The organism is Blastococcus sp. SYSU DS0617, from assembly GCF_054051075.1.
In genome coordinates, this window is record NZ_JBJHAO010000021.1 from 1 (window position 1) to 57671 (window position 57671).

The following is a 57671-nucleotide window of genomic DNA, read 5'->3' on the forward strand; positions in this document are numbered from 1 at the left end:
TTTTTTTTTTTTTTTTTTTTTTTTTTTTTTTTTTTTTTTTTTTTTTTTTTTTTTTTTTTTTTTTTTTTTTTTTTTTTTTTTTTTTTTTTGCGGGAGCAGGTGCGGCTCCCGGCGCGCCGAGCGCATGAAATCCAGCGGGCCACGGACGGCGTTGTGCCGTCCGTGGCCCGTTCCGTCCTCCGCCTCCTCGTCCTCGGCGACTCGATCGCCTTCGGCACCGGCGCGCTCCGCGCCGAGCACGCCCTCGGGCCGCGGCTGGCCGCCGCACTGACCGGGGACGGGCACGACGTCGACCTGCACGTGCTCGCGGTGCCGGGCGCGGTCTCGGCGGACCTCCCGCGGCAGGTCCGCGCGGCCGCGCCGCTGGCAGCCGATCTCGCGCTGGTGGTGGTCGGGGCGAACGACCTCGTCCGCCTCGTCCCACCCGAGCAGGCAGCGGCCTCCCTGGACGCGGCGCTCCGTACGCTGCGGGCCGGCGGTACCGACGTCGTCCTGGTGCCGGCACCGGACATGTCCAGCGTGCCGTTCGTGCCGCCGGCGTTCCGCCCGCTCGTCCAGGGGGCGTGCGCCCAGCTGCAGCAGCGGCAGACCGCCGTGGCACGGGGGAACGGCGCGACCGTCGCGGCCGTCGCCGACGTCAACCGGGCGTTCGGTGCCGATCCGGCGCTGTTCGCCGCCGACCGCTTCCACCCGTCGTCCGCGGGATACGCCCGCATCGCCGCCGCGCTGACCCCCGCCGTCCTCGCCGCAGCCCGCACGCGCCGGGAGACCGCGGCCTGAGCTCAGGCGGGGAGCGGCTCCGGACGGCGCAGCGCCGCCGGCTCGGCGAAGCGGGTGAGGACCGGACCGGCCACGGCGAGGATCAGCACGTAGGCCGTGGCGATCGGGCCGACCTCGGCCAGCCCGGCGGTGACCGCGAGCCCGGCGATCACGATGGAGAACTCGCCGCGCGCGACCAGGGCCGTGCCCGCACGCAGCCGCCCGGGCGCCGCGATCCCGTCCCGCTTCGCCGCGAACCAGCCGGTGCCGATCTTGGTCGCCGTCGAGACGGCCGCCAGCGCCAGGGCCGCGGGCAGGAGGGGCAGGATCGCGCCCGGGTCGGTGGCGAACCCGAACGCGACGAAGAACAGCGCGGCGAACAGGTCCCGCAGCGGGCCGAGGATGGCCCGGGCTCGCTCGGCGAAGGACGCCGGGAGCGCCAGCCCGACCAGGAACGCGCCGACCGCCGCCGAGGCCCCCATCGCCTGCGCCGCACCGGCGACCAGCAGGGTCAGCCCGACCAGGCGCAGCATCACCTGCTCGTCGTCGTCGTGGCTGAGCAACCGGCCTAGCCGGTGCCCGTGCCGCTGCGCCGCCAGCAGGACGACCGCCACCGCGCCGACCGCCAGCGCGATGCCGGCGACGGCCGCCGTCGGCCCCTCCCCGGCGAGGGCCACCACGAGCAGCGGCAGGAAAAGGGCCATCGCCAGGTCCTCCAGCACGAGGACGGCGAGCACGGCGGGGGTCTCGCGGTTGGCCAGCCGGCCCAGGTCACCGAGCAGCCGGGCGATGATGCCCGACGACGAGATGTAGGTGACGCCGGCCAGCGCCAGCGCGCCCTGCCACGGCAGCCCGAGCAGCAGCCCGGCGACGAAGCCCGGTGGCGCGTTCAGCAGCAGGTCGACCAGGCCGGAGGGTGCGTGCCGCCGGAAGGAGCTGAACAGCTCGGTGGCGGAGAACTCCAGACCCAGGGTGAGCAGCAGGAGCACCACCCCGATCTCCGCGGCGGCGGTCAGGAAGGGCTCGGCGGTGTCCAGCGGGACCAGGCCGCCGTTGCCCACGGCCAGCGCCGCGATGAGGATGAACGGGATGGGGGAGAGCCCCAGCCGGCGGGCCAGGATCCCCAGCAGGGACAGCCCGAGGAAGAGCAGGCCGAGCTCGACCAGCAGCGTGGCGACGTGGTCCACCCCGGGATCAGCCCTCGCCGGCGAGGCGGCGCTCGAGCTGCATCAGCCCGGCGTCCGAGCCGATCGCCACCAGCACGTCACCTCCGGCGAGCACGTGCTCGGGGCCGGGGGAGGGGATCACGTCGGCGCCGCGGACGACGGCCACGATCGAGCAGCCGGTGAGGGTCCGCGCGCGGGTGTCGCCCAGCGGCCGGCCGTCGTACGGCGAGCCGGGTGCGACGGTGAGCCGCCCGGACTCCAGCCCTGGCACCTCCTTGGAGAGATCCGCGAAGCGCTGGGTCAGCCGCGGCGCGCCGAGCACCTCGGCGACCGCGTCGGCCTCGTCGGGGCTGAGCCGGAACATGCCCTGGGCGCGGTCGGGGTCACGCCGGTCGTAGACGGCGATCTCGGCCCCGCCCTCCCGCTGGACGACGATGCCCAGCAGCTGTCCCGAGCTGCACTGCAGCTCGTAGCGCACGCCGACACCGGGCAGCAGGGTCTCCTCGAGGTCCACGCCGCGATCGTCGCAGACGCCGCGCCGGCCGGTCGCCCGGCCGGGCCGGTCAGCCCGGGCGCCCCGCGAGCAACTGCGCCAGGTGCAGGCCGCGGCGCCCGGCCAGCTGGTCCAGCTGGGTGCGGCAGGAGAACCCGTCGGCGAGCACGACGGCGTCCTCGGGGAGGTCCTCGACCGCGGGCAGGAGCTGCTGCCCGGCGATCGCCACCGACACGTCGTGGTGTCCCTTCTCGACGCCCCAGTTGCCCGCCAGCCCGCAGCAGCCGCCGAGCCGGGTCACCTCCGCGCCCGCCCGCCGCAGCAGCTCGGCGTCGGCCGACCAGCCGAGCACCGAGGCGTGGTGGCAGTGCGGCTGCGCGACCACCTGCCGGCCCGCCAGGGACGGCGGCTCCCAGCCGGGCGTGGCCGCGAGCTGCTCGGCCAGGGTGCGCGTGCCGGCGGCGACGGCCTCGGCGTCCGGACCGCCCACCACCTCCAGCGCCTCGCCGCGCAGCACCGCGGTGCACGAGGGCTCGACGCCGACGACCGGGATGCCGGCGGCCACGACCGGCGCCAGCTCGGCGACGGTGTGCCCGAGGATCCGGCGGGCCGCGTCCAGCTGCCCGGTGGTGATCCAGGTCAGCCCGCAGCAGGTGTCGGAACCGGGCACCTGCACCCGGTAGCCGGCCGCCTCCAGGACCTCCGCGGCGGCCAGGGCGGCGTCGGGGTCGAAGTGGTCGGTGAAGGAGTCGACCCAGAGGGCCACCGGCGGGCCGTCCCCAGCGGCCGCCGGCCGGTCCTGCCACTGCTGCCGGAAGGTCCGGACGGCGAAGGCGGGGACGTCGCGGCGCTGGTCCATGCCGGCACTCCACTTGGCCAGCCGGCCACCCAGCCGCGAGCCCAGGAACCCGTTGACCAGCCGCGGGGCCCGGGCCGCGAGGTCGGCCCACCGCGGCAGCCGGCCCAGCGTGTAGTGCGGGAGAGGACGCAGCCGGCGCCGGTAGGACTGGTGCAGCACCTCTGACTTGTAGGCGGCCATGTCGACCCCGGTCGGGCAGTCCGAGGAGCAGCCCTTGCAGGACAGGCACAGGTCCAGCGCGTCGTGCACCTCCGGCGAGCGCCAGCCGGTCACCGGCCCGCCGGGGGCGAGCATCTCCTGCAGCACGCGCGCCCGCCCGCGGGTGGTGTCCTTCTCGTTGCGCGTGGCCGGCCACGAGGGGCACATGACCCCGCCGCTGGACTGCAGGTCCGCGCGGCACTTCCCGACGCCCGTGCAGCGGTGCACGGCGGCGGAGAAGTCGCCGCCGTCGTGCCGGTAGGCCAGGGCGAGGCCGTCGGTCCGGCGCGGGGCGGCCGCGATCCGCACGTCGTCCTCGACCGGCACCGGGCGCACCAGCACCCCGGGGTTGAGCAGGTCGTCGGGGTCGAAGACGCCCTTGACCCGCTCGAACAGGGAGAGGGCAGCGGAGGAGTACATGAGCGGCAGCAGCGCGCTGCGCGCCCGGCCGTCGCCGTGCTCGCCGGAGAGCGATCCGCCGTAGCCGGCGACCAGCCGGGCGGCGTCCTCCACGAACGCCCGGTACCGCGCCCGCCCCCGGTCCGGCCCGCCGTCGGCACCGAACGGGAAGTCGATGCGCACGTGCAGGCAGCCGTCGCCGAAGTGCCCGTAGGGGACGCCCTGCAGCCCGTGGCCGTCCAGCAACGCCTCGAATCCGCGCAGGTAGTCGCCGAGCTGCTCCACCGGAACGGCGGCGTCCTCCCACCCGGCGTGCGCCGGCCGTCCGTCCGACGTGCGGTTGGCCAGGCCGGCGCCGTCCTCGCGGATGCGCCAGATCGCCGCCGCGTGCGCGAGGTCGGTGACCACCAGCGAGTCGACCGCGCCCGCGTCGGCGAGCACGCCGCGCGCCTTGTCCTCGACCTCGGCGACGCTGTCGCCGGTCAGCTCGACGATCAGCCAGCCGGCGCCGCGGGGCAGGTCGGGGACCACGGCGGCCGGCACGTCACGCAGCCGCTGCACGATCCGCTCGTCGAGGCCCTCGACCGCCGTGGGCTCGTGGGGGAGCAGGCCGGGGGTGGCGTCGGCGGCGTCGGCCATCGAGGGGTAGCCGAGCACGACCAGCCCGCGGACCGGGGCATCGGTGACCAGCCGCACCGTCGCGCCCAGGACCACGGCGAGGGTCCCCTCGCTGCCCACGAGCGCACGGGCGACGTCGAAGCCGCGCTCGGGCAGCAGGTGTTCCAGCGAGTAGCCCGACACCTGGCGGCCGAAGCGGCCGAACTCGGTGCGGATCGTCGCCAGCTCGCCGGCGACCAGGCCGTGCAGGTCGGCGAGGACGCCGGTGCGCGGCGTGGTGCCGGGGCCGACCGTCAGGCGCTCACCGGTGCCGGTGACCACGTCGAGGGCCACGACGTTGTCCGAGGTGCGGCCGTAGCCCAGCGCCCGGGACCCGCAGGCGTTGTTGCCGATCATGCCGCCGACCGTGCAGCGGTTGTGGGTGCTCGGATCGGGGCCGAAACGCAGGCCGTGCGGGCGGGCCGCCGTCTGCAGGGCGGCCTGGACGACGCCCGGCTGCACCGTCGCGGTCCGCGCCCCGGGGTCGAGCGAGAGCACGCGGTTCATGTGCCGGCTGGTGTCGAGCACGACGCCCGTCCCGACGGCGTTGCCGGCGATCGAGGTGCCCGCCCCGCGGGCGGTCAGGGGCACGCCCAGCTCGCGGCAGACGGCGAGCGTGGCGAGGACCTCGTCGGTGTCGCGGGGGCGGACGACGGCGCGCGGGAGCACCCGGTAGATCGAGGCGTCGGAGGAGTACAGCGCTCGGGCCAGCCCGGAGTCGTCGACGTCGGTCAGTCCGGCCGCCCGCAGTGCTGCGGCGAGGTCGACCGCGGTGGTACGGCTCATGGCCGTCATGCAACCAGGGGGCGACGTGCCTCGCGCACCCGGCCACCGACTGGTTAGCGTCCCGGAGGTGGCGATCTCCACGCACCCGACGTCCGATGCCGTCCCCGCCCCCGGCCCGCTGGGCCCCGACGAGCTCGCCGCCCTCGACGCGTGGTGGCGGGCCGCCAACTACCTCTCGGTGGGCCAGATCTACCTGATGGGGAACCCGCTGCTGCGCGAGCCGCTGCGACCGGAGCACGTGAAGCCGCGGCTGCTGGGCCACTGGGGGACCACCCCCGGCCTGAACTTCGTCTACGCGCACCTGAACCGGGCGATCCGGGACCGGGACCAGTCGATGATGTACGTCATCGGCCCCGGGCACGGCGGCCCCGGCCTGGTCGCCTCCGCCTGGCTGGAGGGCACCTACAGCGAGGTCTACCCCGACGTCTCGCAGGACGAGGCCGGGATGGGGCGGCTGTTCACCCAGTTCTCCTTCCCGGGCGGCATCCCCAGCCACGTGGCGCCCGAGACCCCGGGGTCCATCCACGAGGGCGGCGAGCTGGGATACGCGCTGTCGCACGCCTACGGGGCGGCCTTCGACAACCCCGACCTGGTGGTGGCCGCCGTCGTCGGCGACGGCGAGGCCGAGACCGGGCCCCTGGCCACGAGCTGGCACTCCACCAAGTTCCTCGACCCCGCCCGGGACGGCGCCGTCCTGCCGATCCTGCACCTCAACGGCTACAAGATCGCCAACCCGACCGTGCTGGCGCGGATCGGCGACGACGAGCTCGCGGAACTGCTGCGCGGGTACGGCCACGAGCCCCACCTGGTGAGCGGCAGCGACCCGGCCGACATGCACCAGCGGTTCGCCGCCGCGCTGGACACCTGCCTGGACGCCATCCGGGAGATCCAGCGGCGGGCCCGCGAGGACGGCGTCCGGGACCGCCCCCGCTGGCCGATGATCGTGCTGCGCTCGCCCAAAGGCTGGACCGGGCCGGCGGAGGTCGACGGCGTGCCCGTCGAGGGCTCCTGGCGCTCCCACCAGGTGCCGTTCGCCGACGCGCGCGGGGACGAGGGGCACCGCCGCGTGCTCGAGGAGTGGCTGCGCAGCTACCGGCCCGAGGAGCTGTTCGACGCCGACGGTGCGCCGGTGCCCGCGGTCCGCGACCTGCACCCGGCCGGGGACCGGCGGATGAGCGCCACCCCGCACGCCAACGGCGGGCTGCTGATGCAGCCGCTGCGGCTGCCCGACTTCCGCGACTCCGGCGTCCCGGTGACCGAGCCGGGCACGGGGGCGGTGGAGGCCACCCGGGTGCTGGGCACGTTCCTGCGCGAGGTCATGCGGCAGAACATGGCGACCTTCCGGGTCTTCTCACCCGACGAGAACAACTCCAACCGGCTCGGGGCGGTGCTCGAGGTCACCGAGCGGGCCTGGATGGCGCAGCGGTACCCCGAGGACGACTCGCTGGCCCCGGACGGCCGCGTCATGGAGATGCTGTCCGAGCACACCTGCCAGGGCTGGCTGGAGGGCTACCTGCTCACCGGCCGGCACGGCTTCTTCTCCTGCTACGAGGCGTTCGTCCACATCGTCGACTCGATGGTCAACCAGCACGCCAAGTGGCTCAAGACGACCAACGGCATCCCGTGGCGGCGGCCGATCGCCTCGCTGAACTACCTGCTGACCTCGCACGTGTGGCGCCAGGACCACAACGGCTTCTCCCACCAGGACCCCGGCTTCATCGACCACGTGGTGAACAAGCGCGCCGAGGTCGTGCGGGTGTACCTCCCGCCGGACGCCAACACGCTCCTGTCCGTGGCCGACCACTGCCTGCGCAGCCGCCAGTACGTCAACGTGATCGTGGCCGGGAAGCAGCCGGCGCTGCAGTACCTGGACATGGACGCCGCCGTCGAGCACTGCACCAAGGGGCTCGGCATCTGGGAGTGGGCCAGCAGCGACGCCGGCGCCGAGCCCGACGTGGTCATGGCCTGCGCCGGCGACGTCCCGACCATGGAGACCCTGGCGGCCGTCGAGATCCTCCGCGGGTTCTTCCCGGACCTGCGGATCCGCGTGGTCAACGTGGTGGACCTGATGCGCCTGCAGGACGACCGGGAGCACCCGCACGGGCTCTCCGACCGGGAGTTCGACTCCTACTTCACGACGGACAAGCCGGTGATCTTCGCCTACCACGGCTATCCGTGGCTGATCCACCGGCTGACCTACCGGCGCACCAACCACGCGAACCTGCACGTGCGCGGATACGTGGAGGAGGGGACGACGACGACCCCGTTCGACATGTGCGTGCTCAACCGGCTGGACCGCTTCGACCTGGCGATCGACGTGATCGACCGGGTGCCGCGGCTGCGCACGGTCGGTGCGCACGCCCGCGACCGGCTCCGCGACGCCCTCATCGCGCACCGGCGGTACGTCCGCACCCACGGCGAGGACCTCCCCGAGGTGCGCGACTGGCAGTGGGGCGCCGGCGGCGGCCCGGTCACCACGGCCGGGCACCCGCTGCGGGAGCCGGAGGGATGAGGCTCCTGGTCGTCAACGCCGGCTCCAGCAGCCTGAAGCTCTCGGTCCTGGACCCGGACGGGTCCGTCGGCGCGGCCACCACGGTGCAGGCGTGGGAGGGCGAGGGGCACCTGGGCCCGCTCGCGGAGTTCCTCGACGGCTGCGGGCCGGTCGACGCCGTCGGGCATCGGGTCGTGCACGGGGGGCCGCGGCACACCGGGCCGGTGCTGGTCGACGAGCTGGTGGTGGCCTACCTGTGGTCGGTCAGCCACCTGGCGCCGTTGCACAACCCGCGTGCGCTGGCCGGCATCGCCGCCGCCGGCGGGCTGCTGCCCGCGGTACCGGCGGTCGCCTGCTTCGACACCACGTTCCACGCCACGCTGCCGCCCGAGGCCTCGACCTACGCCGTCCCCCGGGAGTGGAACGCCCGATGGGGGCTGCGCCGGTACGGGTTCCACGGGCTCTCGCACGCCTGGGCGGCACGGCGGGGCGCGGAGCTGGTGGGCCGGTCGCCGGCTGAGCTCCGGATCGTCACGTGCCACCTGGGGGCCGGCGCCTCGCTGGCCGCCGTCCGGAACGGCCGCTCGGTCGACACCACGATGGGCTTCACCCCGCTGGCCGGCCTGGTCATGAACACCCGACCGGGCACGCTCGACCCCGGCCTGCTGCTCTGGCTGCTGGAGCACGGGCACATCCCGGTCGCCGAGCTGGGCGACGTGCTCGAGCACTCCGCCGGCCTGAAGGGGCTGTCGGGGACCTCGGGCGACCTCCGTGAGGTGCTGGCCGGGCGGGACGACGGCGACGCGGACTGCGGTCTGGCCGCCGCCGTGTACCTGCACCGGCTCACGCGGGAGATCGCGGCCATGACCGCGGCCACCGGGGGACTGGACCTGCTCGTGATGACGGGGGGCGTGGGGGAGCACTCGCCGTGGCTGCGCGAGGAGGCGGGGCGCGCCCTGGGCTTCCTCGGCGTGGCGGTGGACGCCGACCGCAACGCGTCGGTCACCGGCGACGTCGACATCAGCGCCGACGGCGCCGCGGCCCGCACGGTGGTCGTCACCTCGCGCGAGGACCTGGAGATCCGGCGGCAGGTCCGCGAGCTGCTGACCGCCTGACCGGCCCTTGTGCGACGGGGGCGTACCGGGGGAGCCTCGGGCATCCCATCGACGAGCGGCAGGAGTGGTCGTGGCGGACAGCGGACAGGGCAGGGCGGAGCGGACCGTCGTCGGGGTGGACGGCTCACCCGGGGCGCGCGAGGCGCTGGCGTGGGCGCTGGGGGACGCCGCCCGGCGGAGGGCGTCGCTCGAGGTCGTCAGCAGCTTCCCCACCCAGCTGAGCCTGTCCGACCCCTTCATGCTCGACGAGGAGTTCCTGGAGTCGGTCCGGGACGACACGCTGGAGCGGGCGCGCGCCCAGGTGCAGGAGGTGCGCGCCGAGACCGGGCGGACGGGTGTCCCGGTCGACGTCCTCGCCGTGGCCGGCCCGCCGGCGCCGATGCTGCTCGCCGCCTCGGAGGACGCCGGCCGCCTGGTCGTGGGCAGCCGGGGGCGCGGCGCCGTGCGCAGCCTCGTGCTCGGCTCGGTCGCGCTCAGCTGCGTCACCCACGCCCGCGTGCCGGTCGTCGTCGTCCACACGGGCGCCGAGGAGGGGCCCGACGACGGCCCGCCGCGCGTCGTCGTCGGCCTGGACGGCTCCGAGGCATCGGGGATCGCCCTGGAGCGGGCGGGCCGCGAGGCGGAGCTGCTCGGCGCCGAGCTGGTGGCCGTGGCGGCCTACTCGGCGACGGGGTACTGGAGCGACGCCTACGCCGTCGCCCTCCCGCCGCCGGAGCAGCTGGCCCGCGAGGTCCGGGCCGCGGCGGAGCGGCAGGTCGCCGACGCGCGGTTGCCGGAGGGGGTGCCCGTGCGCGTCGAGTGCCTGGAGGGGCCGGCCGGCGACGTGCTCGTCCAGGCCGCCCAGGGCGCCCGGCTGCTCGTCGTCGGCGGGCACGGGCAGGGCGCGGTGCGCGGACTGCTGATGGGGTCGGTGGCGCTGCACTGCGTGCTCGCCGGCCGGTGCCCGGTGATGGTCGTCCCCGAGGCGGGGGGAAGCGACCGGCACGCCGAGGCCGGCTGAGCCACCCGGACGCGCCGGAGGGCCGCCGTCACGGGGAACGGCGGCCCTCCGGGCGGGAGTGCTCAGTCCGACGTCGGCGGCTCGTCCTTGCCGGCCTCCTCGAGCTCGTCGGCCTCCTCCTTGGTCTTGTGCACCGCGCCGTCGGCGTGCTCCGGCGGGCCGTAGACGGTGTAGAGGATGAGGGGGTTCTCGCCGGTGTTGACGAAGTTGTGCTTCGTGCCGGCGGGGACGACGACGAGGTCGCCCTGGGCGACGTTCTTCTCCGAGCCGGAGATGATCGCCTTCCCGGTGCCGCTGACGAAGGTGAGGATCTGGTCGATGTCCTCGTGCGTCTCCTCGCCGATCTCGCCACCCTTGGGGATGGTCATGATCACGAGCTGGGTGTTCTTGCCGGTCCACAGGACCCGGCGGAAGTCGGGGCTCTTCTCGGCCTCGGTCGCGATCGTGTAGTGGATGACGGACGCCATGGAGGGCGCTCCTCTCGTCTCGGCTCGTCTGCTGGCGGCCCACCGGGAGCGACCCGACGGGCGACTGTGCAGGTCCTGCCCGCGGAGCCGGGGGAGTAGTCCTCCGTTCGCCCGGTTTGCTGATCTTGCCGAGAGGGCGGAACAGCCGGTGGCGTCGTCCCGGGCGGCGGACGTCGGCCGGCGGTGGACCCCTCAGCCGGCGGCGGACCGCGAGCGGCCGAAGAGGGGCAGGCCGTGGGAGTGCCACAGCCGGAGCAGCCCGGTGCCGACCAGCAGCACGCTGGCCGCGACGGCGATACCCACCACCGTCAGCACGGTCAGCCCGTCCCGGGCGGCCAGCACCTCGACGGCGACGGCCTCCAGGGCGACCGCGCACCAGACCGCGACCGCCGCGACGCGGTCGGCCGCGGCGATGCCGGAGTAGAGCAGGAGCTGGGCCAGCGCGAACAGCGTGCCGAGGATCGCGAAGACCCAGGTGGCGCCCCCGAGGGCATTCCCGTACTCCGCGCCGCCCACCAGCGGGAGGGCACGCGCGCCCAGGACCGCCGTGGCGGCGGTGACGGTGGCCCCCACCAGCGCGACGAGTGCAGCGGCGACCGGCAGCAGCCGCCGCCGGCCGCCCGCGTGGGCCAGCCGGGGGAGCAGGACGACGCTGATGCCCTGCGGGAGCCAGAAGGCGACCTTGGCGAAGATGGAGGCGACGGCGTACTCGCCGGCGAGCTCCGCCGGCAGGTGGTGGCGGGCCAGCAGCAGGTCCAGGTTCACCATGAGCACCAGGCCGAGCAGCGCTCCGGAGGCCTTCGTCGCCGACCGCACGTGGGGGCGCAGGCCGCGGGCGAAGCCCGGCCGGCCCGAGAAGGTCCAGCCGACGACGGCGGTACCCGCGCACCCCACCGCCATGCCGATGAGCGCGGCCTCGGGCGTGCCGCCGATGACCAGGCCCGTGATGCCGCCGCCGGACTTCAGCAGGCCGAACGTGGTGTTGACCAGGGCCAGCCGACGGTAGCGGCGGGTGCCCTGGAGCAGCCCGTCGTAGCCGCCCACGAGCGTGTGCGGGACGAGGACGGCGATCAGCCACAGCACCGTCGTGGGGCCGGACAGGTGCAGCAGCGACACCAGCGGGCCGACGGCGAGCAGTCCGAGCACGCCGACGGCCGCGGCGCCCACCCACGTGGCGGTGTGCAGCCGGGCGAGGACGGCGGGCCGGTCCGGGGGGTTCGCGCCCAGGGTGAGGGCGGCGGAGGTCTGCAGCCCGGTCGCCGGCACGACGCCGATGAACATGACGCCCAGGAGGGCGGCCAGCTCACCGAACGCCTCCGGAGCCAGCAGGCGGGCCGCCACCACGGTCATGACGTAGGCCAGCCCGTTGACGCCCAGCAGGGCGAGCGAGACCAGTGCTGCCGGCACGGCGGCCTCGCGCCGCCGGCGGGCGGCGCTGGGTACCGGCGGAACCTCGACGGCGGTCATCCCCGCACCCCGCACCGAGGGCCCGGGAGGACCGCTCGCCGCCGGGTGTCCGGGGAGCCGCCCAGGATCACGGCAGTCCTGAGGAGGCGGGTTCCCGGAACGGTGCGGTTCCGGGAACCGACGCCTCGAGGCGGGCGGCGCGCTCCCGGCTCGGGTCGCCGGTGCCGTGCTGGATGCCCTCCAGCCGGGCGACCAGCTCCGCGGCGCCCTCGCGGACGCCGGGACGGGCGGACTCGCGGACGGAGCGGGCCAGGACCCCGGCGAACTCGCGGACGCTGGCCGACCACTCGAAGGTGGCCGCGTGCCGCACCGCGGCCTCGCCCATGGCCCGGCGGGCGTCGGCGTCCTCGAGCAGGTGGGCGACGGCGTCGGTCATCTGGTCCAGGTCGTCGACGAGGACGCCGCTGACGCCGTCCACGACCGACTCCTGCAGGCCGCCGGAGGAGTGGTAGCCGACCGTGGGCACGCCGTGGCCACCGGCCTCGATGACCACCATGCCCCAGCCCTCCTTGATCGAGGGGCAGACGAACACCCAGGCCGCGGCCAGCTGCTCGTGCTTGCCGGTCTCGTCGAGGAAGCCGAGGAACTCCACGCGGTCGGCGACGCCGAGCCGCTCGGCCTGGGCCCGCAGGGTGTCCTCCCACCAGCCTTCACCGACGACGGCGAGGGTCAGGTCGGGCCAGCGGTCGCTCAGCCGGGCGAGGATCTCCAGCGAGTGCTCGACCTGCTTGTGGGGCACGAGCCGGCCCAGCGTGATCAGCCGGGGGGACGCCGAGCGCGGCGTCGGCACCTCCACGATCGGCTCGGTGCCGACGGGCACGAGCGTGATCCGCTCGGGGGCGATGCCCAGGCCGGCCATCTCCCGGCGGGTCGCGTCGGAGATCGTCACGTAGGGGACCCGGCGGTAGACCTTCGGGGCGACGACGGACTCCAGCCACCAGCCGATGCGACCGCCGATCCGGCCGAAGACGATGGGCCACTGCTCCTTGTGCACGTGGAAGACCACGGTGGTCACCGGGGAGCGGGTCACCAGGGTGCTGCAGAAGGGGATGCCGTTCTGGACGTCGACCACCAGGCGCGGCCTGTGCCGCCGGACGAAGGCCATCGCCCGCGGGTAGATGCTCAGTCGGCCGCCGCGCCGCACGATCCGGACACCGTTGACGGTCTCTTCCCGCGGTGCGCGGCCGTGCTCGGCGCAGAGCAGGGTCACACGGAGCCCGGCGGCAGCCAGACCCTCCGCGATCCGCTGCACGTACCGTTCCGATCCGCCGCCCTCCGGGTGGCTGACATCACGCCAGTTCACGAAGAGAACATCGACGTCCGTCGTTCGGTACAACACCCGCGGCACACTAATGCACCCGAGCGGCGGCTTCGACCCGCAACGAGGCTCACGACCCAAAGGAGCACACAGATGAACCGATCGGCCACTCTCTCCCGGTCGGTCTCGCTCTTCCAGGCCTTCCTGCACGAGCAGGACGATCCGGAGCGCTTCTACAGCGTGCTCGCCGCCGACTCGGTGGCCCAGCTGTCCCGCTGGGTCGACCTCTCGGGGGCCACGGTGCTGGACGTGGGCGGTGGTCCCGGCTACTTCGCGGACGCGTTCCGCGGGGCCGGTGCGACCTACGTCGGGCTGGAACCGGATGCCGGCGAGATGGCCGCGCGCGGGGAGCCGGAGCCCGGCACGCTGCGGGCGAGCGGCGAGGAGCTGCCCATCCGCACCGGCGCCGTCGACGTCTGCTATTCCTCCAACGTCCTCGAGCACGTGCGGCGTCCCTGGACGATGGCCGACGAGATGGTCCGGGTGACCAGGCCGGGCGGCACCATCTACCTGTCCTTCACCCCCTGGCTGTCGCCGTGGGGTGGGCACGAGACGGCGCCGTGGCACTACCTGGGCGGGTACCGGGCCCGGCGCCGTTACCGGAAGAAGACCGGTGCCGAGCCGAAGAACAAGTTCGGGGAGTCGCTGTTCGCGACGTCGGCCGGCGCCGCGCTGCGCTGGGCGCGGGCCTGCCCGGACGCCGAGCTGATCGCCGCCCTGCCCCGGTACCACCCGTGGTGGGCCACCTGGGTGGCACGCATCCCGGGCCTGCGCGAGTTCGCCAGCTGGAACATCCTGCTGGTGCTGCGCCGGAACAGCTGACCCCGCCGTCCCCGCCGGGCACCCGCGTCACGGACGCAACGACCGGCCCGCGAGAGCCCGGGAACCGCCTGCGTCCCACCCGTCCCCGGCGCCTCCCGGGCGTGTCGGTGCCGGGCCGGGTCCGGGCCCGGGTGCCGGGGCGTCGTCCGCCACGGGGTCGACCACGTCCCGTACCGTCGATGTCCGTGCCGCGCGAGCCGTAGCGGCGAGGGGGAGCTGCATGCGGGCGCGTGTCGTCGGGCTGGCCGGAATCGGCCTGGGAGGTCTCGCGGTCGTCGCGTCGGCGACGGCGGGGTCCTGGGTCCCGCTGCTCCCCGTCCAGCTGCCCCTGGACGAGAGCTTCGGGACCGAGGCGGTCGGCCGGGAGGTCACCTACCTGGACCCGGTCACCTTCGCGCCGGTGACCAGCGAGGACGTCTCGACGTCGGTCCGGGTCCGCGGCGACGAGGACACCGGTGCTGCCGGCGACCGCACCGCCGTGTGGGAGTACGTGTCGGAGACGAGCGACGCGGACGGGACCCTGGTCGCCACGAGCACCACGCTGGTGTGCCTGGACCGGTGGACCGCCGAGGCCGTCGACTGCGTCGGGGAGTCGGTCGACGGTGACCCCACCGACATCCGCGGGCTCACGGTGCGTTTCCCGGCCGACACCGAGCGGCGTGACTACGATCTCTGGGACACCACGGCGAGGCAGCCGTTCCCCGCCCGCTACGAGGGTGTCGAGCGCCTCGGCGGCCTGCAGGTGTACCGCTTCGAGCAGGAGGTCCCCGAGCAGGTGATCCGATCGGTCCCCGTCCCCGGACGCCTGGTCGGTTCCCCCGAGGACGAGGTCTTCGCCGACGTCGTGCACAGCGGCACGAGGACGGTGTTCGTCGAGCCGCTCAGCGGTGTCGTCGTGTCCGAGGAGGAGAGCCCGGTGACCGCGCTGCGTGGTCCTGACGGCACGGCCGGAACCGTGCTCCTGAGCGGGACGTACGGCTGGTCGGAGGCCTCCGTCGAGGGAGCGCTCGCCCGCGCCGAGGACGTCCGCGACGAGCGGGCGGACCTGCGCACCGGGGTGCGGTGGGCCGCGGCCGGCACCGGCGCCGCGCTCCTCGCCCTGGGCGCGCTCCTGGCGACCCGGCGCAGCCCCACCCAGCCCCACGACGCGCAGGACGAGCCCGTTCGGGTCCCCGTCCCCAGCGCCTGACGACAGGGGCACTGCTGCACATGGCGACGATGGTCACCGGCACGTCCGCCGGACCGTCACCGGCGGATCCCGCGTCCTCGGGGGGGCCGCGCGAGCCCCTGACGGGGCGGGTGCGGACGTTCCTGGGGCGGTGGCGGCTGGCGCTGGTCTGCGCCGGCTTCCTGGTCCTCGCGATGCTGCAGGCGCCGGGGAAGATCCTCGGCGACACGAAGTCGGACCTGGTGGTCGACCCGCTGGCGTTCCTCGGCCGGGCGCTCACGCTGTGGGAGCCCGAGGGGGCCGCCGGCCAGATCCAGAACCAGGCCTACGGCTACTTCTTCCCGATGGGCCCGTTCTTCGCCCTCGGGCAGCTGGCCGGGATCCCGGCGTGGATCGTGCAGCGGCTCTGGGTCGCGGCGCTGATGAGCGTGGCCTTCCTCGGCATCGTGATCCTGGCCCGACGGCTGCGCATCGGGACGCCGGCGACGGCGCTGGTGGCCGGGATCGCCTACGCGCTCTCCCCGCGCATGGTCAGCGCGGTCGGGGCCCTCTCCATCGAGACCCTGCCGCTGGTGATCGCGCCGTGGGTGCTGATCCCGCTGGTCGGTGCGGCGCAGCGCGGCTCCGCGCGGCGGGCGGCGGCGCTGTCGGGCCTGGCCGTCTTCTGCGTCGGCGGTGTCAACGCCGTCGCCACCGCGGCCGTCCTCCCGCTGGCGGTCCTGTACCTGCTCACCCGCCCGGCCGGGCCGTTCAAGCGCCGGCTCATCGCCTGGTGGGTGGTCGCGGTCGGGCTGGCCACCGCCTGGTGGGCCGGCCCCCTGGTGCTGCTGGGCCGGTTCGGCTCGTCGTTCCTCTACTACATCGAGACGGCCGACGCCACGACCGGCCCGACCGACGTCCTCAGCGTGCTGCGCGGCACCACGCACTGGCTCGCGACCCTGGCCTTCCCCTCGGGTCCGAACTGGCCGGCCGGCTGGGCCCTCGTGCACGAGATCGTCCCGATCGTCGGCACGGTCGTGCTGGCCGCGGCCGGGCTGGCGGCGCTCTGCCGCCGCGACATGCCCGAGCGCACCTGGCTCGTCCTCGGTCTCCTGGCCGGCGTCGGCCTGGTGTCGCTGGGCCACCTCGCCGGCGTCCAGGGGATCCTCGCCGAGCAGCTGCACGACTGGCTCGACGGTCCGCTGGCCCCGCTGCGCAACGTGCACAAGTGGGACCCGGTCGTCCGCCTGCCGCTGGTCCTCGGTCTCGCGCACCTCGGTGCCGTCGCGGTCCGGCGCGTGCAGCGCGCCCGGTCCGAGCGCTCGGCCCCGCGGGACCGGAGGCGGGGCGCGGTCACCGTCGCCTCGCGCGCGGTTCTGGTCGCGCTCGCCCTGGCGCTGGTGGCCTCGATCTCCCCGGCGCTGGCCGGCCGGCTCGCGCCGCCCACCGGCTTCACCGACGTCCCCGGGTACTGGCAGGAGACGGCGGACTTCCTTGCCGCGCAGCAGCCGAGCGGGCGGGCCCTGCTCGTCCCGGGGTCGTCCTTCCCCCAGTACGAGTGGGGCACGCCCATCGACGAGCCGATGCAGGCGCTCGCGGAGTCGCCGTGGGACGTCCGCAACGCCATCCCGCTGACCCCCGAGGGCCACATCCGCATGCTCGACGCGATCGAGGCGCGGCTCGAGGTGGGCGAGGGGTCCGCGGGCCTGACGAGGTACCTGGCCCGGGCCGGCATCTCCCACCTGGTGCTCCGCAACGACCTGGACACCGGCACGGCGGGGTCCATCCGCGCCGTCCTGGTGCGCCAGGCACTGCGCGAGTCGCCGGGGATCCAGCAGGTCGCCACCTTCGGGCCGGTGTCGGCCGAGGACGACGTCAGCGACGGCTCCGTCGCCGACGCGGGGCTCGACGAGCCGGCGCCGGCGATCGAGATCTACTCGGTGGCCGACGTCGTACCGCAGGCCTGGACGGCACCGATGTCCTCCGTGGTCACGGTGCACGGCGGCCCCGAGGCGGTCCTCGCGCTCGAGGACCGCGGACTCGTCACCGACCGCCCCACCCTCATGGCCGGCACCCCGGGCGCCCCCTTCGAGCCGGCGATGGTCAGCGACGCGCTGCTCCGGCGCGAACGCAACTACGGCCGGCTGATCGGGGCCACGTCGGGTGGGTTGTCCGAGGAGGACCCGCTGCGGATGGACAACCCGGCGCGCGACTACGTGATCCCGGCGCTCGGTGCGGCGGAGAGCGTCATCGAGTACCTGGGCGGGACCCCGACCGCGTCCAGCTCGGCCTCGGACCCCGACGGCTTCACCCCCGCCCGGGTGGACACCCAGCCCTGGGCGGCCGTGGACGGCGACCCGCTGACCGCCTGGCGGCCCGCCCCGTGGAACGAGAGCGGCGAACCGCCGTGGTGGCGGCTGACGACGGAGCGTCCGATCGCGGCCGGGGAGATCATCGTGTCGCTCGGCCAGGAGCCCGGCGTGGCGCGACCGGCGGAACTGCGCATCACCACCGACACCGGAGAGCTCGTCGTGCCGGTGGCCGACACCGGTGAGGAGCAGGTGCTGCCGTTGCCGGAGGGCTACTCCACGCAGGTGACCATCAGCCCCCTGGTGCCGGCGGACGCCCCGGGCGCCCCCGCCTTCTCGCTGGCGGAGGTCCGGGTCCCCGGGCTCAACGTGCACCGCTCCGCGGTCACCCCGCCCGCCGGGCCGGTCAGCGCGTTCGCCTTCGACACCCTGCGCGGCCGGTCGGGCTGCGTGACCGGCGCCGAGGGCGTGTCCCGGTGTGCCCCGGGGCTGGTCAACGGAGCCGAGGAGGCGGTGTGGCTGGACCGCGGGTTCAGCACGCCGACCTGGTTCGACTACGAGGTCTTCGCGACTGCGGTGGCGCGCCCGGGGCCGGCGCTCGACGAGCTGCTCACCGAGATCCGCGGAACCCCGGAGGTGGAGGCCAGCAGCCAGCCGGTGGCCGACCCGCGGGGCAGTGCGGTGGCGGCCGTCGACGGCGACCCGACGACGGCCTGGCTGGCCGGAGGGGACGACCGCCGGCCCACGCTGGAGCTCACCTGGCCCGAGCCCCGCACGGTGGACTCGCTCCGGGTGGTCACGACCCCCGGCCTGGCCGCTGCCACGCCGACCGCCGTCACCGTCGATCCTCCCGGCGGTCTGCCGCGCACCGTGCGGCTCGCCGAGGACGGCACCGCGCAGTTCGCCCCCGTCGTCACCGACCGGCTGGCGGTCACCTTCCTGCTGCCCGAGGAGGTCGAGTCCATCGACCCCTTCACGCGCTGGGAGCAGCAGCTGGGCGTGGGCGTCAGCGAACTGGAGATCGGCGGCCCGAACACCGTCGCCGGTCCGGACACCCCGGTCGTGCTCGAGTGCGGCGCCGGGCCCGAGGTGCGGGTCGACGGTGCGCTGATGCTGACCACGGTCCGGACGACCCTGGGCCGGCTGGAGTCGCAGGGCCAGCTCGCGCTGGAGTTCTGCGACGCGGCGCCGACCCTCCGGTTGCCGGCCGGTGAGCACCGTCTCCTGGCCCGGAGCAGCGACGCGCTGAGCATCGACTCGGCCACGCTGCTGCGGGTCGGGTGGCCCGCGGACACCGACCGCGGGGTCCGGGTGGCGGCCGAGACCACCGAGTGGGCGGCCGAGCACCGCGAGGTGCAGGTCGGCGCCCGCAGCGAGGACACGCTGCTGGTGATCCCCGAGAACACCAACCCCGGCTGGCGGGCGACCCTCGACGGCGAGATCCTCGGCCCGGTGGCCGTCGACGGATGGCAGCAGGGCTACATCATCCCGCCCGGAGCGGCGGGAACCGTGGAGCTGGACTTCCGGCCCGGTCCCTACTACCGCGCCGCGCTCGCCGTCGGCGCCGGAGCGGTGCTGCTGCTGGTCCTGGTGGCGGTGCTCCCCGCACGGCCGTCGCGGGAACGCCCCCGCCGCGGGCCGCGCCTCCCCGCGGGCCTCTCGGCGGCCCTCGTCACCGGATTCGTCGCCGGGGCGGCCCTGCTCGGCACCGCCCTCGTCGGCGGACCGGTCGGGCTGGCCGCGCTCCTGGGGCTGTGGCTCCTGCGCCAGTTCCTGCCACGGACGGCGCCTGCGGTGCTCGGGGGTGTGGCGGTCGGAGCCCTCCTCGTCGCGGGGGCCCTGCTGCTGGCCGATCCCGAAGGCCCGGGCGGCGCGCGCCAGCTGCTGGCCGTCGTGGCGCTGTCCGCGGTCGTGGCGGGGATCCTGCCCGTGCTACCGCGTGGATGGCTGCCGGGTCACCGCGGATCGCCCGGGGCCGCGGTGCCTGGCCGATGAGGTGGCATCCATGAGGCACCATCGAGGCGTGCTCCGTCGAACTGCCGCCGTGGTCCCGGCGCTCTGTCTGGTCCTGACCGGCTGCCTCCGCCTCGAAGCGCCGGCGCCGGAGGTCCTCCCGGGCCGGGAGGCGCCCCCGCTGCTGGAGGTGGAGCCGGCCGGCGACGCCGATACGGCCCGGCTGGAGCCGAGCTGCCCGGCGCCCGAGCAGCAGACCCCCGTGCTGTCGGCCGACGAGCTCAACCAGATGGTCTCCGGTTCCGACCTCCCGTACTGGCAGGCGGCCGACGTCGGCGCGAGCGCCCTGCTGAGCGACGGACGCGTCCTCTGGGTCTTCGGGGACACCCTGCGCAAGAAGCCGACGCGGCCGCAGCTGATCGACAACTCCGTGGTGGTCACCTCCGGGACGTGCATGTCCCAGCTGGTGACCGACGACCTCGGGGCGGTCTTCCCGCGGGACCCGGGCGAGCTGAGCCACTGGCCCATGTCGCTGGTGAGGCTGGAGCCGACCGCGGCCCACGGCGAGGACGTGCAGGACGTCGTCGTCGTCTACCTCTCGCGGATCCAGCGCGGCGAGCGGCAGTGGGACTTCATGTTCCGCGGCACGACGGTGGCCGTCCTCGAGGTGGGGGCCGACGGAGTGCCCCGGCTGGCGAGCATGCAGCACCTGACCCCGGACAGCGTGTCGTTCGACCAGGTCAACTGGGGCGCCGCGGCCGCGGTGGACGGCGACTGGCTGTACCTCTACGGCACCCGCCAGACCGGCGAGGCCAGCGTCTACGGCCGGGAGCTGTACGTCTCGCGCGTGCCGGTCGACGAGCCGTCGAACCCGGCCGCGATGATGTACTGGGACGGCTCGGAGTGGGTGCCGGACGCGGGACGCGTCGTGCCGATCCTGGACGCGGTCGACGGGGTCTCGCAGACCCTGTCGGTGGACCGCATCGACGGCACGTGGACCGCGATCTCCAAGCGCGGTGGCGACCTCGCCGACGAGATCACCATGTGGACCTCCGACCAGCCCTACGGGCCCTGGACGGCGACCGAGGTGGGCCGGTCGCCGAGCGGCCAGGACACCGGGAACCTCCAGTACACCCCGCTGGCCCATCCCGACATCGAGACGCCCTCGGGGCGCCTGCTGGTCTCCGTGTCGCGGAACACCACGGGCCTCGAGGAGCTCGTCAAGTTCCCCGGGCTGGGACGGATCCTGTTCACCGAGGTCGCCCAGCCCTGACGGCGGCCGCCGGGCGCGGCCGGTGAGCGACGTCACCGGCCGCGCCGGAAGATCGGCGCCGCGTCCGGTGTCAGGACAGTCATGACCTCGGCCACGCCTGCCCGCGCCTACGCGGTCTGGGCCGTGGCGCTGCTGTCCTACGTCGTCGCGGTCTTCCACCGGGCGTCCCTCGGCGTGGCCGCCGTCGACGCCCAGGAGCGGTTCTCCGCCGGCGCCTCGGCGGTCTCGCTGTTCCTGGTCCTCCAGCTGGCCGTGTACGCCGGCCTGCAGATCCCCGTGGGCGTGGCGCTGGACCGGTTCGGGTCGCGGCGGCTGATCCTCGCCGGCGCCGTCACGATGGCCACCGGGCAGTTGGTGCTGGCGCTCGCCGGGGACGTCCCCACCGCGGTGGCCGCCCGCGTGCTGGTCGGCGCCGGGGACGCGATGACGTTCATCAGCGTGCTGCGGGTGGTCTCGTTCTGGTTCCCCGGGTCGATGGTCCCGGTGATCACCCAGCTCACCGGCATCCTCGGCCAGCTGGGCTCGGTGCTCGCGGCCTACCCGCTCGTGGCGCTGCTGCACGGCACCTCGTGGGAGGCGACCTTCCTGGGGGCCGCGGCGACCGGGCTGCTGGTCGCCGTCCTGGTGTGGGTCGCCCTGCGGGACGCACCCGGTGGCACGGTGCGCGCCCCTGCCGTGGGCCTGGCGCAGCTGCGCCGCACGCTGGTGGACACCTGGCGGGAACCGGGGACGCGCATCGGGCTCTACACGCACCTGGTCACCCAGTTCTCCGGCACGGTCTTCGCGCTGCTGTGGGGCTACCCCTTCCTGGTGGTGGGCCAGGGGCTCTCGCCGGGGACGGCGGCGGGGCTGCTCACCCTGCTCGTCCTCGTGGGCATGGCGGTCGGTCCGCTGCTCGGCCGGTTGTGCGGGCGCTGGCCGTTGCGCCGGTCGGTGCTGGTGTTCTCGATCCTGGGGGCCACCGCGACCGCGTGGACCGTCGTGCTGCTGTGGCCGGGGCGCGCGCCGCTGCCCCTGCTCGTCGCGCTCGTCGTCGTGCTGGGCACCAACGGTCCGGGATCGATGATCGGCTTCGACTACGCCCGCACGGAGAACCCCGCCGAGCGGATGGGCAGCGCCAGCGGCGTGGTGAACGTGGGTGGCTTCGTCGCGTCGCTGCTGACCATCCTCGGGATCGGTGCCGTGCTCGACCTGCTCACCCCGGGCGCCTCGACCGACTACGAGCTCGGCGCGTTCCGGGCGGCCTTCGCCGTCCAGTACGTGTTCTGGGCCATCGGGCTGGCCGGCGTCCTGCGCCACCGACGCGAGCTGCGGGCGCGGCTGGCGCGCGACGGCGTCGTCCTCGCGCCACTGGCCACCGCGGTCCGCGCCCGGCTCCGCGGGAGCTCTGCCTACTCCTGACGCCTGCTCCTGAGGCGGGCCCGCGTGCGTCCCGGTGTCGCCCGGGCCGGTGCGCTGGGAAGGTGGGGCCATGAATCGCGTCACCCGAGCGGCCGCGGCCGGGCTGTCCGCCGTCGCGGCCGTCGCCGCCCGTGACCTGCTGCAGCGCGAGCACTCGCTGCTGCGCACCTACCCGGTGATCGGGCGCGCGAGGTACCTGCTGGAGTCCATCGGGCCCGAGCTGCGGCAGTACCTCGTGGCCGGCAACAACGAGGAGCGCCCCTTCACCCGCGACCAGCGGCGCTGGGTCTACGCCTCGGCCAAGGGCGAGAACAACTACTTCGCGTTCGGCACGGACAACGACCTCGAGTACACCGCCGGCTATCCGGTCATCAACCACCGGACCTTCGGCCGGGCCGTGCCGGCGACGGACGTGCACGCCGGGCGCGGCGCGGACCTGCCCGCCGCCAAGGTGCTCGGCGCGGCCCGCGGGCGCCGGCACGCCTTCCGTCCGCCGTCGGTCGTGAACATCTCGGCGATGAGCTACGGCTCGCTGTCCGGCGCCGCGGTCGAGGCGCTCAACCGTGGCGCGGCGCTGGCCGGCTGCCTGCACAACACCGGCGAGGGCGGCCTGTCGCCGCACCACCGGCACGGTGGCGAGCTGATCTTCCAGCTCGGCACGGCGTACTTCGGCTGCCGTGACGAGCGGGGCCGCTTCGACCTGCAGCGGCTCACCGACCTGGTCGCCGGGGCGCCGGTACGCGCGCTGGAGATCAAGCTCAGCCAGGGCGCCAAGCCGGGGCTGGGCGGCGTGCTGCCGGCGGCGAAGGTCTCCGCCGAGATCGCCGAGACGCGGGGCGTGCCCGAGGGCGAGGACTGCATCAGCCCGTCCCGGCACGCCGAGTTCTCCGACGTCGACAGCCTGCTGGACTGGGTCGAGCTCCTGGCCGACGAGACGGGGCTGCCGGTCGGGATCAAATCCGCGGTCGGCGACATGGCCTTCTGGGAGGAACTCACCGACCGGATGGCGGCGACCGGCCGCGGGGTCGACTTCGTGACGATCGACGGGGGAGAGGGCGGCACCGGCGCGGCGCCGCTGATCTTCACCGACTCGGTCTCGCTGCCCTTCCAGCTCGGCTTCGCCCGCGTCTACAGCACCTTCGCCCGCAAGGGGCTGACCGACGACGTCGTCTTCATGGGGGCGGGCAAGCTGGGGCTGGTGGACAACGCGACCGTCGCCTTCGCGCTGGGCTGCGACATGGTCAACGTGGGCCGCGAGGCGATGCTGGCGATCGGCTGCATCCAGGCGCAGAAGTGCCACACCGACACGTGCCCGACCGGCGTCGCCACGCAGAACGCCTGGCTCACCCGAGGGCTGGACCCGGAGCTGAAGTCGGTCCGGACCGCCGGTTACATCGAGACCCTGCGCCGGGACCTGCTCAAGGTCGCCGGCGCGTGCGGCGTCGAGCACCCGGGGCTGATCGGCGCCGGATCGGTGGAGGTGCTCACCGGGCGGACGGCGTCCACGCCGCTGCACGAGGTGTACGGCTACGAGCCGGGCTGGGGGATGCCCTCGGCCGCCGACCGCGCCGCGATCGCCGCGCTCATGACCGGAGAGGCGCCGCAGGGCGGCAGCGCGCCGCCCTCCGAGGACGCCGTCGGCTGACCCTCGCCCTCAGCTGGAGGGTGAGGATCAGCCTCAGGTACCGCTACCGCGCAGCAGGTCCTCGAAGGACGTCGTGGGGTCGGCGAACGGATCCGCCGGCGCGGCGGGCGGCCGACCGGCCACCAGGTCGGCGAGCTCGCCGGCGGCGCGGGCCACGCGGTCGGCGAGCGCGCTGTCGGCGCCGGCCACGCCGGCCCGGTCGCCGGCGGCCCAGTCCTCCGACGCGGCGAACACGGCCGTCGGCACGACGGTGGCCCGCAGGTAGGCGAACAGCGGGCGCAGGGCGTGCTCCAGGGCCAGGGAGTGCCGCGCGGTGCCCGCCGTGGCACCCATGAGGACCGGCGTCCCCACGAGGGCATCCGTGTCGAGCACGTCGAAGAACGTCTTGAACAGACCGCTGTAGGAGGCCGAGAAGATCGGCGTCACGGCGATCACCGCATCGGCGCCGACGACGGTGTCGACGGCGGCGCGCAGCGGCTTGTTGGCGAAGCCGGTGACCAGGTTGTCGGCCAGGTCGCGGGCGTGCGCCCGGAGCTCGACGACCTCGACGGTCGCGGGCACGCCGCGGTCGGCGAGCGCCGCGACGGTGGCCGCGGTGAGCCGGTCGGCCAGCAGGCGGGTCGAGCTGGGGGTGCTCAGCCCGGCGCTGACCACGGCGATCGTCCGGGTGCTCCCGGCCTGCGTGCTCATCGGACCTCGACCTCCCGGCGCTCGTCCGGCGCCCGCCCGGTCACGGAGTCGCCGTCGGCGTGGACGGTGGCGTCCACCGATCCGCCCGCGGCAGCGACCCGGGAGGCGTGCGTGGGCGCGTCCGGCACGTGCGCCGGCTTGAGGGCGGCGAACTCGCGGCGGAGGACCGGCACGACCTCCTCGCCGAGCAGGTCCAGCTGCTCGAGCACCGTCTTCAGCGGCAGCCCGGCGTGGTCGATGAGGAACAGCTGGCGCTGGTAGTCACCGACGTAGTCCCGGAAGCCCAGGGTGCGCTCGATGACCTGCTGCGGGCTGCCCACCGTCAGCGGCGTCTCGGCGGAGAACTCCTCGAGCGAGGGGCCGTGGCCGTAGACCGGCGCGTTGTCGAAGTAGGGCCGGAACTCGCGCACGGCGTCCTGGCTGTTGCGGCGCATGAACACCTGCCCGCCGAGGCCCACGATCGCCTGGTCGGCGGTGCCGTGGCCGTAGTGCGCGTAGCGGCGGCGGTAGAACTCGACCATCCGCTGGGTGTGCTCGGGCGGCCAGAAGATGTGGTTGGAGAAGAAGCCGTCGCCGTAGTAGGCGGCCTGCTCGGCGATCTGCGGAGAGCGGATCGAGCCGTGCCACACGAACGGTGCGACGCCGTCCAGCGGGCGCGGGGTCGAGGTGAAGCCCTGGAGCGGGGTGCGGTACTTCCCCTGCCAGTCGACGACCTCCTCGGTCCAGAGGCGGCGCAGCAGGGCGTAGTTCTCGACGGCGAGCTCGATGCCGTTGCGGATGTCCTGCCCGAACCACGGGTACACCGGGCCGGTGTTGCCGCGCCCCAGCATCAGGTCGACCCGGCCGTCGGCCAGGTGCTGGAGCATCGCGTAGTCCTCGGCGATCTTCACCGGGTCGTTGGTGGTGATCAGCGTGGTCGCGGTCGACAGCTGCAGCGTGGACGTCCGGGCCGCGATGTGCGCCAGCGTCGTGGTGGGGGAGGAGGAGAAGAACGGCGGGTTGTGGTGCTCGCCCAGCGCGAAGACGTCCAGGCCCACCTCCTCGGCCTTCCGCGCGATCGCCAGGACCGCCTTGATCCGCTCGCGCTCGGTCGGCGTGCGACCGGTGGTCGGGTCCTGCGTGAGGTCGCTGACCGTGAAGATGCCGAACTGCATGTCCGCCCCCAGGGTGGTTGAGAATGCAACTACCCTAGCGAACCATGTCCGCAGGGTCGGCATTCCCGCACGTGCGACCCGCGAACGGACCGACTCCGCTGGGTGACCGACTCGCCACCCGCAGCCGAACTACGCCGATGGCAGTTCACGGTCCGGTCACGGCGCCCCGCCCGGCGTCCGCGGTTCTGGCACTGTCCGGATCGATACCAGTGGGGGGCGACCGCCCCGCGCCGGGGCGCCGGCCGGTGCCTGCGGCAGGGGAGGTCCCTGGGATTCGAGGGGGCGGCGCGATGGCGGTGCGGACGGAGATCGGGGCCGGCGAGCAGGGCGGCGCGACCGACGGGAGGCCGGCGCCCGCGTACAGCGGGGCGCTGGACTCGATGCTCGGTTCCGCACCGGTGTTCCGCAGCAGGCTGCGGGGCTACGACCCGGTCGAGGTCGACACCTACGTCTCCTGGGCCGAGTCGGAGCTGCGCACCGTGCGCCGTCAGGTCGACGACCTGCTGGGTCGGTTCGGTGCCTGCTCGGCCGAGCTGGAGATCTCCCGCCGCCTGCTGGCCGACGCGCCGCGCGGGCGGGTGGTGTTCCCGGTGTCCGACCGGGTGGAGGAGATGCTGCGGCTGGCCGCCGAGGAGGCCGCGGCGCTCACCGACGCGGGCGCGCGCGAGGCCGAGCACCTGGTCGCCGAGGCGCGCAGCGAGGCCGATGCCCGGCTGCGGAAGGCCCACGAGATCAAGGAGACGGCGGTGCGCGCGGCCGACGAGCTGCGCGAGCACGCCCGCAAGCAGCGCGACGTGGCGCAGACGATGCTCGACCGGGCCCGGGAGGAGGCCGCCGAGCTCCTGCGGGCGGCCGCCGACGAGCGGGACCGGCTGGCCGCCGAGGCGGCACGGGACCGGGACCGGCTGGCCGCGGAGGCCGCCGAGGAGCGCCGGCGCCTGGGCGAGGAGGCGGCGCGGGAGCGCGAGCAGGCCGCGGCCACCGCCGCCGAGCGGCTGGGCGAGCTGGAGGAGCGGGTGGCCGCCCTGCGCCACCAGCGCGACCAGGCCCGCCAGTCCCTGCGCGGCCTGAGCAGCCGGATCGGCGAGGCCCTCCAGGCGGTCGCGGCGACGGTGCCCGAGGCGGTCGAGCCCAACGTCGCGATCGAGGGCCGCGAGTACGACGCAGCCCTGGCCGGTCCCGCCGACGACCGGGCCGCCACGGCGGTGGTGGACGCACCGCCCGGGCAGCGCGCCGCCGGTGACGGCGTGGTGCTGCTGCGGCGGCCGGTGCCGGTGTCCACCTGATCCTGCGCCCCGGCCGGGCGGCACGCCGGCCGCGCCGGGCACGCCGGGCGACCGTCGGTCGTGCCGGAATGAGAACCTTGCTGCGAGCGCGGCGTCCAGTCGTCGGAGTGAGCACAGGAGGTCAGCGGTGAGCGAGGTCGCCAGGACGGTGCAGATCGAGGGCGGGATCGTCGTCGGGCACGACGGATCCAAGTGCGCGCAGGAGGCGCTGATCTGGGCCGGCAAGCTCGCAGCGCGGGCTGACGTCGACCTCCACGTCGTGCGCGCCTGGTCGATGACCACGGCGCCGCAGCCGGCCAGCGGGACGGCGGGGTACGTCCCCCCGCTGCCCGAGTGGGAGCAGGCGGTCCACGACGAGCTGACCGCGCACGTCGGGATGGCCGGGCTGGCTCCCGAGGTGCGGGTCACCTGCCACGTCGCGCACCGACCGGCCGAGCAGGCGATGATGCAGGCCGCCGAGAACGCCAGCCTGGTGGTCATGGGGGCCCGGGGACGCGGTGGCTTCGCCGGCCTGCTGCTCGGCTCGGTCAGCGACAAGCTGGTGCACCACGCGTCGTGCCCGGTCACCGTGGTCCGCACCGGGGCCAGCGGCAAGGAGCTGGAAGCGGTCACCGGCGAGAACGCCGCGGTCGAGGCCTGAGGGGTCAGTGCGGCTCGTCGCCGTAGACGGCGGCGAGCCACACCCGCAGCAGCACCGGGACGACGTCGGCGTCGGCCACGGCCGGCCCGTCGCCGCTGAGCGACCCGTAGATGACGCGCTCGTTCATCGAGGTGAGCGCGATGGCGAGGTCACGGGCCGCCGGCCCCGCCGGAGCCGCGCCGCGTGCGCGCTCGGCCTCGATCGCCGTCGCGCAGCGCTGCACCCAGCGCTCGAAGACCTCGCCCCAGAGCGTGCGCACGGCCTCGCTGGTCGAGCGCGCCTCCGCCCACGCGACGGTGAGGGCGCGGTGCCTGCGGAACGTGTCGTGGTAGGCGGACAGCGCCCGCTGCCAGCCCTCCCGCGGCCCGGTGGCCGGGGTGTCGAAGACCGCACCCATGGTCGCGTCGGCCTCGGCGGCGACCCGGTCGAGCAGGGTCAGCAGGACCGCGTCCTTGGACGGGAAGTAAAAGTAGAAGGTGGGCCGGGAGATGCCGGCGCCCCGCGCCAGGTCGTCGACCGAGATCGCGCCGAGGGTGCGCTCCTCGAGCAGCCGCTCCGCCGTGGCGAGGATCGCCAGCTCCCGGTCGTCCCCGTTGGCGCGCTGGGGACGGCGGCCGCGCCCCACGACCGGCGGGGGAGCGGCGCCGTCGGACATGCCGGGATCGTACCGGGGGACGCGCCGTAACTCGACACCCCGTTGACTCGTTCGACAGTGCGTCGATAGCGTCGACGGTGCAGGGTTCCGCGGCACCGCCGAACCCCCTGAGCCGCCTGGGCCGGCCCGATCCCTGGAGTGTGGACATGAGTCCCGAGCACGTGGACGTCCTCGTGATCGGCGCCGGGCTGTCCGGCATCGGCGCCGCCTGCCACCTGCAGGCCGAGTGCCCGGACAAGAGCTACGCGGTGCTGGAGTCCCGCGGCGCCATCGGCGGCACCTGGGACCTGTTCCGCTATCCGGGCATCCGGTCGGACTCCGACATGTTCACCCTCGGCTACGCCTTCCGGCCGTGGACCGGCGCCAAGGCCATCGCCGACGGCGCCTCCATCCGCGAGTACATCCGGGACACCGCCCGCGAGTACGACGTCGAGGACAAGATCCGGTTCCACCACCAGGTGCTCTCGGCCGACTGGTCGAGCGCCGAGGCGAGGTGGACCGTCACCGCCCGCCGCACCGACACCGGCGAGACGGTGCAGCTCACCTGCTCGTGGCTGTCGGTGTGCTCCGGCTACTACCGCTACGACGAGGGCTTCCGCCCGCAGTTCGCCGGCGAGGAGCGGTTCACCGGGGAGATCGTCCACCCGCAGCACTGGCCCGAGGACTTCGACGCCACCGGCAAGCGGATCGTCGTCATCGGCAGCGGCGCCACGGCGGTGACCCTGGTGCCCAACCTGGCCGGCGCCGCCGCGCACGTGACGATGCTGCAGCGCACGCCGAGCTACGTCATGTCGCTGCCGGGCACCGACCCGCTGGCCGAGCTCCTGCGCAGCAAGCTGCCGGCGAAGGTGGCCTATCCGATCGTGCGGTGGAAGAACGTGCTGACCACCACCGCGCTGTACCAGGCCAGCCGGCGCTGGCCGGGCGGCGTCCGGAAGCTGATCCGCCGGCTGACCGAGAAGCAGTTGCCCGCCGGCGTCGACGTCGACACGCACTTCAACCCGCCCTACGACCCGTGGGACCAGCGGCTCTGCCTCGTCCCGGACGGGGACCTGTTCCGCACCCTGCGCGACGGCACGGCCTCCATGGTCACCGGCCGGATCGCGACCTTCACCGAGACCGGTATCGAGCTGGAGTCCGGCGAGCACCTCGACGCGGACGTGATCGTCAGCGCGACCGGCCTGAACCTGCTGGCCATGGGCGGGATGTCGCTGAGCCTCGACGGCGAGCCGGTCGACGTGTCCGAGACCGTCTCCTACAAGGGGATGATGCTCTCCGGCGTGCCCAACTTCTCGATGGTCATCGGCTACACGAACGCCTCGTGGACGCTCAAGGCCGACCTGGTCAACCGGTACGTGTGCCGGCTGCTGCGGCACATGGATGCGCGCGGGCTCGCCGTCGCCACCCCGGTCGCGCCCCCCGAGGGCGCCTCCCTGCCCTTCCTCGACCTGGCCGCCGGGTACGTGCAGCGCAGCCTGGCGCAGCTGCCCAAGCAGGGCAGCCGCACGCCGTGGAGGCTGCACCAGAACTACATCCGGGACGTCCGGATGATGCGCCGGGGCCCCCTCGAGGACGAGGGCATCACCTTCTCCGCCGCGCCGGCCCGCACCGAGCGGGCGGCCGCCTGATGCGCGCCTACGAGTTCGCCGGCGGCACGGCTGTCGTCACCGGCGCCGCCAGCGGCATCGGCGAGGCGCTCGCGCTCCAGCTCGCCGACCGCGGCAGCGCCCTGGTGCTGGTCGACCGCGACGGGGACCGGTTGACAGCGGTCGCCGACCGCATCCGCAGAGCTCACCCTCGACTGGAGGTCGACACCTACGTCGTCGACCTCGCCGACGAGGCGGCCACCGACGCCCTGGGGGCGACCCTGGCGTCCGCCCATCCGGGGACGACGCTGCTGGTCAACAACGCCGGCGTCGCGCTGGGTGGCCGCTTCGACCAGGTCACCCTCGAGGAGTTCGACTGGGTGCTGGCGATCAACTTCCGTGCGGTGGTGCGGCTGACCGCGGCGCTGCTGCCCACGCTCAAGGCGCACCCCGGTGCGCACCTGGTGAACGTCTCCAGCATCTTCGGCATCTTCGCCCCGCCCGGGCAGGCCGCCTACGCCGCCAGCAAGTTCGCCGTGCGCGGCTTCAGCGAGTCGCTGCGGCACGAGCTCGCCGACGACGAGGTCGGCGTCACCGTGGTCCACCCGGGCGGCATCCGGACGCGGATCGCCGAGAGCGCGCGCCTGGGTTCGGGGGTGGACCCCGCCGAGGTCGCGGAGGGCCGTGCGCAGATGGCCAGGCTGCTGCGCATCCCACCGGAGAAGGCCGCCGCGCAGATCGTGACCGCCATCGAGAAGCGCCGTCCCCGGCTGCTCATCGGTCTCAGCGCGCGGGTGCCTGACGCACTCGTGCGGCTGCGGCCGGGGAGCTACTGGCGGCTCGTCGCCCGGGGCATCGCCGCCCGGGGCTCCTCCGCCCGGGGCGGGGCGGCCACGCGAGACTGACCGGGTGACCGTCCCCGCCGAGTTCATCCGCGCCCACACCCGCCCCGTGCGTCCGTCGCTGGTGCCCGAGGTGCGGCTGCTGGTCGCCGCCGACGTCGTCGCGCTGTGGGAGGCGATGGCGGTGGAGCAGGGTCGGACCGCCCAGGAGCCGCCCTTCTGGGCGGCGGCCTGGCCCGGTGGTCAGGCCCTGGCCCGCTACGTGCTCGATCACCCGGAGGTCGTCGCGGGCCGCTCGGTGCTGGACCTGGGCGCCGGCAGCGGGCTGGTCGCCGTCGCGGCGGTCATGGCCGGCGCGACGCGGGTCGTGGCCAGCGAGATCGATCCCTTCGGGCTGGCCGCCATCCCGGAGAACGCGGCGCTGAACGGCGTGGCCGGGATCGAGCCGGTGGGCGATCTGCTGGGGGAGGGGCCGCCGTCGGTCGACGTCGTCCTGGCCGGCGACGTCTGCTACGACCGGATCATGACCGACCGGGTGCTGCCGTTCCTGGACGCCGTCCGGGCCACGGGCGCCGAGGTGCTGATCGGGGACCCCGGCCGGCCGTACCTGCCGCACCACCGGCTGGTCGAGGCCGCCGTCCACGACGTCGTCGACACCGAAGGCGGGCCTGCCCGCGTCCGCCGGACGACGGTGTGGCGGCTGCCGTGAATCCGTCCCGGCCGTGAACGGGAGATGCGTCACGTCGGTAAATACGTTCACGGCATTGTCACGAACCGATAACAGCCGTTACGTTGGCCCGGTCCGGCCGGCGGCTCCCTCACCCGAGGGTTCCGCGCCGGGCGCCGCCGAATCGCCCCGAGAGGCGAGCCGGGGACCCACCGACGTACTGGGGTGAATCCCGGCCCCGGACCTCCAGTCCGGGGCGGGGTAGGGCTGCTTCCCGCCCGAACCCGTCAGCTAACCCGGTAGGCGGCTCACGGAAGAACTGGACAGCCGCAGGCTCTCGCCGCCCCTGGGGGGCGGCTGCTCTGCTGCGCCCTGACCCCCGGAGCAGAACCTCCTCATGAACCTCCGCACCACCGTGAACGCACGTCTCCGCAACCGCCCGCCGCTGGGTGCCCGCCGGTCCGTCGCCCTCATCGGCGTGGCCACGGCCGGCGCCGTCATGGTCGGCGTCCTCTCCGCCGGGGAGCCCGAGGCGCAGGCCGTCGCGCAGACCGAGTCGATGAGCGTCGCCCAGCAGCTCGGCATCACGGCGGAGCCGGCGCCCGCGCTGGACACCGACGTCGTCGCGCCGCTGGAGAAGCTGGCCGCCAGCCGGAGCGCGCGGGACGCCGAGCAGACGGCCGCTGCGCTGAACCAGCTGGCCGCCGAGCAGGCCGAGCACGACCGCCGCGCGGCCGAGGAGGCCGCCCGGCTCGCGGCCGAGGAGGCGGCCCGGGTGGAGGCCGCCCGCGCCGCCGAGGCAGCCCGTGCCGCGGAGGCCGCCCGCGCCGCCGAGGCGGCTCGCGCCGCGGAAGCCGCCCGCGCCGCGGAGGCCGCCCGCGCCGCACGTGCCGCTCGCCCGGCCGCCCCCGCCCCCGCTCCCCGCGCGGCAGCGGCAGCACCCGCCGCGCCGTCGGGCTCCTACCAGAGCTACGCCCTGCAGAAGCTCGGCGGCAACAGCTCCCAGTTCTCCTGCCTCGAGAAGCTGTGGGGCAAGGAGAGCGGCTGGAACCCCAACGCGCAGAACCCGCGCAGCACCGCGTACGGCATCGCGCAGTTCCTGGACAGCACCTGGGCCGGCACCGGTATCGCGAAGACCTCCGACGGCTACCGCCAGATCGACGCCGGGCTGATCTACATCAACAACCGCTTCGGTTCGCCCTGCGGCGCCTGGTCGCACTCGCAGGCCAAGGGCTGGTACTGACCTGAGCCCCGCGGCCGGGATCGCGTGATCCCGGTGCCTCGACGCCACGGAGCCGCCGAGATCAGCTGATCTCGGCGGCTCCGTGCGTGCCGGGCTCAGCCGAGCAGCCCGGCCTCGGCCTTCGCGAGCAGCGCGGTGTGCACGGCGGAGTCGACGACGGCTGCGAACGCCGGGTCGGCCGCGTCCCGGGCCAGCACCGCCTCCAGCATGGCCGGGAAGGTGTCGGGGGCGACCGTCAGCACGAGGGTCCCGCCCGCAGCGAGGAAGCGCACCGCCCGCTCGCCCACCGGGACGTGCGTCACCGCGACCGCGCTCCCCAGGTCGTCGGAGATGACCGGGCCGGAGAAGCCCAGCTCCCCGCGCAGCAGGTCGCCGATGACCACCGGCGAGAAGGCCGCCCGGGAGGCCGGGTCGATCCGGCTGTAGGTCGCCGACGACATCATCACCATCGGCTCCGCCTCGGTCCGGGACAGCGTCTCCGCGAACGCGGTCACCTGGTCGTCCCCGGCCGTGGTGACCGCGTCGACGACGTCCGCGGTGTCGTCGGTGTTCCCGCGCACCAGGCCCAGCCCCGGGAAGTGCTTGAGCGTCGAGGTGACCCCTGCCGCCGCCAGTCCGTCGACGACGGCCGTCGCGGCCGGGACGACCTCCGCGCCGGTGCTGCCGTACTGCCGGTCGAAGAAGCCGATCGGGCCGTTGTCGGCCTCGGTGCCCGCCGGGACGACGTCGACCACCGGCGCGAGGTTGAGGTTCACGCCGGCGCCGCTCAGCCGGCGGCCCAGCTCGCCGGCGAGGTCCGCGAGCTGGTCGCCGGGCAGGTCGCCCTGGACCGTGGCGCTGGGCAGGCGCTCGAAGCCCTCGCCCTTGAGGGTCTGCACGCTGCCGCCCTCCTGGTCGACGGCGATCCACAGCCCCGGCCCGGTGTTCTGCTCCCGCCAGGCCGCGGTGAGCGCGGACAGCTGTGCCGCGGACTCCGTGGGCCGCCCGGCCAGGAACACCCCACCCGCGCCCTGCTCGACCAGCCGGGCGCCGGTGGCCAGGGAATCGGCGGGGACGCCGACCACGAACAGCTGCGCGACCTGCTCGCGGCGGTCCAGGCCGGCGAGCGCATCAGCCACCCGCGCCTCGGCGTCGTTCCCGGGAACCGGGGAGCCGGGCGCCTCCGACGGGGACGGGGACGGCTGCGCGGCGGAGGAGGAGGGAGCCGGGGTCGATGCGGAGCCGCCGGCGCCCGGCTCGCCCCCGCAGGCGGCCAGTCCCGCCGTGAGGGCCAGCACGGCGGTGGCGCGGACGGTCGGACGCATGGACGCTCCTCTCGGGATCGCCGCGGGGATCGCCGGGCGGCGACCGCTGCGGCCGGAGCCGATTGTGCCGTCCGGCGGCCCGGGACGGCCCGGCCCGGGGTGGTGTGGGCCGGTGCCGCCGCGGCCGGCCCCGGTCGCCCCGGGGCGTGCACCGGCATAGCGTCCGGGCATGACCGAGCAACGACCAGAACCCGAGCGGGGCGTGCCACCGGGCGGCCTCGTGGGCCGGTCCGTCGAGGAGTTCGTGCAGCAGCTCCGGAGCTTCACCGACCGGGCCCGGACCGTCGCCGGGTCGATGCCCGCCAAGCTGTCCATCCCGGCGCTGCCGAGCCCGCCGGGGGCCATGTCGGCCGCCCAGCTGCGGGCGGTCGCGGACATGGTGGCCGCACAGCGGGCCGGGATCGCGGGCATGCGCGCCCAGCTGGACGCCTTCGACCAGCAGTTGGCGGTCTTCGAGCGGATCCTCGAGCCGCTGGTCGAGTGGAGCGGCACCTGGGCCCGGCTCGAGGAGGCGGTGGGTGACCTGGTGCGGCGGGACGACGGGAACCCCGGGGAACCCGGGACGGATCCGGCCCGCTGATCAGTCCTCGAGCAGTTCCCCGGTGGCCACGAAGCGCGCGGCGACGTCGCGCACCTTGGTGTTCGTCTCCATCGACACGCGCGTCAGGGCCTGGAACGCCGCATCCGGAGTGAGCTTGAACCGCTCCATCAGGATGCCCTTGGCCTGGTCGATGACGCCCCGGGTGTCCAGGGCCGCCTGCAGGTGCTCGGCCCGCTCCACCGCCGCCGCGTAGAGGTAGGCGTTCGACACCGGGACGACGGCGTAGGCGGCGAACCGGCTCAGCAGGTCCCAGGTCCGCTGGTCGGCGCCGGTGAGCTTCCGGGCGTAGACGTTCAGCGCTCCGGACACCCCTTCGTGCCCGGGGAGCGGGACCGACAGCATGCTGTCGCAGCCGGCCTCCACCGCGAGCGCGGCGAAGTCGGGCCACTGCTGGTCCTGCCGGGTGTCGGCGATCTCCGACCGGTGCCCGGTGGCGGCAGCGCTCAGGCACGGCCCCGAGCGGAGGCGGTACTGCTCGTGGTCCAGGTCGCGGGCGAGTCCTCCGCTGGCCGCCACGGTGGCCGGCTGGGCGCCGCGGAGGATGGTCACGGATGCGATCGGCTCCTCGGGGAGGACTCGGGCCGTCAGCTCGGTGACCGTCCGCACGACGGACTCGAGGGAGTGCTCGGCCAGAGAGATGCGGCCCAGTTCGGCGAGGGCCGACTGGACGGCGACGGCGTCCGGCGCGCCGGCGTCGTGGGTGCTCACGTGCCTCCGTGCAGGACGACCGGACGGTCGGCCCGGTCGGTTCGGCGGGACTCCCCGGGTGCACCGGGGTCTCGTCCACTGGAGGGAATCCTCCGCGCGCCGGCTGTCTGACGCGGGAGCAACTATACCCGGCGGCGGCGGCCGGGCGGGGCCGCCGCCGGGCATGCGTGCCGGCCCGGAGGAGGCGTCCGCGGACGCTTCAGCGCCAGGTCGTGATGCGCACCGTCGTCCCGCGTGGACACGAGCGCAGCTGCACCAGGTCGCAGAGCTCGTTGACCAGGTGGAGGTTCCGGCCACCCGCCTGCTCCGGCGGCGGGACCCGCCGGCCGACGAGCGGGTCGTGGATGTGGCCCCCGTCGCTGAACTCCACGACGGCGGCCTCGTCGGTGCGCCACATCGCGACCGTACCGCTGCCCCCGCCGTGGCGGACGGAGTTGGCGACCAGCTCCGAGGCGGCGAGCTCGAGGGCCTGCGCCTGCTCGTCGGACAGGCGGCAGGAGCGGGCGAACGTGCCCACGGTGCGCCTGGTCGCGCGGGCGTCGCCGGCGCCGTAGATGCCGCGCAGGACGCCCTCGGTCGGCTGGTGCAGCGGCGTGGCGAAGGTGGCCGCCGCGGAGTCGCGGGAGAAGGCGGTGCTGGGCCGGCGGTGCTCGTGGGCGGAGACGAGCGGGTGGGACTGCAGCGCGCCGGTGCGTACGGCGCGGGGGAGCCGGCTCTGGTCGTAGGGGCACAGCAGGCGCCAGGGCGGTCCGTCGTCGAAGGCGGTGTTGAGCAGCAGCTCGTGCAGCCGGCACTCGACGTACTCCGCGTCCCGGCGGCCGGGCCAGGCCGGCTCACCGACGCCGCGCAGGCCGCGCCCGGCCGCAGTGGCCTCGTCCAGCACCGTCCGCCAGGCGCCGACAGAGGTGGTCGGCGGAGTGCGCGACCGGAGGCTCGGTCACCGATCCGTGTGCGCGCATGTACGGACCGTATGCCTCTGGGGGCCGGAGCAACAGGGGTCGTGAGCCACGCCTCCGTCGCTCAGAGCGCCCGGAGGATGTCCTCCACGCGCTCGCGGGCGTCCCCGAACAGCATCCGGCTGTTGTCCCGGAAGAACAGCGGGTTCTGCACGCCGGCGTAGCCGGTGTTCATCGACCGCTTGAACACCACGACGCGCTCGGCCTCCCAGACCCGGAGCACCGGCATGCCGGCGATCGGGCTCGCCGGGTCCTCGGACGCGGCGGGGTTCACCGTGTCGTTGGCGCCGATGACCAGGACGACGGAGGTGGCGGCGAGGTCGTCGTTGATCTCGTCCATCTCGAGCACGACGTCGTAGGGCACCTTGGCCTCGGCGAGCAGCACGTTCATGTGGCCCGGCAGCCGCCCGGCCACCGGGTGGATGCCGAAGCGCACCTCGACGCCGCGCTCGGTGAGCTTGCGGGTCAGCTCGGCCACCGCGCTCTGCGCCTGGGCCACGGCCATGCCGTAGCCCGGCGTGATGACCACCGACGTGGCGTCGCGCAGCAGCTCCGCGGTGTCCTCGGCGGAGATCTCGACGTGCTCGCCGTAGTCGACGTCGGAGGCGGCCGCGCCGCCCTCGTTGCCGAAGCCGCCGGCGATCACCGAGATGAACGAGCGGTTCATGGCCTTGCACATGATGTAGGAGAGGTACGCACCCGAGGCGCCGACCAGCGCACCGGTGATGATGAGCAGGTCGTTGCCGAGCAGGAAGCCGGCCGCGGCCGCCGCCCAGCCCGAGTAGCTGTTGAGCATCGAGACGACGACCGGCATGTCGCCGCCGCCGATCGAGGCGACCAGGTGCCAGCCGAGAGCCAGCGCGATCACGGTGAGCACCGCCAGCACCGGCAGGTTCGGCTCCACCACGAACACGACGGTCAGCGCCACGAAGGCGGCGAGAGCGCCGAGGTTGAGCCAGTTCTTGCCGGGGAGCACCAGGGGGTTGCTCTTGATCCGGGCCGAGAGCTTGAGGAACGCCACGATCGAGCCGGTGAAGGTGACCGCGCCGATGAAGACGCCGATAGCCACCTCGCCGGAGTGGATGCCCAGCAGGTCGGAGGACACCTCGGTCTGGTTCTCCAGGTCGGCCTCGACCGTGAGGTAGCCGTTCCAGCCGACCAGCACGGCGGCGAGGCCGACGAAGCTGTGCAGCAGGGCGATCAGCTCGGGCATGCCGGTCATCTCGACCTGGGCTGCCCGCCACAGGCCGATCGCGGCCCCGATGAGGACGGCCACCACCAGCAGGACCGCGCCGGTGCCGGAGATGCCGTGGTCGATGGCCAGCCCGATGGTGGCGACCAGCGCGATGACCATGCCGGCCATCCCGTAGGCGTTGCCGGCCTTGGCCGTCTCGTGCTTGGACAGGCCGGCCAGGCTGAGGATGAACAGCAGCGCGGCGACGATGTAGGCCGCGGACGCGGCACCGGTGGCGGTCATCGGGCGGCGACCTTCGTGCTCGGGCCGCGCGAGAACATGCTCAGCATGCGGCGGGTGACGGCGAAGCCGCCGAAGACGTTGATGCTGGCGACGAGGATCGCCACGAACGCCAGCGCGGTCACCAGGGCGTCGTCGTGCCCGATCTGCAGCAGGGCGCCGACGACGATGATCCCGGAGATCGCGTTCGTGACGCTCATCAGCGGCGTGTGCAGCGCGTGGTGCACACCGCTGATCACGTAGAAGCCGACCACCACGGCGAGCGCGAACACGGTGAAGTGCTGGACGAGCTCGCTGGGGGAGAAGGCGGTGAGCAGGAACAGCGCGGCCGCGGCGGCGCCCACCAGAGCGAACCGCCGGGCCGGGGCCGGGGTCTTCTCCGGCACTTCCGGCAGCGCGGCGGTCGCGCCCGCGGTGGGGGGAGCCGGCGCCGGTGGCGCGGCGGAGACCTGGACCGGCGGTGGTGGCCACGTCTTCTCGCCCTCGCGCACCACGGTGATCGCGCGCTGCACGACGTCGTCCATGTCGAGGACCAGCGCGCCGTCCTTGCCGGGGGTGAGCAGCTTGAGCAGGTTCACCAGGTTGGTGCCGTAGAGCTGGGAGGCCTGCGCCGGCAGCCGGGCCGGGAGGTCGGTGTAGCCGATGATCGACACCCCGTTCGGCGTCACGACGATCTCGTCGGGCACCGAGCCCGCCACGTTGCCGCCCTGGGCCGCCGCCATGTCCACGATCACCGAGCCCGACCGCATGGAGGCGACCATCTCCTCGGTGATCAGCCGCGGTGCGGGCCGGCCCGGGATGAGCGCGGTGGTGATGATGATGTCGACGTCGGTCGCCTGCTCGGCGTACATCTCGGCGGCCCGGCGGTTGAAGTCCTCGCCCATCTCGCGGGCGTAGCCGTCGGCGCTGACCTCCTGCTCGCCGGCCGGCACGGCGACGTACTCGCCGCCCAGGGAGCGCACCTGCTCGGCGACCTCGGGGCGCACGTCGGTGGCCCGGACGATGGCGCCCAGGCTGCTGGCGGCGCCGATGGCGGCCAGGCCGGCCACGCCGGCGCCGGCCACGAGCACCTTGGCCGGCGGCACCTTGCCCGCCGCGGTGACCTGGCCGGTGAAGAAGCGGCCGAACACGTGGGCGGCCTCGACCACGGCCCGGTAGCCGGCGATGTTGGCCATCGAGCTGAGCACGTCGAGGGACTGCGCGCGGGAGATGCGCGGCACGGCGTCCATCGCCAGCACGGTGATCGGGCGGGCGGCGAGCGCGTCGACCAGCTCGGGGTTGAACGCCGGGCTGATGAGACCGACCAGGGTCGCGCCGTCCCGCAGCCGGCCGATCTCCTCGACCGACGGGGCGTTGACCCGCAGCACGACGTCGGCCTGCCAGGCGTCGTCGGCGGTGCCGATCCGCGCGCCGGCAGCGGCGTAGGCGTCGTCCGGGAAGCTGCTGCCCGCACCGGCTCCGGACTCGACGACGACGTCGTAGCCGAGACCCACCAACTGGGTCACCGTCGTCGGGGTCGCGGCCACCCGTGTCTCGCGGGGGCGGGTCTCGCGCGGCACTCCGATGTGCAACGTGGCTCCGATCATCGGGGACCGGCTTCTCGGCCGGTCACCAGGTGTGGGGTCGAACGCGTGCTCGGTGATCGGGAAGGATCATGCCTGGGCAACGACGATGTGCCCGCTCGGGGCCCGCCGATGTGACCACTGCCACGTCCCCGCGGGTGAACGTCAGGCCAGTCCGTTCACGGACACGCCGGCGGCGCGCAGCTCCTCGATCCCGGTCACGAGCGTGCCGTCGGTCTCGTCCAGACCGAGGTTGACCAGCGTGTCCACCGCCAGCAGCGGGGTGAGGTCGGTGAGCGGGTTCGCGCCGAGCTGGAGCTCCTGGAGCAGCGGGGCCTGCGCCAGCCCGCCCACGTCGGCAATGCGGTTGCCGAACAGGTCCAGGATCAGCAGCGTCGGCACGGTCCCGAGGGGCGAGGGGTCGACGATCGCGTTCTGGCCGAGGCGGACGGTGTCCAGCGTCGGCAGCCCGGCGAGCGGGGACACGTCGGTGATCCGGTTGCCGGTCAGGTCCAGCGTCCGCAGCCCGTCCTTGCCCGCGAGCGCGGAGATGTCGGTGACCTGCCCGCCGCTCAGGCCGAACGTCGACAGCGTGGACGTGCCGGCCAGCGGCGACAGGTCGCTCACCGGGTTCTGCGAGAGCCCCAGGTCGTGCAGCGGCAGTCCGGCCAGCGGGCCGATGTCGCTGACCTGGTTGCCGGTGAGCGTGAGCGTGCCCAGCCGGGCCAGCGCGGCCAGCGGGGCGACGTCGCTGATCTGGTTCCGGCTCAGCGTGAGGGTGCGGAGCTGGGGCAGCGAGGCGAGCGGGGAGATGTCGGTGAGCCCGTTGCCCGTGAGGTCGAGCTCGACCAGGTTGGGCAACCGCTGGATCCCCTCCAGCGAGCGCACCGGGCCCAGCGCCGAGGTCTCCGGCGTGCAGCTGAGGTCCCTGATCGCGCTCAGGTCGCGGTCGGACACGCCGTCGGTGGCACCGGGCAGGCCCGCGGCGGCGGCCACGCAGGCGGCCAGGGCGTCGTCGACGATCACCCGCGCGGGCTCGGTGCTGGTGCCGAACCACGACCAAGCCCAGGAGCCGGCAGCGGCGACCAGTACGAGCACCCCGGCCACCGCCGTCCAGCGGACCACACCGGCCGCGGAGCGCGCGGGCCCGGCGTTCCCCTCGGGGGGTGCGGGCGTCGCGGTGGGCCGGCTCGCCACGGCGACGACCAGGAAGAGCGCGGCCAGCAGCACCAGTGCCGCGAGGGCGGCCCGCGGTCGGTCGACCGTGATCACCGACGACGTCGACGCCGCGACGGACCGGGCCAGGAGCACGGCCGCGACGGACGCGGACAGCAGGACCCCGACCCCGGCGGAGAGCACGCCGAGGACCCGGTCGGCGGTGCGCAGCGCCAGACCCGCGAGCAGCAGGGCCAGCCCGCCGGCGGCCCAGCTCAGGGGCGCCGTGGTGGTGGCGGCCTCGTAGGCCACCAGGCGTGGCGGGGTGGCCGGGTCGACGAGGGCGAGCACGTCCCGGTCGGCGTTGCCGGCCAGGCCGAGGACGAGGAGGACCACGCCGAGCGCCGTCACGGGGGCCCACAGCCGCCCGGCGGGCGCACGCTGCACGGCCCGCACCAGGAGCGGGGCGGCGCACAGGGCGGCGGCCAGCACCACGGGGGACGACGACTCGCCGGGCGACCGGACGGCCAGGGCCAGCGCCGCGCCGGCCAGCGCGAAAAGCGCGCAGGTGAGATCCAGGATGCGGGGGATGGCGGCACCTCCTGGGCGGCAGGTTAGCCAGGCGGTGCGGCGATCCTCGGGCGCCACTCCACCCGCTTCCTCCCTCCATCGGGGGACCGATCCCGGCTGGGGTGAAAGAGCCTGCGCCGAACGGCCGAAGTAAGCGGTGGCGCGCCCGGTCGGGCGCCGCACCACGAGCGACGAGGGGAGGACCGTGACCGCCGTGATCTCGTCGGACGACCACGTGCCGCCGGAGATCGTCTCCTCCATCTTCTACAGCGCCGCGGTCAGCGACTCCCTCGCGCTGCTGGTGGCCGAGACGTCGGGCCGCACGCAGCGCTTCACCTGGGCGAACGTGGGCGCGGTACAGCTGCTGGGCTACGGCCCGGCGGACCTGTGCGCCATGCCGGTCGAGCAGCTGTTCCCCACCCTGGGAGGCGGCGAGCTCAAGCTGCTGCTGCGCCGCGAGCGGTCGGCCCGGCGCACGCTGCAGGTGCGCACCGCCAGCGGGGCGCTCCTGGACGCCTCCGTCCTCACGACGCCGTCCCCGGGAGGCCGCCGCTGGACGGTCATGCTCCGGGCGACCGCCAACGAGCAGGAGCGGGCCCTCCGCGCGACGGCCGACGCGCACGAGCGCCGCTTCTCCGCCCTGACCGAACGGTCGCCGGTGCCCACGCTGCTGTCGGAACAGGGGATGCGGCTGGCGCACGTCAACGACGCGTTCTGCAGCCTGGTGGGCCGCGGCGCCGAGCAGATGCTCGGCACCGGCTGGATCGACACCCTCCACGTCGATGACCTCGACGCCGTCATCGAGCAGGTGTCGGCGGTCCTGGGCGGCGGCGAGGTGGAGGTGCAGGCCCGCCTGATCCGCGACGACGGCACGGTGCGGACGACGGTCATCCGCTTCGCCCACCTCTTCACCCCCGGGGTCGGGGCCGGCTTCGTCGCCACGATCGAGGACATCACCGACCGGCTGGCCTTCGAGACGCGGCTCGCCCACCAGGCCAACCACGACCCGCTGACCGAGCTGCCCAACCGCACGCTGCTGGCCCAGTACGTGGCCGAGCGCTTCCACCCGGGCGCCGGTGGCCTGGCCTGCCTCTTCCTGGACCTGGACAACTTCAAGGTCGTCAACGACTCCCTCGGCCACACCTCCGGCGACGAGCTGCTGATCGAGGTGGCCGACCGGCTCCGGGCGACGGTGCGGCCCGGTGACCTGGTCGCCCGCTTCGGCGGCGACGAGTTCGTCGTGGTGTGCGAGCAGGTGGGGGAGGACGACGCCGTCGCGCTCGCCGAGCGCATCATCGCCGCCCTCGCCCGGCCGATGCGCCTGGGTGGGGTCGACGTGCGACCGCACGCCAGCGTGGGCGTGACCGTCCAGACCGCGGAGCACGTGGCCCCGGAGGAGCTGATCCGCGACTGCGACATCGCGATGTACCAGGCCAAGTCCGGTGGCAAGGGCCGCATCACGGTGCTCGACCAGCAAGCCCGCGCGGAGGCGCGGGACAAGCTGCGGCTGGTCACCGAGCTGCGCGACGCCATCGACAGCCGCGACATCACGCTGCTCTACCAGCCGATCTTCAGCACGGCGTCCCGCACGCCCGTCGCCGTCGAGGCGCTGGCGAGATGGGACCACCCGGAGCGCGGCCCGATCAGCCCCGCCGTCTTCGTGCCGCTGGCCGAGGAGAGCGGCCTGATCGGCGGGCTGGGTCTGCTCGTGCTCGACGAGACCTGCCGCCAGCTCGCCGAGTGGGACCGGCTGACCGGCGCCGCCGCCCCGCCGCGCGCGAACGTGAACGTCTCGGCCCTGCAGCTGGACGGGAACCTGCCCGACCAGGTCGCGGCGGCCCTGCGGCGCCACCAGCTGCACCCCTCGCGCATCTCCATCGAGATCACCGAGTCGGCGCTCATGAAGGACCCGGCGGCCGCCCAGCGGGTCCTGCAGCAGCTGCGCGACCTCGGGGTGGAGCTGGCGATCGACGACTTCGGCACCGGCTACTCCTCGCTGGCCTACCTCCGGCACCTGCCGGTGGACTGCCTCAAGGTCGACCGCTCCTTCGTGGCCGAGCTCAGCGCCGGCCACGGGGAGATCGCCTCCGCGGTCATCGCCCTGGCCCGCAACCTGAACCTCTGCACCGTGGCCGAGGGCGTCGAGACCGCCGAGCAGGCCGACGAGCTCGCCCGGCTGGGCGCCACCTACCTGCAGGGCTTCACCCTTGCCGAACCCATGACCGGGGAGCACGCCGCCACCTGGTTCGCCGTCCACGGGGAGACCGCCCAGTGACCATCACACCGTTCCCCGATCTGGCGCCGGTCCCCGCGCCGTCGTTCGACGTCGAGAAGATCCTGGCCAGCATCGACACGATGGCCGCGCAGAAGCCGGTCGCCGCCCAGCTGGTGTCGGTGGCCAACTCCGAGGACACCAGCGCCAAGGAGCTCTCCCGGATCCTCGCCTCGGACGTCGCCCTGGCCAGCCGGGTCCTGAAGCTGGCCAACTCCGCCTACTTCGGGATGCGCGGCCGGGTGACCTCGCTGCAGTTCGCGGTGACCGTCGTCGGCTTCACCACGGTGCGGACGATGGCCACCGTGGCGCTCACCGACCTCGACGACGAGTCGCGGCTGCCCGAGGACTTCTGGGACTTCACCACGCACCTGGCGCTGGCGGCGGCGACGCTGGCGCCGCGGTTCGGGCAGCGCCCCCAGGACGCGCTCTGCCTCGGGCTGCTGGCCCAGATGGGTGCGGCGCTGCTGTTCCACAACGACAGCGAGGGCTACGCCGAGATCGCGGCCACCGAGCCGACCTTCGCGGGCCGCCGCGCCGCCGAGACGCGGCGGTACGGGATCAACAGCCTCCGCCTGACCGCGGTCGCGCTGGAGCAGTGGGGTTTCCCCGACCCGATGATCGTGCCGCTCAAGCATGTCGACGACTACCGGGCGCCCGACGGCGCGCTGCTGCGCAGCTGCTTCGAGATCGCGGCGCGGCTGACCACCGAGGACTACGAGACGGTGCCGATCGTCCGCGTCAGCTGCGGCCAGCTGCGCGAGGACGACGTGGCCCCGGTGCTCGACGTCGTCCGCGGCGACGCCGACGAGCTGCGCCGCGCCATGCTCGGCGACTGAGAGGACCCCAGGAAGGATTCCGTCCTCCCCACCGCTCGCATGCTCGCGGCGGTCACTGGACGGGGTCACAGCGCGGCGGAGCCCCGCCCCCCGAAGGGGAGCGGGGCTCCGTCGTGCGTGCGGATGCCGGTCAGGCGTACGGGGCGCCCAGCGGGTCGACCGTCGGGTAGCTGCCGACCTTGGCCGCCAGCCGGTCGGCGGCGAAGTCGCCGTCGCCCAGCAGGTGGTCGATGGCGGTGAGCCGGCTGGTGTAGTGACCGACCTTGTACTCGGCGGTCACGCCGATGCCACCGTGCAGCTGGATGGCGTCCTTGCCGATGTGCCGGCCGGTGCGGCTGGTGAGCAGCCGGGCCCGGTCGGCGGCGGTGACGACGTCACCGTCGGACAGCTGCACCACCGACGCCCACAGCGCGATGCTGCGGGCCAGCTCCAGGGACACGTACATGTCCGCGGCGCGGAAGTTCAGCGCCTGGAACTTGTTGAGCGTCACCCCGAACTGCTTGCGGGTCTTGAGGTACTCGACGGTGGTGCGCAGCGCCGTGTCCATGGCACCCACGGCCTCGTGGCTGTAGGCGATCCGGGCCAGAGCCTGCGCCCGCTCGATGGCCGCGGTCTGGTCGCCGCCGGCGCCCAGGACGGTGGCCGGGGTGCCCTCGAAGCGGACGTTGGCCGACCGGGTGCCGTCGTGGTTGCGGTAACCGGTCCGGCTCAGGCCGGTCGCGTCGCCCTGGACCACGAAGAGCCCGGTGCCACCGCCCGGCAGAGCGGCGGAGACGACGAGGACGTCGGCGCGGGCACCGTGCGGCACCGGCTCCTTGACGCCGCTGAGCGTCCAGCCGCCGCCGGCCTCGGTCGCCGTGACCGCCGAGGCGGTGGGCGTCCACCGGGCGCCGATCTCCGCGTGCGCGAAGGTCGGCAGCGAGGTGCCGTCGGCGATCGGCTCGAGGAGCTCGCCCTTCTGCGCGTCGGTGCCGACGGCGTCGATGAGCCCGCCGGCCAGGACGACCGCCTCGATGAACGGCTCGGGTGCCAGGACCCGCCCGATCTCCTCGGCGACGATCGCCACCTCGACCGGGCCGGCGCCCATGCCGCCGTGCTCCTCGGCGAAGGGCAGGCCCAGCAGGCCCATCTCGGCCAGCTGCGCCCAGACCTTCTCGTCGAAGCCCGGGTCGTTCTTGGTGACCTTGCGGCGCACCTCGCTGTCGCCGTAGGCGCGCGCCAGCAGCGCCGCGACGGCCTCGCGCAGGTCGTTCTGCTCGCTGTTGTAGGTGAAGTCCATGGCTATCTCACAACCCCAGGATCGTGCCGCTGATGATGACGCGCTGCACCTCGTTGGAGCCTCCGTAGATGGAGACCTTCCGGTAGTTGAGGTACTCGGGGGCCGCGACCCGCGCCCAGTCGGGGACGTCGGAACCCTCCTCGGCGAACGAGGCGACCGACAGCGGGCCGGCGATGTCGACGATCAGCTCGGTCACCTCCTGCTGCAGCACCGAGCCCTTGAGCTTGAGCACCGAGGACGCCGGGTGCGGCTTGCCGTCGGCGGAGTTGGCGACCACGCGCAGCGCGGTCAGCTCCAGGGCGACGAGCTCGTTCTCGATCTCGGCGATGCGGGAGGAGTAGCGCGCGTCCTCCAGCAGCGGGCGGCCGTTGTAGGTCGTCTCCCGCGCGAGCTCCTTGGCCAGGGCGAGCATGCCCTTGGTGCCGCCGACGCGCGCGATGCCGACGCGCTCGTTGCCGAGCAGGAACTTGGCCTGGTCCCAGCCCTTGTTGACCTCGCCGATGAGGTTCTCCGAGGGGACGCGGACGTCCTCGAAGAAGACCTCGTTGACCTCGAAGCCGCCGTCGAGCAGCTCGATCGGGCGCAGGGTCACCCCGGGGGTGTCCATCGGGAAGACCAGCATCGAGATGCCGCGCTGCTTCTTCTCCGCCGTCGGGTCCGTGCGGGCCAGGCAGAAGATCCAGTCGGCGTGCTGGCCCATGGTCGTCCAGGTCTTCTGACCGTTGACCACCCACTCGTCGCCGTCCTGGACGGCCACGGTGCGCAGCCCGGCCAGGTCGGAGCCGGCGTCGGGCTCCGAGAAGCCCTGGCACCACCAGATGTCGAGGTTGGCCGTCTTGGCGAGGAAGCGGTCCTTCTGCTCCTGGTTGCCGAACTGGGCCAGCACCGGGCCGATCATGCTGGTGTTGAACGCCAGCGGCTCCGGCACGTGGGCCAGCTGCATCTCCTCGCGCCAGATGTGGCGTTGCAGCGGCGTCCAGTCGCGGCCGCCGTACTCGACGGGCCAGTGCGGCACGGCCAGCCCGGCGGCGTTGAGGATCTGCTGGGTGGTGACGAAGTCCTCCTTCGTCGCGTGGCGGCGGGCGGCCACCTTGTCACGGATCTCCTGCGGCACCTGGGTGGTGAAGAAGGTCCGCATCTCCTCCCGGAAGGCCTGCATCTCCGGGGACAGCTGCAGCTGCATCGGTCCTCATTCCTGACCGCAGTCGCTCTGCGGTCTCGACGTGTAGGTGCGACGATCCCACATCCCCGAACGGCATTCGGTTCGCCCCTCCCGTTAGCGCGCTCGACTCCGGGGCAAGGTGGTGCGGGTGCCCTCCCTGTCCTCGCGCACCCTGCCCCGGCTGAGCGCCTCGGTCTCCACCCCCGGCTACGACCGGCGGCGGGTGCGCGCCGGCATCGTCCACCTGGGGGTCGGCGGGTTCCACCGCTCGCACCAGGCGATGTACCTCGACCGGCTGATGGAGCAGGGGCGCGCCCTGGACTGGGGGATCTGCGGTGTCGGGGTGCTGCCGGGGGACCGGCGGATGGCCGAGGTCATGGCGGCGCAGGACTGCCTCTACACGCTCGTGGTGACCCATCCCGACGGCTTCCTCGGCGCCCGGGTGATCGGCTCGGTCGTCGAGTACCTGCTCGCTCCCGACGACCCCGAGGCCGTGGTGGAGCGGATGGCGGACCCCGCGATCCGCATCGTCTCCCTCACCGTGACCGAGGGCGGGTACAACGTCGATGCCGTCTCCGGCGCCTTCGACGCGGCCGACGGCGCGGTGCGGGCCGACCTGGCGCCCGGCGCCGCCCCGCGGACCAGCTTCGGCCTGGTGACCGAGGCGCTGGTGCGCCGCCGGGAGCGGGGCGTCGCGCCGTTCACGGTCATGTCGTGCGACAACATCCCCGGCAACGGGGACGTCGCCCGGCGCAGCTTCGCCGCCTTCGCCGCGCTCCGCGACCCCGCGCTGGGGGCCTGGGTGCAGGCCGAGGTGCCGTTCCCGAACTCGATGGTCGACCGGATCACCCCCGCGACGACCGACGTGCACCGCACCGAGCTGGCCCGGCGGTTCGGGGTCGAGGACGCCTGGCCGGTGGTCTGCGAACCGTGGACGCAGTGGGTGCTGGAGGACCGGTTCGGCAGCGGCCGTCCACCGCTGGAGGACGTGGGCGTCCAGCTCGTCGACGACGTCGAGCCCTACGAGCTGATGAAGCTGCGGCTGCTCAACGGCAGCCACCAGGCGATGGGGTACCTGGGCACGCTGGCCGGCTACACGTTCATGCACGACGTCTGCCAGGACCCGCTGTTCCGCCGGTTCCTGCACGGCTACATGGACCAGGAGGCGACGCCGACGCTCGCGCCGGTCCCCGGTATCGACCTGGAGTCCTACAAGGCGGACCTGATCGGCCGGTTCGCCAACCCCAACGTGCGCGACACGCTGGCCCGGCTCTGCGCGGAGAGCTCCGACCGCATCCCGAAGTTCCTGCTCCCGGTGCTGCGCGCGAACCTGGCCTCCGGAGGCGAGATCCGCTGCTCGGTGGCCGTCCTGGCCGGCTGGGCGCGGTACGCCGAGGGCGTCGGGGAGGACGGCGCCCCGATCGAGGTGGTCGACCCGCTGCGCGAGCGGCTGACGGCGGCGGCCCGGAGGCAGGGGGAGGAGCCGCTGGCGTTCGTCTCCGACCGCGAGCTGTTCGGGAACCTGGTCGACGACGCGCGCTTCGCCGAGACCTACGTCGCGACGCTGGACCTGGTGCGCCGCCGGGGGACCCGGGCCGCCCTCGAGGAGGTCCTCAGGGCAGGCGGACGGTGAGCCGCACGCGGACCCCGGTCCCGTCCGGCCCGCCGGAGATGTCGACGTGGTCGCACAGCTGGCGGGCCAGCCACAGCCCCATGCCGCCGCGGGACAGGTCGTCGCCGTGGGCGGGGCCGTAGCCGGCGAAGGGGTCGTCCCAGCCCGGGCCGCCGTCGCCGATGGTGCACACGATCCTGTCCGCGGTGGTCCAGAGCCGCAGGCTGACCGGCGGGAGTCCGTGGCGCACCGCGTTGGAGACCATCTCGTCCACCGCGAGCAGGAAGTCCTCCACCAGGTCCGCGTCGGCCTCGGTGCGGGCCAGCTCGGCCGCGACGGCGTGCCGCAGTCCGATGAAGTCCGTGACATCCGGAGCGGTCAGCTGCGGCGTGGTGCGCTCCAGCGGTTCGTCCGGGACGGCCAGGCTCCGCAGGAAGGTGGCGGGCTCGACGAAGTCGGGGTTGGCCGCCGGCCCGTCGGATCCGGTCACCGTGGGATGGGTGGCGCGGGCCGAGTCGAGCAGCGGCCGGGGGAGCCGGCCGGTGTCGAAGACGCACAGGCCCCACAGCGGCCAGCCGGCCAGCGCCTCGTTGATGACCGCCTCGTAGCGCTGCCACTCGACCCAGTCGCGTTCGGTCGCGCCGAAGTCCGCCTCGCCGACGACGCGCACCCGGGGTACGCCTTCGGCGGTGAACTGCTCGGCGAGCCGGCGGAAGGTGGTGATCGCCGTCGGGGTGCGGGACAGGTAGGCGTCGTGCCGCTCCAGGACGAGCAGCCGGGGGTGGTCGCCGACGGCGTCGCGCAGCACTCCGGCGGCACGGGGGCTGGTCGTGAGGACGGCGGCCTCACCTGCGGCCAGCCCGTCACGGAGGAAGGGGGCCGCCACGCTCGCCAGGTGCTCGTCGTCGTCGTAGAGGAAGCCGTCGTGCCGGAAGCGGCCCGAGGACGGCACGCAGCCGGCAGGACCCAGCACACTCACGGATGGAACCCCCGCAGATCAGGGCCACGGGCGCCCTGCTGCACCTGTGTCCCGGCGACCGTCGTACCCCGGGACCCGACCGTCATGCGTCGGATGGCCATCGGACCCGGCGCCCGCTGGTGCCGGGTCCGCGGGATGCGGGGAGCGGCCGTTTCGCCGGCGGTGACCCGGGCAGGTGAGCACGGCGGACGACGGAGGGATCCATCCATGGCCATCGCCACCACCAACCCGACCACCGGGGAGACGCTCAGGACGTTCGAGCCGCTCTCCGACACCGCGCTCGAGGACAAGCTCGCGCGGGCCGCCGCCGCTGCGGCCCGCTACCGGCGGACGACGGCCGGGGAGCGGGCCGGCTGGCTCCGCGCGGCCGCCGACGTGCTGGATGCCGACACCGACCGGGTCGCCGAGCTGATGACCACCGAGATGGGCAAGACGCTCGCCTCGGCGAAGGCCGAGGTGGGCAAGTGCGCGGCGGCGCTGCGCTGGTACGCCGAGCACGGACCGGCGCTGCTGGAACCGCTGCCCTGCGACGCCGCCGCCGTCGGTGCGACCCAGGCCTACGTCGTCCACCAGCCGATCGGCGTCGTCCTGGCCGTCATGCCGTGGAACTTCCCGCTCTGGCAGGCCATGCGCTTCGCCGCGCCGGCGCTGATGGCCGGCAACGTGGGCCTGCTCAAGCACGCCAGCAACGTGCCGCAGACCGCGCTCTACCTGGAGGAGCTCTTCCGCACGGCCGGCTTCCCCGACGACGTCTTCCAGACCCTGCTCATCGGCTCGGGAACCATCGAGCGCGTGCTGCGCGACGACCGCGTCGCCGCCGCCACGCTCACCGGCAGCGCCCCCGCCGGCCAGTCGGTCGCCTCCATCGCCGGCGACGCCCTGAAGCCGACCGTGCTCGAGCTGGGTGGCAGCGACCCGTTCATCGTCATGCCCTCGGCGCACCTCGACCGCGCCGCCGAGGTCGCGGTCACCTCCCGCAACCAGAACAACGGGCAGAGCTGCATCGCGGCCAAGCGGTTCTTCGTGCACCGCGACGTCGCCGAGGAGTTCACCCGCCTGTTCGCCGCGAAGATCGCCGACCTCACCGTCGGCGACCCGATGGACGAGGCGACGCAGGTCGGCCCGCTGGCCACCGAGTCGGGCCTGGAGGACGTCGACAGGTACGTGCAGGACGCCGTCGCCAAGGGCGCGACCGTGCTCGCCGGTGGCCGGCGCGTGGACCGGCCCGGCTGGTTCTACGAGCCGACGCTGCTCAGCGGCATCACCCCCGAGATGGACCTCTACGCCGAAGAGGTGTTCGGCCCGGTCGCCGCGCTGTTCACGGTCGACTCCCTCGACGAGGCCATCGAGATCGCGAACGCCCACCCCTACGGCCTGGGCAGCAACCTGTGGAGCGAGGACGAGGACGAGCGCGCGCAGTTCGTCCGCGACATCGCGTCGGGCATGGCGTTCATCAACGGCATGACCACGAGCTACCCCGAGCTGCCCTTCGGCGGGGTGAAGCAGAGCGGCTACGGCCGCGAGCTCACCGACCTCGGCATGCGCGAGTTCATGAACGCCAAGACCGTCTGGGTGGGGCCGCCCAGCAGCGAGCAGGGCGAGGGGAACACCGCGGCGGCCGCCGCGGAGTGACCACCGGCGGGCGCCCGCTGGGACACTGGTAGCCGTGTTCGACGTCGACTGGATGGGGCTGCTGGCCCGCGAGGTCCTGCGGGAGCGCACCCCCGCGCTGATCGCCGAGGCCTGTGCTTGGGCGGTGGGGCTGTCCGACCGGCCGCACCTGCGCCGGCGCGGCGGGGTGCCGCAGCCCAGCGGGCCCACCCTGGGCGAGCGTGCCGCGGGCGGTCTGCCGCTGAGCAGCGAGGACGGCGGCCGGCTCGACCTCGGCGACGCCGTGCCCGGCAGCTTCCAGGACGCGCTCAACGCCCTGGCCGCCGACGGCGGCGTGCACGCCGAGCGCTTCGACGACGAGGTGCTGGTGCCCTTCGTCCACGACACGTGCCTCGCGGCGGCGGACCGCGCCCGCACCGACCGCCCCGAGGCGTGGGCGGAGCTGGCCGACGACGTGGGCGAGGACGGCACCGATCCGGCCGCCGTCGTGCGGGCGGGGGAGTGGGAGCCGCCGCTGCGCATCGACGCCGAGCAGCTGGTCCTGGCCGCGCTCGGGGCGCTGCCGCTGCTGGAGGTGGAGACCGAGGGGCTGCCGCTGTCGCTGGTCCGGGCGGCCGAGTCGGCCACGCGGGCCGCCGTCCCCACCGCCCCGCCCCGGACGGCGCCCGACGACGGCCTCGCCGGCGCGCTCTTCCTGGCCCGGGCGGCGTTCGAGGAGTCCGGCTGCACCGTCCCGGTGCCCCCGGCGGAGGCCGACCTCCTGCTGGCCGCGCTCGCCGGGACCGGACTGGAGCCCGAGGAGGTGGCCGCCGTCCTGCCCCACCTCCCGGTGGAGGAGGCGACGATCGCGGGGATCGAGGCGACGCTGACGGCGGACTGATGTCGCCGTCACCGGAACGTCATGTGCCGGGGCCACCGGTCCCCGGGTACGGCCGCCGACGGCGCGAGCCCCCGGCGCACGGACCGTCGCCGGGCCGGATCCAACCTGGAGGAACGCATGACCGTCGCAGCACAGATGCTGGCCACCTACCCGAAGGATCTCGGCGGCGTCGACCGCGATGCCCTGACCGCCTGCATCGAGGCGTGCGTGGAGTGCGCCCAGGCGTGCACCGCCTGCGCCGACGCCTGCCTCAGCGAGGACATGGTGGCCGAGCTGCGGAAGTGCATCCGCACCAACCTCGACTGCGCGGACGTCTGCGAGGCCACCGGCCGGGTGCTGTCCCGCCACACCGGCTACGACGCCAACCTCACCCGCGCGGTGCTGGAGGCCTGCGCCGCCGCGTGCAAGGCCTGCGGCGACGAGTGCGCGCCCCACGCGGAGATGCACGAGCACTGCCGCGTCTGCGCCGAGGCCTGCCGCCGCTGCGAGGAGGCGTGCCGCACGCTGATCGCCACCCTCGGCTGACGCCGCCCGCGCCGCGCCGGTCGCCGCCGGGCGCTCAGAGCTGGGCGGCGACCAGCGGCTCGAGCAGCAGCTCGGGCTTGTTCTGCTGCAGCACCCGCAACCCCCACTTGTCGGGGAAGACCGCGAGCAGTTCGCCGTCGCCGCGGCGCAGGATCTCCGCGTTGCGGGCCGAGGCGAGGATCCCGGGCGCGGACGCCTCGTCGGTGCGCAGCGCCAGGCTGTAGGGCAGCCGGTCCAGATCCACCGGAGCACCGAACTCGTGCTCCATCCGGTGCGTCGCGACCTCGAACTGCATGGGGCCGACGACGGCGAGGACCGGCGCCCCGTCGCCGCGGCGGTCGGACGTCAGCACCTGCACCACGCCCTCGCTGTCGAGCTGCGCGATGCCCTTGCGGAACTGCTTGTGCTTGGCGGCGTCCCGGCCCCGGCACACCGCGAAGTGCTCGGGCGCGAAGGTGGTCAGCGGCGGGAACTGCACCGGCTGCTCGGCGTACAGGGTGTCGCCGACGCCGAGCGCGTTGGCGTTCACCAGGCCGACGACGTCGCCGGGGTAGGCGACGTCGATGCTCTCCCGGTCCCGGCCGAACACGTGCTGCGCGTACTTCGTCGCGAACGGGCGCCCGGTGCGGGCGTGCGTGACCACCATGCCCCGCTCGAAGACCCCCGAGCAGATCCGGATGAAGGCCAGCCGGTCCCGGTGCGCGGTGTCCATGCCGGCCTGCACCTTGAAGACGAACGCGCTGAACGGGTCGGTGAGCTCGCGGACCGCGCCGTCGGCGGTGGGCATGCCGGTCGGGGCGGGGGCGAGGTCGACGAGGGTGTCGAGCAGCGCGCCGACGCCGAAGTTGGAGACCGCGGAGGCGAACAGCACCGGCGTCGTGACGCCGTCCAGGAACAGCGACTGCTCGTGGTCCTGGCCGCTGGCCCCGAGCAGCTCGACCTCCTCGACGGCCTGCTGCCAGGCCTCGCCCTCTCGGGCCAGGGCGGCGTCCGCAGGCAGGGTCTCCTCGGGGGCGATGGTGGCGCCACCGGCGGTGCGGGTGAAGCGACGGTAGGAACCGTCGGAGCGGTCGAGCACGCCGCGGAAGTCACCGGCGATCCCCACCGGCCAGGTCAGCGGCGTCGGCGTCAGCCCGGTGCGCTCGCTGATCTCGTCCATCAGCTCGAGGGCGTCCTTGCCGGGGCGGTCCCACTTGTTGATCACGGTGAGCACCGGGATCCCGCGGTGCCGGCAGACCGCGAACAGTTTCATCGTCTGCGCCTCGAGCCCCTTGGCGGCGTCGACGAGCATGACCGCGGCGTCCACCGCGGTGAGCACGCGGTAGGTGTCCTCGGAGAAGTCGGCGTGGCCGGGGGTGTCGAGCAGGTTGACGACCGCGTCGCGGTACTCGAACTGCAGCGCCGCCGACGTGATCGAGATGCCGCGCGCCTTCTCGATGTCCATCCAGTCCGACACCGTGCCGCGCCGGCCGGCCTTCCCGTGCACCGCACCGGCCTGGCCGATCACCCGGGCGTGCAGGGCGAGCGCCTCGGTGAGCGTGGACTTGCCGGCATCGGGGTGGCTGATGACGGCGAAGGTGCGCCGTCGCCCGGCCTGGTCGACGGCGTCCCGCGCGCTCCGGCCGCCGCCCGCCCGCTCCTCGACCACGCTCATCGCAGCGTCGTCCGGGCAGCGCGGGTCACGGCGGATTCGACAGGGAGCACGACTCGACAGTATCCGCGCTCTGGGGACCGGGCGGGTGCGTCCTCGGTCACCGGCGGTCCGCACAGCGCGGACGGAGCCGCCGAGGAGCCGCAGCCCGGATGCGTCCTGGACGGTCCGGCACCTGCCCGGATGCGCATGGGCGCGGGCTCGGCACCCCTCGAGGCAGCGCGCATGCGCCTGGGCGCGGCACGGGGACGCCGCGCCCGGGTGGACGACCCGTGCCGGACCCCCGGAGCCCGGCCACGGTGGAGCCATGACCCGGAGCTCGGCCGGCCCGGCCGTGGACCACCCCCTGTTCGCGCGGCTGGGGGCTCGGATGGCCCCGGCGATCGAGCGGCGCGGCGCGGCGCAGCACAGCGACCGGCCGCGACACGGCCGCAGCGATCGCGGGGGCCGGTGTCACGCTCGAGCGCGTGGAGCGCTTCCGCTTCCCCGACGTCCGGGTGCCGATGCCCATCGCACCGCAGATCCTGGGCACGGCGCTGCGGAGCCCGTGAGGGCGGTCAGACCTCCTCGACGGCGAAGGTGCGGCTGGGCGAGACGTACTCGTCCTGGGCCGCGACCAGCAGGATCTCCCGCGATCCGGCGGCCTCGGTGCGGGCGAGCAGCCCGAACACCGACGCCGCGGCCGCCCCCAGCGCGTCGGCGGGCGAGCCGGTCCGGAGCAGGTGGGCGAGGAAGAGCGCGGCGATCGCGTCCCCGGCGCCGTTGACCGACAGACCCAGCTTCGGGGTGCGCACGCGGTGGTGCCGCCCGCCCTCGGAGGCCAGCAGGTCCACGGCGTCGTCCGGGGTGTCCTCGGCGTCCAGGGAGGTGGTGAGCACCACCCGCGGCCCGAGCGCGTGCACCGCGGCCACGGCGTCCTTGACCGAGTCCAGCGAGCGGGTGGTCGTCCCGGCCAGCAGGTCGAGCTCGTAGTGGTTGGGGGTCACGACGTCGGCCGCCGGCACGGCGACCTCCCGCATCAGCTCCTCGATGCCGGGGCGGACGAACACCCCGCGGCCGACGTCGCCGATGACCGGGTCGCAGCAGTACAGGGCGTCGGGGTTCGCCGCACGCACGCGGGAGACCGTCTGCACGACCGCGTGCCCGATGTCGGCCGAGCCGAGGTACCCGGAGAGCACCGCGTCACAGGAGGGCAGGACCCCGCGGTCGGCGATGCCGTCCACGACCTCCTCGACGGCCTGGCCGTCGAAGACCCGTCCGGTCCACTTCCCGTAGCCGGTGTGGTTGGAGAACTGGACGGTGTGCACCGGCCACACCTCGACCCCGAGGCGCTGGAGGGGGAACACCGAGGCCGCGTTGCCCACGTGCCCGTAGGCGACGTGGGACTGGATGGAGAGGACGTTCAGCACAGGGAGAACGTAGACGCCGGCTCAGGCGCTGGCCGACCCGCTGTCACGGCGGGGGAGCTCCACGTGCGGGCGGGACTGCCAGAGCGCCCACTCCGCGCTGACGTCACCGGCGGTGCGCTGCAGCAGCGGCAGGTGGTCCTGCAGGAGCCGGTCGGTGCTGGTGTCTCCGCGGCGTGCACCGTCACGTTCATGGCGGCGCGCACCGTTCCGGTGCCGTCGCGCACCGGCACGGCCACCGAGCGGACCCCGGGAGCCCGGCCGACGACGGGGTCTCCCGCTCCTGGTGCGACCTGGCCGGCATCAGTGCGCCGCTGACCGGGTAGCACCGGGCCGGCGCGCTGCCGCGCCGGACTCGGACCAGCAGACGCGGAGGCACCGATGACCGCACGGGAACCGCAGGAGATCGCCCGTGTGGCGGCGCAGGCCGGCGCGAAGAAGACGCGCCGGACCTGGGACAAGGTGCTGGTCAGCGCCTTCCTGGCCGGCGCCTACATCGCGTTCGGCGGGCTGGTCGCCATCTCGGTCTCCTCCGGCCTGGACCCCGAGACCTGGGGCACCCTGCCGACGCTGTTCACGGGCGCGACGTTCACCCTCGGGCTCGTCCTGGTGCTCATCGCCGGGTCGGACCTCGCCACCGGCAACATGGCGCTGGTCCCGCTCGGCGCCATGCGCGGGAAGCTGGGCGCGGGCGACGTCGCGAAGAACCTCTCGCTGGTCCTGCTGGGCAACCTGATCGGTGCCCTGGTGGTGGCCTGGTTCCTGGCCGTGCAGACCGGCGTCATCGGGGACGCGGACGCCGGCGGCAACGCCGGGCTCACCTACGAGCGGCTGGCCGGCATCGCCGAGGGCAAGGCGCTGGGGGAGTCGCCCTGGCAGACGTTCCTGCGGGCGGTGGGCTGCAACTGGCTGGTCTGCCTGGCCGTCTGGATGTCGCTGGCGGCCACCACTGTCTCGGGGAAGATCCTGGCGATCTTCTTCCCGATCATGGCGTTCGTGGCGATGGGGTTCGACCACGTCGTGGCCAACATGTTCTTCCTGCCGGCCGCCATCTTCGCGGGGGTGCCCGACGTCGGCTGGGGGGAGACGCTGCTCAACTGGCTGCTCGCCGGCGCCGGCAACCTGCTGGGCGCCGTCGTGTTCGTCGCCACGTCGTACTGGTACCTGTTCCTCAAGGACGACGACCAGGCGGACCCGGCCGGTGCGGAGAGCGCCGAACGCTCCTGACCGGTCCTCGGCGGGGTGGCGCACCGGGGCGGCTCCCGGTGGTGCACGCGCTGCGGGATGCGCAGGTTCTGGCCGGCAGCCGGCCGGAACGCCGCGGGCACGGCTGAACCGATCCGGTCCCCGGCACGAATGCTCCCGACGGCCTGCCCACCGACGCCGAGGAGACGACCGTGCGACCTGTCGCGGGGACGGAACTGCTCCCGGTGCGCGCTCCGACCGCCGGCCACGGGCGGTCGCCCGATACCGTGGCGATCATGGAGGAACCGGCACGCCGGCCGGACAACGCGGCCGCCGCGGCGCTGGTCGCCCGCATCCGGACGGGGGACCGGCACGCCGTCGACGAGCTCTACGAGCTCCTGGGCCGGCCGGCGTTCGCGCTCGCCCGCCGGATCCTGCTCGACGACGGGCTCGCCGAGGACGTCGTCCAGGAGGTCTTCCTGTCGGTGTGGCGCAACCCGGCGGCCTTCGACGAGCGGCGCGCGAGCGTCTCGTCCTGGCTGCTGGCGATGGTGCACCACAAGGCGGTCGACGCGGTGCGACGCGAGGAAGGGCACCGGCGGCGCGGCCGTCGGGCGGAGGACGACATGGCACTGAGCACACCGACCGCGACGCGGGACGCCGAGGAGCAGGCCGTCGACCGGGTGGTCTCCCAGCAGGTCCGCACCGCCCTCGGCGAGCTCCCCCCGGCCCAGCGCGAGGCGCTGGCCCTGGCGTACTACGGCGGCTACACACAGCGGGAGGTGGCCGCGCTGACCGGCGTGCCGCTGGGCACCGTGAAGACGCGCATGCTCTCGGGGATGCGCAAGCTCAAGTCGCAGCTGGACAGCGGCGCCGGGCCCGCCGGCGAGGGCCGCGGCGCCGCCGCGCCGTCGGACGGGGGTTCGCGATGAGCACCCCCCGGCCGGGTCCCGGCCACGACGAGGCCTTCGAGGAGCTCGCGGTCGGCTGGGCGCTGCACGCCCTGGAGCCCGAGGACGCCGAGCTGTTCCTCACGCACCTCGACGGCTGCCCGTACTGCCGGCAGCTCGTCGAGGAGACCGCCGAGGTCATGGCGTCCATGGCCGGCGCCGCGCCGGCTGCCGAGCCGCCGCGCTCGCTGGGCGAGCGGTTGCGGGCGGAGGTGGCGCGTACCCCGCAGGACACGCCGTACGCAGTGGCGGGAGCTCCCGCGGGCGCCTCCGCACGGCCGGCCGAGCCGCCCGCCGCCGCACCCGTGGCGGTCCCGGCGCCGCGCCGGCGGTGGATGGCGGCGCTGGTGGCGGCCGCGCTGGCCGCCGTCGTGGGCCTGGGCGGCTGGACGGTGGCGCTCCTGGACGACCGGGACGAGGCCCAGCGGACGGCTGCCGCGCAGGCCGCTCTGGTGGACCAGCTGCTGCGCCCCGGTCCGGCGACGGTCGTCCCGGTCGACAC

At 74.3% G+C, this 57671-nt stretch carries 45 protein-coding genes, 1 pseudogene and 1 riboswitch (1 of these 47 running past the window's edge); of the genes and pseudogenes, 26 read left to right on the forward strand and 20 right to left on the reverse strand.

Annotated features, from left to right (window positions below; translation table 11 throughout):
* Positions 1 to 162 precede the first annotated feature (162 nt).
* Entirely contained in the window at positions 163 to 780 is a 618-nt protein-coding gene (locus tag ACI793_RS17845; protein WP_456607719.1) for an SGNH/GDSL hydrolase family protein, read from the forward strand.
* 2 nt (positions 781 to 782) lie between these two features.
* Here the strand turns inward: ACI793_RS17845 and ACI793_RS17850 are convergent, their stop codons facing one another.
* From ACI793_RS17850 to ACI793_RS17860, 3 genes are read right to left on the reverse strand one after another with little or no spacing between them, the layout of a single operon-like run.
* On the reverse strand, positions 783 to 1946 hold the full coding sequence (locus tag ACI793_RS17850) for a cation:proton antiporter (protein WP_456607720.1): 1164 nt from the start codon (positions 1944 to 1946) through the stop codon (positions 783 to 785).
* 7 nt (positions 1947 to 1953) lie between these two features.
* Positions 1954 to 2439 (reverse strand): cation:proton antiporter regulatory subunit, encoded by a 486-nt coding sequence (locus ACI793_RS17855; RefSeq protein ID WP_456607721.1) that lies wholly within the window; start codon positions 2437 to 2439, stop codon positions 1954 to 1956.
* A 49-nt stretch (positions 2440 to 2488) separates the two neighbouring features.
* Positions 2489 to 5317: an FAD-binding and (Fe-S)-binding domain-containing protein gene (locus ACI793_RS17860; RefSeq protein WP_456607722.1), complete on the reverse strand. Its 2829-nt coding sequence runs from the start codon at positions 5315 to 5317 to the stop codon at positions 2489 to 2491.
* A gap of 67 nt (positions 5318 to 5384) precedes the next feature.
* Between ACI793_RS17860 and ACI793_RS17865 the strand changes: the two genes are divergently transcribed.
* From ACI793_RS17865 to ACI793_RS17875, 3 genes are all read left to right on the forward strand, one after another.
* The gene (locus ACI793_RS17865) at positions 5385 to 7829 is read left to right on the forward strand and encodes a phosphoketolase family protein (protein WP_456607723.1); all 2445 of its coding nucleotides are present in this window, start codon (positions 5385 to 5387) and stop codon (positions 7827 to 7829) included.
* A complete protein-coding gene (locus tag ACI793_RS17870) occupies positions 7826 to 8923 on the forward strand; it encodes an acetate/propionate family kinase (RefSeq protein WP_456607724.1) in 1098 nt (365 codons plus the stop codon). The genes ACI793_RS17865 and ACI793_RS17870 overlap by 4 nt, the downstream gene beginning before the upstream one ends.
* A 70-nt stretch (positions 8924 to 8993) precedes the next feature.
* Positions 8994 to 9923: a universal stress protein gene (locus ACI793_RS17875; RefSeq protein WP_456607725.1), complete on the forward strand. Its 930-nt coding sequence runs from the start codon at positions 8994 to 8996 to the stop codon at positions 9921 to 9923.
* 62 nt (positions 9924 to 9985) lie between these two features.
* On the opposite strand, the gene ACI793_RS17880 is transcribed toward ACI793_RS17875, so the two are convergent.
* The 3 genes from ACI793_RS17880 to ACI793_RS17890 all read right to left on the reverse strand — a co-directional run bounded on the left by ACI793_RS17880 (position 9986) and on the right by ACI793_RS17890 (position 13160).
* Complete coding sequence (locus ACI793_RS17880) at positions 9986 to 10390, reverse strand: cupin domain-containing protein (protein WP_456607726.1); 405 nt, start codon at positions 10388 to 10390, stop codon at positions 9986 to 9988.
* Between the two features lie 192 nt (positions 10391 to 10582).
* The gene (locus tag ACI793_RS17885) at positions 10583 to 11857 is read right to left on the reverse strand and encodes a lipopolysaccharide biosynthesis protein (RefSeq protein ID WP_456607727.1); all 1275 of its coding nucleotides are present in this window, start codon (positions 11855 to 11857) and stop codon (positions 10583 to 10585) included.
* A 67-nt stretch (positions 11858 to 11924) separates the two neighbouring features.
* Positions 11925 to 13160: a glycosyltransferase family 4 protein gene (locus tag ACI793_RS17890; protein WP_456607728.1), complete on the reverse strand. Its 1236-nt coding sequence runs from the start codon at positions 13158 to 13160 to the stop codon at positions 11925 to 11927.
* A 108-nt stretch (positions 13161 to 13268) separates the two neighbouring features.
* Here ACI793_RS17890 and ACI793_RS17895 point away from each other — a divergent pair, with 108 nt between their 5' ends.
* From ACI793_RS17895 to ACI793_RS17920, 6 genes are all read left to right on the forward strand, one after another.
* Positions 13269 to 13997 carry a class I SAM-dependent methyltransferase gene (locus tag ACI793_RS17895; RefSeq protein WP_456607729.1) on the forward strand — a complete coding sequence of 243 codons (729 nt, stop codon included), beginning with the start codon at positions 13269 to 13271 and terminating at the stop codon, positions 13995 to 13997.
* A 220-nt stretch (positions 13998 to 14217) separates the two neighbouring features.
* Positions 14218 to 15186 (forward strand): porin PorA family protein, encoded by a 969-nt coding sequence (locus tag ACI793_RS17900; RefSeq protein ID WP_456607730.1) that lies wholly within the window; start codon positions 14218 to 14220, stop codon positions 15184 to 15186.
* A 110-nt stretch (positions 15187 to 15296) separates the two neighbouring features.
* Complete coding sequence (locus ACI793_RS17905) at positions 15297 to 19448, forward strand: alpha-(1->3)-arabinofuranosyltransferase (protein ID WP_456607731.1); 4152 nt, start codon at positions 15297 to 15299, stop codon at positions 19446 to 19448.
* A 28-nt stretch (positions 19449 to 19476) separates the two neighbouring features.
* Entirely contained in the window at positions 19477 to 20679 is a 1203-nt protein-coding gene (locus ACI793_RS17910; protein ID WP_456607732.1) for a DUF4185 domain-containing protein, read from the forward strand.
* An 81-nt stretch (positions 20680 to 20760) separates the two neighbouring features.
* A complete protein-coding gene (locus ACI793_RS17915; RefSeq protein WP_456607733.1) occupies positions 20761 to 22080 on the forward strand; it encodes an MFS transporter in 1320 nt (439 codons plus the stop codon).
* 70 nt (positions 22081 to 22150) lie between these two features.
* A complete protein-coding gene (locus ACI793_RS17920; RefSeq protein ID WP_456607734.1) occupies positions 22151 to 23725 on the forward strand; it encodes an FMN-binding glutamate synthase family protein in 1575 nt (524 codons plus the stop codon).
* 33 nt (positions 23726 to 23758) lie between these two features.
* On the opposite strand, the gene ACI793_RS17925 is transcribed toward ACI793_RS17920, so the two are convergent.
* Both ACI793_RS17925 and ACI793_RS17930 read right to left on the reverse strand, forming a co-directional pair.
* Complete coding sequence (locus ACI793_RS17925; protein WP_456607735.1) at positions 23759 to 24415, reverse strand: CE1759 family FMN reductase; 657 nt, start codon at positions 24413 to 24415, stop codon at positions 23759 to 23761.
* Positions 24412 to 25569, reverse strand: coding sequence for an LLM class flavin-dependent oxidoreductase (locus ACI793_RS17930; RefSeq protein ID WP_456607736.1), 1158 nt, complete (start codon positions 25567 to 25569; stop codon positions 24412 to 24414). The genes ACI793_RS17925 and ACI793_RS17930 overlap by 4 nt, the downstream gene beginning before the upstream one ends.
* Before the next feature lie 290 nt (positions 25570 to 25859).
* Here ACI793_RS17930 and ACI793_RS17935 point away from each other — a divergent pair, with 290 nt between their 5' ends.
* Positions 25860 to 26855 (forward strand): hypothetical protein, encoded by a 996-nt coding sequence (locus ACI793_RS17935; RefSeq protein WP_456607737.1) that lies wholly within the window; start codon positions 25860 to 25862, stop codon positions 26853 to 26855.
* A 127-nt stretch (positions 26856 to 26982) separates the two neighbouring features.
* Positions 26983 to 27495, forward strand: coding sequence for a universal stress protein (locus ACI793_RS17940; RefSeq protein ID WP_456607738.1), 513 nt, complete (start codon positions 26983 to 26985; stop codon positions 27493 to 27495).
* Between the two features lie 4 nt (positions 27496 to 27499).
* Here the strand turns inward: ACI793_RS17940 and ACI793_RS17945 are convergent, their stop codons facing one another.
* Positions 27500 to 28150 carry a TetR/AcrR family transcriptional regulator gene (locus ACI793_RS17945; protein WP_456607739.1) on the reverse strand — a complete coding sequence of 217 codons (651 nt, stop codon included), beginning with the start codon at positions 28148 to 28150 and terminating at the stop codon, positions 27500 to 27502.
* Between the two features lie 146 nt (positions 28151 to 28296).
* Between ACI793_RS17945 and ACI793_RS17950 the strand changes: the two genes are divergently transcribed.
* From ACI793_RS17950 to ACI793_RS17965, 4 genes are all read left to right on the forward strand, one after another.
* Complete coding sequence (locus tag ACI793_RS17950; protein ID WP_456607740.1) at positions 28297 to 29778, forward strand: flavin-containing monooxygenase; 1482 nt, start codon at positions 28297 to 28299, stop codon at positions 29776 to 29778.
* On the forward strand, positions 29778 to 30641 hold the full coding sequence (locus ACI793_RS17955; RefSeq protein WP_456607741.1) for an SDR family NAD(P)-dependent oxidoreductase: 864 nt from the start codon (positions 29778 to 29780) through the stop codon (positions 30639 to 30641). The genes ACI793_RS17950 and ACI793_RS17955 overlap by 1 nt, the downstream gene beginning before the upstream one ends.
* Positions 30642 to 30645: 4 nt before the next feature.
* Entirely contained in the window at positions 30646 to 31287 is a 642-nt protein-coding gene (locus ACI793_RS17960; protein ID WP_456607742.1) for a class I SAM-dependent methyltransferase, read from the forward strand.
* 125 nt (positions 31288 to 31412) lie between these two features.
* Positions 31413 to 31566, forward strand: a riboswitch (cyclic di-AMP (ydaO/yuaA leader).
* 76 nt (positions 31567 to 31642) lie between these two features.
* Positions 31643 to 32488: an aggregation-promoting factor C-terminal-like domain-containing protein gene (locus ACI793_RS17965; protein WP_456607743.1), complete on the forward strand. Its 846-nt coding sequence runs from the start codon at positions 31643 to 31645 to the stop codon at positions 32486 to 32488.
* Positions 32489 to 32583: 95 nt separating this feature from the next.
* Here ACI793_RS17965 and ACI793_RS17970 read toward each other — a convergent pair whose 3' ends face one another.
* Positions 32584 to 33792 carry a glycoside hydrolase family 3 N-terminal domain-containing protein gene (locus ACI793_RS17970; RefSeq protein ID WP_456607744.1) on the reverse strand — a complete coding sequence of 403 codons (1209 nt, stop codon included), beginning with the start codon at positions 33790 to 33792 and terminating at the stop codon, positions 32584 to 32586.
* Between the two features lie 169 nt (positions 33793 to 33961).
* Between ACI793_RS17970 and ACI793_RS17975 the strand changes: the two genes are divergently transcribed.
* Positions 33962 to 34372, forward strand: a complete 411-nt coding sequence (locus ACI793_RS17975; RefSeq protein ID WP_456607745.1) for a hypothetical protein — start codon at positions 33962 to 33964, stop codon at positions 34370 to 34372.
* Here the strand turns inward: ACI793_RS17975 and ACI793_RS17980 are convergent, their stop codons facing one another.
* From ACI793_RS17980 to ACI793_RS18000, 5 genes and pseudogenes are all read right to left on the reverse strand, one after another.
* The gene (locus tag ACI793_RS17980) at positions 34373 to 35101 is read right to left on the reverse strand and encodes an ANTAR domain-containing protein (protein ID WP_456607746.1); all 729 of its coding nucleotides are present in this window, start codon (positions 35099 to 35101) and stop codon (positions 34373 to 34375) included. It abuts the gene before it with no gap.
* 199 nt (positions 35102 to 35300) lie between these two features.
* A pseudogene (locus tag ACI793_RS17985) lies at positions 35301 to 36002 on the reverse strand (anti-sigma factor RsbA family regulatory protein); the annotation flags it as partial.
* 119 nt (positions 36003 to 36121) lie between these two features.
* Complete coding sequence (gene pntB, locus ACI793_RS17990) at positions 36122 to 37534, reverse strand: Re/Si-specific NAD(P)(+) transhydrogenase subunit beta (RefSeq protein WP_456607747.1); 1413 nt, start codon at positions 37532 to 37534, stop codon at positions 36122 to 36124.
* The gene (locus tag ACI793_RS17995) at positions 37531 to 39117 is read right to left on the reverse strand and encodes a Re/Si-specific NAD(P)(+) transhydrogenase subunit alpha (RefSeq protein WP_456607748.1); all 1587 of its coding nucleotides are present in this window, start codon (positions 39115 to 39117) and stop codon (positions 37531 to 37533) included. The genes pntB and ACI793_RS17995 overlap by 4 nt, the downstream gene beginning before the upstream one ends.
* Before the next feature lie 141 nt (positions 39118 to 39258).
* Complete coding sequence (locus ACI793_RS18000) at positions 39259 to 40896, reverse strand: leucine-rich repeat domain-containing protein (protein ID WP_456607749.1); 1638 nt, start codon at positions 40894 to 40896, stop codon at positions 39259 to 39261.
* Positions 40897 to 41023: 127 nt separating this feature from the next.
* Here ACI793_RS18000 and ACI793_RS18005 point away from each other — a divergent pair, with 127 nt between their 5' ends.
* Entirely contained in the window at positions 41024 to 43093 is a 2070-nt protein-coding gene (locus ACI793_RS18005) for a putative bifunctional diguanylate cyclase/phosphodiesterase (protein ID WP_456607750.1), read from the forward strand.
* Positions 43090 to 43929: an HDOD domain-containing protein gene (locus ACI793_RS18010; RefSeq protein WP_456607751.1), complete on the forward strand. Its 840-nt coding sequence runs from the start codon at positions 43090 to 43092 to the stop codon at positions 43927 to 43929. The genes ACI793_RS18005 and ACI793_RS18010 overlap by 4 nt, the downstream gene beginning before the upstream one ends.
* A 130-nt stretch (positions 43930 to 44059) precedes the next feature.
* Here the strand turns inward: ACI793_RS18010 and ACI793_RS18015 are convergent, their stop codons facing one another.
* Together ACI793_RS18015 and ACI793_RS18020 are read right to left on the reverse strand one after the other, a co-directional pair.
* Positions 44060 to 45208 carry an acyl-CoA dehydrogenase family protein gene (locus ACI793_RS18015; protein ID WP_456607752.1) on the reverse strand — a complete coding sequence of 383 codons (1149 nt, stop codon included), beginning with the start codon at positions 45206 to 45208 and terminating at the stop codon, positions 44060 to 44062.
* A 7-nt stretch (positions 45209 to 45215) separates the two neighbouring features.
* Positions 45216 to 46391 carry an acyl-CoA dehydrogenase family protein gene (locus ACI793_RS18020; RefSeq protein WP_456607753.1) on the reverse strand — a complete coding sequence of 392 codons (1176 nt, stop codon included), beginning with the start codon at positions 46389 to 46391 and terminating at the stop codon, positions 45216 to 45218.
* A gap of 127 nt (positions 46392 to 46518) precedes the next feature.
* Between ACI793_RS18020 and ACI793_RS18025 the strand changes: the two genes are divergently transcribed.
* The gene (locus tag ACI793_RS18025) at positions 46519 to 48003 is read left to right on the forward strand and encodes a mannitol dehydrogenase family protein (RefSeq protein ID WP_456607754.1); all 1485 of its coding nucleotides are present in this window, start codon (positions 46519 to 46521) and stop codon (positions 48001 to 48003) included.
* Here the strand turns inward: ACI793_RS18025 and ACI793_RS18030 are convergent.
* The gene (locus tag ACI793_RS18030; RefSeq protein WP_456607755.1) at positions 47984 to 48961 is read right to left on the reverse strand and encodes an anti-sigma factor RsbA family regulatory protein; all 978 of its coding nucleotides are present in this window, start codon (positions 48959 to 48961) and stop codon (positions 47984 to 47986) included. The two genes, ACI793_RS18025 and ACI793_RS18030, sit on opposite strands and share 20 nt — an antisense overlap.
* A 207-nt stretch (positions 48962 to 49168) precedes the next feature.
* Between ACI793_RS18030 and ACI793_RS18035 the strand changes: the two genes are divergently transcribed.
* The 3 genes from ACI793_RS18035 to ACI793_RS18045 all read left to right on the forward strand — a co-directional run bounded on the left by ACI793_RS18035 (position 49169) and on the right by ACI793_RS18045 (position 51977).
* Positions 49169 to 50593, forward strand: coding sequence for an NADP-dependent succinic semialdehyde dehydrogenase (locus tag ACI793_RS18035; RefSeq protein WP_456607756.1), 1425 nt, complete (start codon positions 49169 to 49171; stop codon positions 50591 to 50593).
* A gap of 34 nt (positions 50594 to 50627) precedes the next feature.
* Positions 50628 to 51452, forward strand: coding sequence for a hypothetical protein (locus tag ACI793_RS18040; RefSeq protein WP_456607757.1), 825 nt, complete (start codon positions 50628 to 50630; stop codon positions 51450 to 51452).
* Positions 51453 to 51569: 117 nt separating this feature from the next.
* On the forward strand, positions 51570 to 51977 hold the full coding sequence (locus ACI793_RS18045; RefSeq protein WP_456607758.1) for a four-helix bundle copper-binding protein: 408 nt from the start codon (positions 51570 to 51572) through the stop codon (positions 51975 to 51977).
* 34 nt (positions 51978 to 52011) lie between these two features.
* On the opposite strand, the gene ACI793_RS18050 is transcribed toward ACI793_RS18045, so the two are convergent.
* Positions 52012 to 53631 carry a peptide chain release factor 3 gene (locus ACI793_RS18050; RefSeq protein WP_456607759.1) on the reverse strand — a complete coding sequence of 540 codons (1620 nt, stop codon included), beginning with the start codon at positions 53629 to 53631 and terminating at the stop codon, positions 52012 to 52014.
* 554 nt (positions 53632 to 54185) lie between these two features.
* Entirely contained in the window at positions 54186 to 55037 is an 852-nt protein-coding gene (gene pdxY, locus ACI793_RS18055) for a pyridoxal kinase PdxY (protein WP_456607760.1), read from the reverse strand.
* Positions 55038 to 55415: 378 nt separating this feature from the next.
* Between pdxY and ACI793_RS18060 the strand changes: the two genes are divergently transcribed.
* The 3 genes from ACI793_RS18060 to ACI793_RS18070 all read left to right on the forward strand — a co-directional run.
* Entirely contained in the window at positions 55416 to 56261 is an 846-nt protein-coding gene (locus tag ACI793_RS18060; protein ID WP_456607761.1) for a formate/nitrite transporter family protein, read from the forward strand.
* Positions 56262 to 56515: 254 nt separating this feature from the next.
* A complete protein-coding gene (locus tag ACI793_RS18065; protein WP_456607762.1) occupies positions 56516 to 57151 on the forward strand; it encodes a sigma-70 family RNA polymerase sigma factor in 636 nt (211 codons plus the stop codon).
* Positions 57148 to 57671: the 5' portion of an anti-sigma factor gene (locus ACI793_RS18070; RefSeq protein WP_456607763.1), read on the forward strand. The gene runs 295 nt beyond the window's last position; 524 of the gene's 819 nt are visible here — the first part of the coding sequence; it begins with the start codon at positions 57148 to 57150; the stop codon falls past the right edge of the window. Before ACI793_RS18065 ends, ACI793_RS18070 begins: the two co-directional genes overlap by 4 nt.

Bases quoted from the DNA above. Each gene is read 5' to 3' on its own strand.
- ACI793_RS17860 (WP_456607722.1), bottom strand. From the start codon at position 5,317: ATGAGCCGTACCACCGCGGTCGACCTCGCCGCAGCACTGCGGGCGGCC.
- ACI793_RS17870 (WP_456607724.1), top strand. From the start codon at position 7,826: ATGAGGCTCCTGGTCGTCAACGCCGGCTCCAGCAGCCTGAAGCTCTCG.
- ACI793_RS17880 (WP_456607726.1), bottom strand. From the start codon at position 10,390: ATGGCGTCCGTCATCCACTACACGATCGCGACCGAGGCCGAGAAGAGC.
- ACI793_RS17885 (WP_456607727.1), bottom strand. From the start codon at position 11,857: ATGACCGCCGTCGAGGTTCCGCCGGTACCCAGCGCCGCCCGCCGGCGG.
- ACI793_RS17895 (WP_456607729.1), top strand. From the start codon at position 13,269: ATGAACCGATCGGCCACTCTCTCCCGGTCGGTCTCGCTCTTCCAGGCC.
- ACI793_RS17900 (WP_456607730.1), top strand. From the start codon at position 14,218: ATGCGGGCGCGTGTCGTCGGGCTGGCCGGAATCGGCCTGGGAGGTCTC.
- ACI793_RS17915 (WP_456607733.1), top strand. From the start codon at position 20,761: ATGACCTCGGCCACGCCTGCCCGCGCCTACGCGGTCTGGGCCGTGGCG.
- ACI793_RS17920 (WP_456607734.1), top strand. From the start codon at position 22,151: ATGAATCGCGTCACCCGAGCGGCCGCGGCCGGGCTGTCCGCCGTCGCG.
- ACI793_RS17925 (WP_456607735.1), bottom strand. From the start codon at position 24,415: ATGAGCACGCAGGCCGGGAGCACCCGGACGATCGCCGTGGTCAGCGCC.
- ACI793_RS17930 (WP_456607736.1), bottom strand. From the start codon at position 25,569: ATGCAGTTCGGCATCTTCACGGTCAGCGACCTCACGCAGGACCCGACC.
- ACI793_RS17935 (WP_456607737.1), top strand. From the start codon at position 25,860: ATGGCGGTGCGGACGGAGATCGGGGCCGGCGAGCAGGGCGGCGCGACC.
- ACI793_RS17945 (WP_456607739.1), bottom strand. From the start codon at position 28,150: ATGTCCGACGGCGCCGCTCCCCCGCCGGTCGTGGGGCGCGGCCGCCGT.
- ACI793_RS17950 (WP_456607740.1), top strand. From the start codon at position 28,297: ATGAGTCCCGAGCACGTGGACGTCCTCGTGATCGGCGCCGGGCTGTCC.
- ACI793_RS17955 (WP_456607741.1), top strand. From the start codon at position 29,778: ATGCGCGCCTACGAGTTCGCCGGCGGCACGGCTGTCGTCACCGGCGCC.
- ACI793_RS17965 (WP_456607743.1), top strand. From the start codon at position 31,643: ATGAACCTCCGCACCACCGTGAACGCACGTCTCCGCAACCGCCCGCCG.
- ACI793_RS17970 (WP_456607744.1), bottom strand. From the start codon at position 33,792: ATGCGTCCGACCGTCCGCGCCACCGCCGTGCTGGCCCTCACGGCGGGA.
- ACI793_RS17975 (WP_456607745.1), top strand. From the start codon at position 33,962: ATGACCGAGCAACGACCAGAACCCGAGCGGGGCGTGCCACCGGGCGGC.
- pntB (WP_456607747.1), bottom strand. From the start codon at position 37,534: ATGACCGCCACCGGTGCCGCGTCCGCGGCCTACATCGTCGCCGCGCTG.
- ACI793_RS17995 (WP_456607748.1), bottom strand. From the start codon at position 39,117: ATGATCGGAGCCACGTTGCACATCGGAGTGCCGCGCGAGACCCGCCCC.
- ACI793_RS18015 (WP_456607752.1), bottom strand. From the start codon at position 45,208: ATGGACTTCACCTACAACAGCGAGCAGAACGACCTGCGCGAGGCCGTC.
- ACI793_RS18020 (WP_456607753.1), bottom strand. From the start codon at position 46,391: ATGCAGCTGCAGCTGTCCCCGGAGATGCAGGCCTTCCGGGAGGAGATG.
- ACI793_RS18035 (WP_456607756.1), top strand. From the start codon at position 49,169: ATGGCCATCGCCACCACCAACCCGACCACCGGGGAGACGCTCAGGACG.
- ACI793_RS18045 (WP_456607758.1), top strand. From the start codon at position 51,570: ATGACCGTCGCAGCACAGATGCTGGCCACCTACCCGAAGGATCTCGGC.
- ACI793_RS18050 (WP_456607759.1), bottom strand. From the start codon at position 53,631: ATGAGCGTGGTCGAGGAGCGGGCGGGCGGCGGCCGGAGCGCGCGGGAC.
- ACI793_RS18060 (WP_456607761.1), top strand. From the start codon at position 55,416: ATGACCGCACGGGAACCGCAGGAGATCGCCCGTGTGGCGGCGCAGGCC.
- ACI793_RS18065 (WP_456607762.1), top strand. From the start codon at position 56,516: ATGGAGGAACCGGCACGCCGGCCGGACAACGCGGCCGCCGCGGCGCTG.